General features: G+C 62.8%; 49 protein-coding genes and 1 pseudogene (2 of these 50 running past the window's edge). 36 read left to right on the top strand and 14 right to left on the bottom strand.

The window, feature by feature from the left end:
* The 4 genes from ACZ9EJ_RS22585 to ACZ9EJ_RS22570 all read left to right on the top strand — a co-directional run.
* A protein-coding gene (locus tag ACZ9EJ_RS22585) for a cupin domain-containing protein (RefSeq protein ID WP_046633138.1) crosses the window boundary here: on the top strand, positions 1-334 show its 3' portion. The gene continues 23 nt to the left of window position 1, outside the view; the window shows 334 of its 357 coding nt (coding positions 24-357); the start codon falls outside the window, past its left edge; the stop codon is at positions 332-334.
* Positions 335-493: 159 nt separating this feature from the next.
* Positions 494-1,957, top strand: coding sequence for an aldehyde dehydrogenase family protein (locus tag ACZ9EJ_RS22580; RefSeq protein ID WP_046640572.1), 1,464 nt, complete (start codon positions 494-496; stop codon positions 1,955-1,957).
* 11 nt (positions 1,958-1,968) lie between these two features.
* Positions 1,969-3,009 carry a tartrate dehydrogenase gene (locus ACZ9EJ_RS22575; protein ID WP_046633134.1) on the top strand — a complete coding sequence of 347 codons (1,041 nt, stop codon included), beginning with the start codon at positions 1,969-1,971 and terminating at the stop codon, positions 3,007-3,009.
* 23 nt (positions 3,010-3,032) lie between these two features.
* Complete coding sequence (locus tag ACZ9EJ_RS22570; RefSeq protein WP_046633132.1) at positions 3,033-4,490, top strand: NAD-dependent succinate-semialdehyde dehydrogenase; 1,458 nt, start codon at positions 3,033-3,035, stop codon at positions 4,488-4,490.
* Positions 4,491-4,578: 88 nt separating this feature from the next.
* Here ACZ9EJ_RS22570 and ACZ9EJ_RS22565 read toward each other — a convergent pair whose 3' ends face one another.
* Positions 4,579-5,853: an NAD(P)/FAD-dependent oxidoreductase gene (locus ACZ9EJ_RS22565; RefSeq protein WP_046640571.1), complete on the bottom strand. Its 1,275-nt coding sequence runs from the start codon at positions 5,851-5,853 to the stop codon at positions 4,579-4,581.
* A gap of 15 nt (positions 5,854-5,868) precedes the next feature.
* Positions 5,869-6,537 carry a haloacid dehalogenase type II gene (locus tag ACZ9EJ_RS22560; RefSeq protein ID WP_046640633.1) on the bottom strand — a complete coding sequence of 223 codons (669 nt, stop codon included), beginning with the start codon at positions 6,535-6,537 and terminating at the stop codon, positions 5,869-5,871.
* 326 nt (positions 6,538-6,863) lie between these two features.
* Here ACZ9EJ_RS22560 and ACZ9EJ_RS22555 point away from each other — a divergent pair, with 326 nt between their 5' ends.
* The 8 genes and pseudogenes from ACZ9EJ_RS22555 to ACZ9EJ_RS22520 all read left to right on the top strand — a co-directional run bounded on the left by ACZ9EJ_RS22555 (position 6,864) and on the right by ACZ9EJ_RS22520 (position 15,303).
* Positions 6,864-7,700: a GNAT family N-acetyltransferase gene (locus ACZ9EJ_RS22555; RefSeq protein ID WP_046633127.1), complete on the top strand. Its 837-nt coding sequence runs from the start codon at positions 6,864-6,866 to the stop codon at positions 7,698-7,700.
* Between the two features lie 13 nt (positions 7,701-7,713).
* Positions 7,714-9,090 (top strand): aspartate aminotransferase family protein, encoded by a 1,377-nt coding sequence (locus ACZ9EJ_RS22550; protein WP_046633126.1) that lies wholly within the window; start codon positions 7,714-7,716, stop codon positions 9,088-9,090.
* A 234-nt stretch (positions 9,091-9,324) separates the two neighbouring features.
* Positions 9,325-10,041 carry an HAD-IA family hydrolase gene (locus ACZ9EJ_RS22545; protein WP_046633337.1) on the top strand — a complete coding sequence of 239 codons (717 nt, stop codon included), beginning with the start codon at positions 9,325-9,327 and terminating at the stop codon, positions 10,039-10,041.
* Between the two features lie 76 nt (positions 10,042-10,117).
* Complete coding sequence (locus ACZ9EJ_RS22540) at positions 10,118-11,728, top strand: ABC transporter substrate-binding protein (protein ID WP_046633124.1); 1,611 nt, start codon at positions 10,118-10,120, stop codon at positions 11,726-11,728.
* A gap of 119 nt (positions 11,729-11,847) precedes the next feature.
* Positions 11,848-12,798, top strand: coding sequence for an ABC transporter permease (locus ACZ9EJ_RS22535; protein ID WP_476099874.1), 951 nt, complete (start codon positions 11,848-11,850; stop codon positions 12,796-12,798).
* Positions 12,795-13,643: an ABC transporter permease gene (locus ACZ9EJ_RS22530; RefSeq protein ID WP_046633335.1), complete on the top strand. Its 849-nt coding sequence runs from the start codon at positions 12,795-12,797 to the stop codon at positions 13,641-13,643. The genes ACZ9EJ_RS22535 and ACZ9EJ_RS22530 overlap by 4 nt, the downstream gene beginning before the upstream one ends.
* A pseudogene (locus ACZ9EJ_RS22525) lies at positions 13,644-14,946 on the top strand (ABC transporter ATP-binding protein); the annotation flags it as partial.
* 189 nt (positions 14,947-15,135) lie between these two features.
* The gene (locus ACZ9EJ_RS22520) at positions 15,136-15,303 is read left to right on the top strand and encodes an ABC transporter ATP-binding protein (protein WP_476100546.1); all 168 of its coding nucleotides are present in this window, start codon (positions 15,136-15,138) and stop codon (positions 15,301-15,303) included.
* A 39-nt stretch (positions 15,304-15,342) separates the two neighbouring features.
* Here ACZ9EJ_RS22520 and ACZ9EJ_RS22515 read toward each other — a convergent pair whose 3' ends face one another.
* Positions 15,343-15,819 carry an Lrp/AsnC family transcriptional regulator gene (locus tag ACZ9EJ_RS22515; protein ID WP_046633118.1) on the bottom strand — a complete coding sequence of 159 codons (477 nt, stop codon included), beginning with the start codon at positions 15,817-15,819 and terminating at the stop codon, positions 15,343-15,345.
* Positions 15,820-16,052: 233 nt separating this feature from the next.
* Here ACZ9EJ_RS22515 and ACZ9EJ_RS22510 point away from each other — a divergent pair, with 233 nt between their 5' ends.
* Together ACZ9EJ_RS22510 and ACZ9EJ_RS22505 are read left to right on the top strand one after the other, a co-directional pair.
* Complete coding sequence (locus tag ACZ9EJ_RS22510; RefSeq protein WP_046640632.1) at positions 16,053-17,378, top strand: NAD(P)/FAD-dependent oxidoreductase; 1,326 nt, start codon at positions 16,053-16,055, stop codon at positions 17,376-17,378.
* A gap of 56 nt (positions 17,379-17,434) precedes the next feature.
* Positions 17,435-18,340: a LysR family transcriptional regulator gene (locus ACZ9EJ_RS22505; RefSeq protein WP_046633115.1), complete on the top strand. Its 906-nt coding sequence runs from the start codon at positions 17,435-17,437 to the stop codon at positions 18,338-18,340.
* Between the two features lie 19 nt (positions 18,341-18,359).
* On the opposite strand, the gene ACZ9EJ_RS22500 is transcribed toward ACZ9EJ_RS22505, so the two are convergent.
* The 4 genes from ACZ9EJ_RS22500 to ACZ9EJ_RS22485 are packed head-to-tail and all read right to left on the bottom strand — an operon-like array spanning position 18,360 to position 24,120.
* On the bottom strand, positions 18,360-19,727 hold the full coding sequence (locus ACZ9EJ_RS22500) for an FAD/NAD(P)-dependent oxidoreductase (protein ID WP_046640569.1): 1,368 nt from the start codon (positions 19,725-19,727) through the stop codon (positions 18,360-18,362).
* Positions 19,724-20,047 (bottom strand): (2Fe-2S)-binding protein, encoded by a 324-nt coding sequence (locus ACZ9EJ_RS22495; RefSeq protein WP_046633110.1) that lies wholly within the window; start codon positions 20,045-20,047, stop codon positions 19,724-19,726. The genes ACZ9EJ_RS22500 and ACZ9EJ_RS22495 overlap by 4 nt, the downstream gene beginning before the upstream one ends.
* The gene (locus tag ACZ9EJ_RS22490) at positions 20,044-22,032 is read right to left on the bottom strand and encodes a hydantoinase B/oxoprolinase family protein (RefSeq protein WP_046633108.1); all 1,989 of its coding nucleotides are present in this window, start codon (positions 22,030-22,032) and stop codon (positions 20,044-20,046) included. Before ACZ9EJ_RS22490 ends, ACZ9EJ_RS22495 begins: the two co-directional genes overlap by 4 nt.
* A gap of 6 nt (positions 22,033-22,038) precedes the next feature.
* On the bottom strand, positions 22,039-24,120 hold the full coding sequence (locus tag ACZ9EJ_RS22485; RefSeq protein WP_046633106.1) for a hydantoinase/oxoprolinase family protein: 2,082 nt from the start codon (positions 24,118-24,120) through the stop codon (positions 22,039-22,041).
* 214 nt (positions 24,121-24,334) lie between these two features.
* Here ACZ9EJ_RS22485 and ACZ9EJ_RS22480 point away from each other — a divergent pair, with 214 nt between their 5' ends.
* On the top strand, positions 24,335-25,477 hold the full coding sequence (locus ACZ9EJ_RS22480; RefSeq protein ID WP_046633105.1) for an NAD(P)/FAD-dependent oxidoreductase: 1,143 nt from the start codon (positions 24,335-24,337) through the stop codon (positions 25,475-25,477).
* A gap of 359 nt (positions 25,478-25,836) precedes the next feature.
* On the opposite strand, the gene ACZ9EJ_RS22475 is transcribed toward ACZ9EJ_RS22480, so the two are convergent.
* From ACZ9EJ_RS22475 to ACZ9EJ_RS22465, 3 genes are all read right to left on the bottom strand, one after another.
* Entirely contained in the window at positions 25,837-26,337 is a 501-nt protein-coding gene (locus ACZ9EJ_RS22475; protein WP_046640568.1) for a GNAT family N-acetyltransferase, read from the bottom strand.
* Positions 26,338-26,339: 2 nt separating this feature from the next.
* Positions 26,340-26,621: a type II toxin-antitoxin system TacA family antitoxin gene (locus ACZ9EJ_RS22470; RefSeq protein WP_046633101.1), complete on the bottom strand. Its 282-nt coding sequence runs from the start codon at positions 26,619-26,621 to the stop codon at positions 26,340-26,342.
* 307 nt (positions 26,622-26,928) lie between these two features.
* Positions 26,929-27,852, bottom strand: a complete 924-nt coding sequence (locus ACZ9EJ_RS22465) for a helix-turn-helix domain-containing protein (protein ID WP_046640567.1) — start codon at positions 27,850-27,852, stop codon at positions 26,929-26,931.
* Positions 27,853-27,996: 144 nt separating this feature from the next.
* On the opposite strand from ACZ9EJ_RS22465, the gene ACZ9EJ_RS22460 reads away from it, so the two are divergent.
* The 8 genes from ACZ9EJ_RS22460 (at position 27,997) to ACZ9EJ_RS22425 (ending at position 37,697) form a co-directional block, all read left to right on the top strand.
* A complete protein-coding gene (locus ACZ9EJ_RS22460; RefSeq protein WP_046633098.1) occupies positions 27,997-29,442 on the top strand; it encodes an aldehyde dehydrogenase family protein in 1,446 nt (481 codons plus the stop codon).
* Positions 29,443-29,486: 44 nt separating this feature from the next.
* The gene (locus ACZ9EJ_RS22455; protein WP_046633096.1) at positions 29,487-30,689 is read left to right on the top strand and encodes an amino acid ABC transporter substrate-binding protein; all 1,203 of its coding nucleotides are present in this window, start codon (positions 29,487-29,489) and stop codon (positions 30,687-30,689) included.
* Positions 30,690-30,751: 62 nt separating this feature from the next.
* Complete coding sequence (locus tag ACZ9EJ_RS22450) at positions 30,752-31,618, top strand: branched-chain amino acid ABC transporter permease (protein ID WP_046633094.1); 867 nt, start codon at positions 30,752-30,754, stop codon at positions 31,616-31,618.
* Positions 31,615-32,556, top strand: a complete 942-nt coding sequence (locus ACZ9EJ_RS22445) for a branched-chain amino acid ABC transporter permease (RefSeq protein ID WP_046640566.1) — start codon at positions 31,615-31,617, stop codon at positions 32,554-32,556. The genes ACZ9EJ_RS22450 and ACZ9EJ_RS22445 overlap by 4 nt, the downstream gene beginning before the upstream one ends.
* A complete protein-coding gene (locus ACZ9EJ_RS22440; RefSeq protein ID WP_046606564.1) occupies positions 32,553-33,284 on the top strand; it encodes an ABC transporter ATP-binding protein in 732 nt (243 codons plus the stop codon). The genes ACZ9EJ_RS22445 and ACZ9EJ_RS22440 overlap by 4 nt, the downstream gene beginning before the upstream one ends.
* Positions 33,277-34,626 (top strand): ABC transporter ATP-binding protein, encoded by a 1,350-nt coding sequence (locus ACZ9EJ_RS22435; protein ID WP_046633090.1) that lies wholly within the window; start codon positions 33,277-33,279, stop codon positions 34,624-34,626. The genes ACZ9EJ_RS22440 and ACZ9EJ_RS22435 overlap by 8 nt, the downstream gene beginning before the upstream one ends.
* 12 nt (positions 34,627-34,638) lie before the next feature.
* Positions 34,639-36,117, top strand: coding sequence for an aldehyde dehydrogenase family protein (locus ACZ9EJ_RS22430; protein WP_046633088.1), 1,479 nt, complete (start codon positions 34,639-34,641; stop codon positions 36,115-36,117).
* A gap of 23 nt (positions 36,118-36,140) precedes the next feature.
* Entirely contained in the window at positions 36,141-37,697 is a 1,557-nt protein-coding gene (locus ACZ9EJ_RS22425; RefSeq protein ID WP_046633086.1) for a flotillin family protein, read from the top strand.
* Positions 37,698-37,991: 294 nt separating this feature from the next.
* On the opposite strand, the gene ACZ9EJ_RS22420 is transcribed toward ACZ9EJ_RS22425, so the two are convergent.
* Both ACZ9EJ_RS22420 and ACZ9EJ_RS22415 read right to left on the bottom strand, forming a co-directional pair.
* Positions 37,992-38,822, bottom strand: a complete 831-nt coding sequence (locus ACZ9EJ_RS22420; RefSeq protein ID WP_046633084.1) for an SDR family NAD(P)-dependent oxidoreductase — start codon at positions 38,820-38,822, stop codon at positions 37,992-37,994.
* 62 nt (positions 38,823-38,884) lie between these two features.
* Positions 38,885-40,312, bottom strand: a complete 1,428-nt coding sequence (locus tag ACZ9EJ_RS22415) for a coniferyl aldehyde dehydrogenase (RefSeq protein ID WP_046633082.1) — start codon at positions 40,310-40,312, stop codon at positions 38,885-38,887.
* A 75-nt stretch (positions 40,313-40,387) separates the two neighbouring features.
* Here ACZ9EJ_RS22415 and ACZ9EJ_RS22410 point away from each other — a divergent pair, with 75 nt between their 5' ends.
* The 3 genes from ACZ9EJ_RS22410 (at position 40,388) to ACZ9EJ_RS22400 (ending at position 44,400) form a co-directional block, all read left to right on the top strand.
* On the top strand, positions 40,388-41,041 hold the full coding sequence (locus ACZ9EJ_RS22410; RefSeq protein ID WP_046633080.1) for a TetR/AcrR family transcriptional regulator: 654 nt from the start codon (positions 40,388-40,390) through the stop codon (positions 41,039-41,041).
* Positions 41,042-41,269: 228 nt separating this feature from the next.
* Positions 41,270-42,346 (top strand): alpha/beta hydrolase, encoded by a 1,077-nt coding sequence (locus ACZ9EJ_RS22405; protein ID WP_052754154.1) that lies wholly within the window; start codon positions 41,270-41,272, stop codon positions 42,344-42,346.
* Between the two features lie 470 nt (positions 42,347-42,816).
* Complete coding sequence (locus tag ACZ9EJ_RS22400) at positions 42,817-44,400, top strand: ABC transporter substrate-binding protein (RefSeq protein ID WP_476099865.1); 1,584 nt, start codon at positions 42,817-42,819, stop codon at positions 44,398-44,400.
* Between the two features lie 80 nt (positions 44,401-44,480).
* On the opposite strand, the gene ACZ9EJ_RS22395 is transcribed toward ACZ9EJ_RS22400, so the two are convergent.
* Positions 44,481-45,833: a GAF domain-containing protein gene (locus ACZ9EJ_RS22395; RefSeq protein WP_046633077.1), complete on the bottom strand. Its 1,353-nt coding sequence runs from the start codon at positions 45,831-45,833 to the stop codon at positions 44,481-44,483.
* Entirely contained in the window at positions 45,833-46,315 is a 483-nt protein-coding gene (locus tag ACZ9EJ_RS22390; RefSeq protein WP_080954183.1) for a pyridoxamine 5'-phosphate oxidase family protein, read from the bottom strand. Before ACZ9EJ_RS22390 ends, ACZ9EJ_RS22395 begins: the two co-directional genes overlap by 1 nt.
* A gap of 302 nt (positions 46,316-46,617) precedes the next feature.
* On the opposite strand from ACZ9EJ_RS22390, the gene ACZ9EJ_RS22385 reads away from it, so the two are divergent.
* The 10 genes from ACZ9EJ_RS22385 to ACZ9EJ_RS22340 all read left to right on the top strand — a co-directional run.
* On the top strand, positions 46,618-47,463 hold the full coding sequence (locus ACZ9EJ_RS22385) for an arylamine N-acetyltransferase family protein (RefSeq protein ID WP_046633075.1): 846 nt from the start codon (positions 46,618-46,620) through the stop codon (positions 47,461-47,463).
* 35 nt (positions 47,464-47,498) lie between these two features.
* Positions 47,499-48,116, top strand: a complete 618-nt coding sequence (locus ACZ9EJ_RS22380) for a YceI family protein (protein WP_046633073.1) — start codon at positions 47,499-47,501, stop codon at positions 48,114-48,116.
* Positions 48,117-48,521: 405 nt separating this feature from the next.
* On the top strand, positions 48,522-49,106 hold the full coding sequence (locus ACZ9EJ_RS22375; RefSeq protein WP_046633070.1) for a TetR/AcrR family transcriptional regulator: 585 nt from the start codon (positions 48,522-48,524) through the stop codon (positions 49,104-49,106).
* Positions 49,103-49,705, top strand: a complete 603-nt coding sequence (locus ACZ9EJ_RS22370; RefSeq protein ID WP_476099862.1) for a DsbA family protein — start codon at positions 49,103-49,105, stop codon at positions 49,703-49,705. The genes ACZ9EJ_RS22375 and ACZ9EJ_RS22370 overlap by 4 nt, the downstream gene beginning before the upstream one ends.
* Positions 49,706-49,814: 109 nt before the next feature.
* Positions 49,815-51,191 carry an FAD-binding oxidoreductase gene (locus ACZ9EJ_RS22365; RefSeq protein WP_046633067.1) on the top strand — a complete coding sequence of 459 codons (1,377 nt, stop codon included), beginning with the start codon at positions 49,815-49,817 and terminating at the stop codon, positions 51,189-51,191.
* A 40-nt stretch (positions 51,192-51,231) separates the two neighbouring features.
* Positions 51,232-53,532, top strand: a complete 2,301-nt coding sequence (locus tag ACZ9EJ_RS22360) for a molybdopterin guanine dinucleotide-containing S/N-oxide reductase (RefSeq protein ID WP_046640565.1) — start codon at positions 51,232-51,234, stop codon at positions 53,530-53,532.
* A gap of 185 nt (positions 53,533-53,717) precedes the next feature.
* Entirely contained in the window at positions 53,718-55,364 is a 1,647-nt protein-coding gene (locus ACZ9EJ_RS22355; protein WP_046633063.1) for an ABC transporter substrate-binding protein, read from the top strand.
* A 33-nt stretch (positions 55,365-55,397) separates the two neighbouring features.
* Positions 55,398-56,408: an ABC transporter permease gene (locus ACZ9EJ_RS22350; protein WP_046633061.1), complete on the top strand. Its 1,011-nt coding sequence runs from the start codon at positions 55,398-55,400 to the stop codon at positions 56,406-56,408.
* Complete coding sequence (locus tag ACZ9EJ_RS22345; protein WP_046633060.1) at positions 56,405-57,253, top strand: ABC transporter permease; 849 nt, start codon at positions 56,405-56,407, stop codon at positions 57,251-57,253. The genes ACZ9EJ_RS22350 and ACZ9EJ_RS22345 overlap by 4 nt, the downstream gene beginning before the upstream one ends.
* Positions 57,232-57,450: the 5' portion of a dipeptide ABC transporter ATP-binding protein gene (locus ACZ9EJ_RS22340; RefSeq protein ID WP_046640564.1), read on the top strand. Its footprint extends 1,485 nt past the window's final position; the window shows 219 of its 1,704 coding nt (coding positions 1-219); its start codon is at positions 57,232-57,234; its stop codon lies beyond the right edge, outside the window. Before ACZ9EJ_RS22345 ends, ACZ9EJ_RS22340 begins: the two co-directional genes overlap by 22 nt.

The following is a 57,450-nucleotide window of genomic DNA, read 5'->3' as shown; positions in this document are numbered from 1 at the left end:
GCCTCACCCCTCCTTTGCACCGCGCGAAAACGTTCCCGCACCGGACCGGCTGATCTCCGGCAATCCGCAGCTGAAGACCTGGGCGCAGGATACGGCCCATGGCGAACTGGTGCATACCGGCGTCTGGGAAGCGACCCCCGGCGCCACCCATTCGATCAAGGGCCAGACCTTCGAATTCTGCCACATCCTGTCGGGCGTCATCGAACTTACCCCTGAAGGCGGCCAACCCGTTGTCTACAAGGCAGGTGACAGTTTCGTCATGAAGCCGGGTTTCGTCGGCGTCTGGAAGACCATCGAGACCGTCCGCAAGATCTACGTCACCGTTACCCCTTGATATGTACATCCGCGGCGCGGCAACCGCTTCGGTCCGCTCCGCAGAATACGCCGTGATCGACCGCCAAAACGGATTATTCCGCTGCGGCCCTTCGCTCTACCGGATCAAGCGGTTTCAGCAATCCGGTAATATTGCCGTCCAGTGACCGGAGATATGCCGATGAGCCTCAGTTTCGATCCCGACAGCCTGGCCCTGCCGATGGGACATTTCATCGGCGATCGCCTCGTGGCGGCCGAAGGCGTCATTGCAATGCACCGGCCGTCCGACGGCAAGGCTTATGCCAAATGCCCCGTCGCCGGTGCGGATCTCGTCGACCAGGCGGTGCAGACGGCCAAGGCGACGCTGAAGCAAAGCAATTGGGGCGGCATCCGTCCGCGCGAGCGTGTGAAGGCGCTGCATCGGTGGGCCGATCTCATCGAACAGGATGCGGTGGCGCTTGCAAGGCTGGAAGCCGTCTCCTCCACCCGCCCGGTCGGCCACCTGGTCGAGGGCGACATCGCCGTGTCGGCCGAACAGATCCGCTTCTTCGCCGAATTCGCCGACAAGGAAGGCAGCGACCTGGTGCCGACCGACGACGGCAATCTCGGCATGATCATGACGGAACCCTATGGCGTCGTCGGCGCCATCACGCCTTGGAATTTCCCGATCAACATGGCCGTGTGGAAGCTCGGCCCCGCGCTTGCCGCCGGCAATGCCGTCGTGCTGAAGCCGTCCGAGATGACGCCGTTTTCGACCATCCGCCTGGCGGAACTCGCCTTAAGCGCCGGCATCCCGGCCGGGTTGATCAATATCGTGCTCGGCGACGGCATGACAACCGGCAACGCCATCACCGGCCATCCCGATATCGCCAAGGTAAGCTTTACGGGCTCCACCCGCGCCGGCTCGGCGATCATGGAAAACATCGCCCGCACGGGCATCAAGCCGATGACGCTGGAACTTGGCGGCAAGAGCCCGCAACTGGTCTTCGCCGATGCCGATATCGATCGGGCCGCCGTCGCGGTGACCGCCAGCATCACCAGCAATGCCGGCCAGGCCTGTGTCGCCGGATCGCGCCTGATCGTCGAAAAAGGCATCGCCGCGCCGCTGATCGAAGCCATTTTGAAGAAGATGCAGGGTATCGTGCCCGGCCCGACCTGGGATGCGGCAAGCCAGTATTCGCCGATCATCTCCGACAGGCAACGCCAGCGCATCGACGACATCGTCGCAGCCTCCGTTGCAGCCGGGGCGGAATGCCTGACGGGCGGGCGTCCCATGGACGGGCCGGGATATTTCTACTCTCCGACCCTGGTCGCCGGTGTCGACCAGACGTCGCCGGCGGTGATCGAGGAGATCTTCGGGCCTGTTCTGACGCTGCAGACGTTCGAGGATGAGGAAGAAGCCATGATGCTTGCCGATCATCCGAGCTACGGGCTTGCCGCCGGCCTGTTTACCAGCGACCTTTCGAGGGCTATCCGCCTTACCCGCCGGCTGCAGGCCGGCACCATCTGGGTCAACCGCTACGGCCGCTCGCGCGATCATATCCTGCCGACCGGCGGCTACAAGCAGTCCGGCATCGGCAAGGATCTCGGCCGGGAAGCTTTCCACGCCAATCGCAAGAGCAAGAGCGTCTTGATCAGTCTTTGAGGACGAAAAACATGACATCATACAGGATTGCCCTGATCCCCGGCGACGGCATCGGCCGCGACATGACAGCGGCCGCATGGTCGGTGCTGCAGAAGGGAGCCAAAGCGCACGGCTTTGCGCTTGAGGCTACGGAATTTCCCTGGTCCTGCGCCTTCTACAAGGAAACCGGCGCAATGATGCCGGCGGACGGGATCGAGACGTTGCGCAGCTTCGACGCCATCCTGCTCGGTGCCGTCGGCTGGCCGGCGGAAGTGCCGGATTCGGTGTCGCTGCATGGCCTGCTGCTGCCGATCCGCAAGAGTTTCGTTCAATACGCCAACATCCGCCCTCACCGCCTGCTGGCCGGCGTCGAAGGTCCGCTCAAGGCAACGGCCTTCGACATTCTCTGCATCCGCGAGAACACCGAGGGCGAATATTCGGGCGCAGGCGGCCGTATCCATCAGGGTACGGCCGATGAAGTTGCCGTCGAGACGTCGATCTTTACCCGCAAGGGCGTCGAGCGCATCCTGCGTTTTGCCTTCGAACAGGCCCGGTCGCGGCGCGGCAAGCTGGCCTCGGTGACCAAGTCGAACGCCCAGAAATATTCGATGGTCTTCTGGGACGACGTCACCCGGCAGCTTTCGGCGGAATATCCTGACGTCGAGGTCACCAGCTATCACATCGACGCCATGGCGGCGCGCATGGTGATGGCCCCGGAAACGCTCGACGTCGTGGTCGCTTCCAACCTGTTCGGCGATATCCTGACCGATCTCGGCGCCGCCATTCAGGGCGGCCTCGGTTTTGCCGCATCGGCCAATATCAACCCCGAGCGCAATGCGCCTTCGATGTTCGAACCGGTGCATGGCTCGGCGCCGGACATCGCCCATCTCGGGATCGCCAACCCGATCGCCACGGTCTGGTCCGGCGCAATGATGCTCGATCATCTGGGTGAAAAGGATGCGGCGAACGCCGTCATGACGGCGATCGAAGCGGTCACGGCCAGCGGCATCGGCACGGTTCCCGGCAGGGACCGGACGGACACAATCACTGCGGCGCTGCTCGCCGCGATTTAAACATCGAATCGAGGAATGGACATATGCGGAATTTGAAGCTCCCCTCCCTGTTTCGGCAAGAAGGTCTGATCGGCGGCACCTGGGTCGGTGCCCGCTCCGGCAAGACCGTCGACGTCTTCGATCCGGCAAGCCAAGAGGTGATCGGCACCGTTCCCGACATGGGAGGCGACGAGACACGTGCGGCGATCGAAGCTGCCGAGAAGGCCTATCCGGCCTGGAAAAGGCGTACCCATGCAGAGCGCGCCGCCTTGCTTGAAACCTGGTACGGCCTGATGATCGAACATCTCGAAGATCTGGCTCTGATGCTGACCACCGAACAGGGCAAACCGCTCGACGAGGCGCGCGGGGAAATCCGCTACGGCGCCTCCTTCGTCAAGTGGTTTGCGGAAGAGGCGCGCCGCATCGGCGGCCAGACCATTCCCTCTCCGACGCCGGACCGCCGCATCATCGTCATGAAGGAGCCGGTCGGCGTCTGCGGCATCATCACGCCCTGGAATTTTCCAAACGCGATGATCACCCGCAAGATCGCCCCGGCGCTCGCCGCGGGCTGTACCGTGGTGGTGAAACCTTCGGAATTTACGCCTTATTCGGCGCTTGCGCTCGGCGTTCTCGCGGAAATGGCAGGCATTCCGGCAGGCGTCGTCAACATCGTCACCGGCATGCCGAAGGAAATCGGCAACGAGATCATGGCCAACACGACCGTGCGGAAGATCTCGTTTACCGGCTCCACGCCGGTCGGTTCGCTGCTGATGCGCGGCGCCGCCGACAGCATCAAGCGGCTGTCGCTGGAACTTGGCGGCAACGCCCCCTTCATCGTTTTCGACGATGCGGATATCGATCTTGCCATCGAAGGGGCAATCATTTCGAAATTCCGAAATGGCGGCCAGACCTGCGTCTGCGCCAACCGCATTCTCGTGCAGGCGGGCATCTACGATCGCTACGCCGAGAGGCTCACCGCCCGGGTGAATGCCATGAAGGTCGGCCCCGGAACCGAGCCGGGCGTTTCGATCGGCCCGATGATCAACGATGCGGCGATCGCCAAGATCAACCGCCATGTCGAGGATGCCCTCGCCAAAGGGGCGACGATCGTCACGGCCAAGGCCGATCTGCCGGCCGGCAGCCAGTATACGGCTCCGATCGTGCTGACCGGAGCCACCGCCGACATGCAGCTTGCCAGCGAAGAGACGTTTGGCCCGGTCGCGCCGCTCTTCCGTTTCGAAACCGAGGAAGAAGCGATTGCCATCGCCAACGGCACGCCCTTCGGGCTCGCCGCCTATTTCTACACGGAAAGCCTGAAGCGGGCTTGGCGGGTCGGCGAGGCTCTGGAATTCGGGATGGTCGGGCTGAATACCGGCCTGATCTCCACCGAGGTCGCCCCATTCGGCGGGGTCAAGCAGTCGGGCCTGGGGCGCGAGGGTTCGCAGCTCGGGATCGAGGAATATCTGGAAGTGAAGACTTTCCATATCGGCGGGCTCAACTGAGCCCGTTTCCGCACCGGAACGCTTCGAAAAAGGTGGAGCTGCGCTCGCAACTCCACCTTTTTTGCTCTCAACGATGACAGGCGTTCCGTTACTGGAGCTTGTCGAGCACCTTGTAATAAAGCCCGACCAGCGGCAGGAACCACGGTTTGCCGAAATGGCCAGGAACTGCCGGCCAGTCGAGCCCCTTCACCGGGTTTCTGTCAGGCCGGCCGAGGATTGCGTCGGCGACAGTCATGCCGAGATGGGTTGCAAGCTGCGCGCCATGGCCGGAATAACCCATCGCGTACCATAACCCGTCATGGAAGCCCGCCCGCGGGTAACGATCCTTGGTGATGTCCACCAGACCGCCCCAGCAGTAGTCGATCTCGACATGGGAGAGCTGCGGAAAGATGCGGGTCAGGCTATCGCGAAGGATTGCGCCGCTCCTGGCATCCGAACGCTGGTCGGACGTCGCCGAAAATCGAGCGCGGCCGCCGAAGATCAGCCGGTTGTCCGGCGACAGGCGCCAGTAGTTGCCGATATTCATGCTGTTGACGCAGGTGCGGTTGCCCGGCATCGTCGAGGCGACTTCCTGCTCCGTCAGCGGCCGCGTGGCGATGATGAAACTGCCGACGGCCATGATCCGACGGCGGAAGTAGCTGAAATTCGGCGTCGTGTAGGCGCCGCTTGCCATCAGGACATTGTCGGCCGTGACCGAGCCTTTGGCGGTCTTCAGCACATGTCGGCCGCCGGATTTCGAAACATCGGTAACCGTCGCCTTCTCGACGATGATTGCACCGCGCCTTTTTGCCGCCTCGGCGAGGCCGACGACATAGCGTCCCATATGCATCATGGCGCTCTTCTTCGACAGCATCGCGCCGTAGAAAGGTGAACCGATTTCCTGGGCGAGGTCTTGGGGCGACAGCAATGCCGTATCCGGATCGACCTCCGCATGAACCGCCTCGAAATTCCTGGCGAGTCCCTCGAAATGCTGGGGCTTGGAGGCGAGTTTCAGCTTGCCGGCGCGGCGAAAATTGCAGTCTATGCCTTCCTCTGCAATGATTGCCTCCAGCGTGTCGATCGAGCTGTCGAGCGCCTTGTAAAGCGCGATCGCCCGCTCCTTGCCGAGCTCCTGCTTGGCCGAAAGATAGCTGTGGGCAAGGCCATTGTTCAGGTGGCCGCCGTTACGGCCGGACGCTCCGAAGCCGACCGTCTCCGCCTCCAGCACGATAACCTTCGCACCGGCCATGGCGAGCTGCCGCGCCGCGCCGAGCCCGGTAAAACCGGCGCCGACCACGGCAACGTCGTAGTGACCTTCGATCGGCCCTTCGACGGCGCCCGAAAAACGGGGCGCCGTATCATGCCAGTAGGAGACATATTTCATCGGCTTCGGCCTTCCTTAGAGACCGACCACGCCCGGCAGGCCGGAAATGTCGGAGATTTCCACATAGCCATAGAAGGGGTTGGCCGGCTCGTGACCACGGTTGACCCAGACCTTGTTCTTGATGCCGAGGTCATGCGCCGACATCAGGTCGTAGCGGAAGGATGACGAGCAATGAAGAATGTCCTGCGGGCCGCAGCCGAGCATATCGAACATGTATTCGAAGGCCTGAAAGCGCGGCTTGTAGGCATTTGCCTGTTCCGCCGTATAGACGGCGTGGAACGGCGCGCCGAGCTTTGCGACGTTTGAGTGGATCTGGTCGTTCATCGCATTCGAGAGGATGACGAGCGGGATTTCTCTGGCGACCTTGGCAAGACCGGCAGGAACATCCGCATGGGGACCCCAGGTCGGCACGCGCTCATAGACCATCCTGGCGTCTTCATCCTTGAAGGCGACGCCATTCGCCTTGCAGCTGCGCTCCAGCGAGTTGTGGACGACGTCGGCATAGGGTTTCCAGTCGCCCATGATCTCGTCCAACCGGTAGGCTGCGAAATTCTTGATGAACTTCACCATGCGCGGCTCGTCGAGACGATCACCATAGAGATCACGCGCAGCTTCGGCCATCTGGAAGTTGGTCAGCGTGCCGTAGCAGTCGAAGGTGATGTATTTCGGGCGGAAGGTAGTCATGCGCTTGGTCCTTGCGTGATGGCCCATCGAGCCTTTCGGTTGACGACATGATCATAAGGCCGCTTCGGGCACCCGAGCCGACTGATTTCCCCCAATCCGAAGCAGAAAGTTTCGTATCGTGGCGCCGGTTTGGCATTTGGTTGCTGATCGGGGCCGATGTGGCGGCCAACGACCGGGCTTTTTTCGACCATGATTATCGGCGCGCGGCATAAGATGCGGTCCCATGCCGCTGGTTTGGCGAAAGATACCGCCGCCGGCCCCGCCTTCGGATATTCGTCCGGCCCCTTCCCCTCGAAACTCGAAGCTCGAAATGGAGAGCATTGTCGATGCAAGTCGGAGACATCGAAACCATATCTTTCGGCATCGAGCACCTGGATCGCGCCACCCACCTTTCGCGCGAAGCCGGCTGGCCGCACCGCCGGCAGGACTGGGAGGTCGCCCTGGATCTGAGCGAGGGCGTGGTCGCGTTGGACGAGACCGGCGAAGTGGTTGGCACGGCATTGATGACCCCCTACGGCGATGACTGCGCCACTATCAACATGGTGATCGTCGGCGCCAACCTGCGCGGCCGTGGTGTCGGACGGCGCCTGATGGACGCGGTCCTCGGACTTGGCGGCGAACGGCCGCTTCGGCTGATCGCCACCTCCGACGGCCTGCCCCTTTATGAGAAGCTGGGTTTCCGGAAGACCGGCGCCGTTTTCCAGCATCAGGGCACCGTCGGCGAGGTGCCGGCACCCACCGAAACCGAGACCGCCACGCCTGCCGATCTGCCCGAGATCACCGCGATTGATCGCGATGCCTTTGGCGCTACCCGTTCGGCGCTGATGGCAAAACTTGCCGAAATCGGCGAGTTCGCCGTGATCCGCCGCAACGGCAAGATCGCTGGATTTGCCTGCATCAGGGCGTTCGGTCGCGGCGAAGTGGTCGGGCCTGTTGTCGCGACGGATCTCGAGGACGCCAAGGCGCTCGTCAGGCATTTCATGAGCCGCCGAACCGGTGCCTTCCTCAGGGTCGACACCGTCGATGCCGGCCTCGCCGCCTGGCTATCTGAGCATTCGCTCGCCCATGCGGGCGGCGGTATCGCAATGGCGCGCCCGGTCGTTGCCCGTCCCGCCCCCTCGACATTCACCACCTTTGCCCTGGCCAACCAAGCCCTCGGCTGATCCGGAGACGACCATGCTCAGCAATTCCCTCATCGAACTCGATCGCGCCCACCTCGTCCATCCCGTCGCGTCCTATCGCAGCCATGAAAAGCAGGGCGTGCGGGTGCTTGCCTCGGGCAAGGGCGCGACGGTCACCGACGCGCAAGGGCACCAGCTGATCGACGGCTTTGCCGGCCTCTGGTGCGTCAATGCCGGTTACGGGCATGAGTCGATCGTCGAGGCTGCGGCCCGTCAGATGCGGGAGCTCCCCTACGCGACCGCCTATTTCGGCCTCGGTTCCGAGCCGGCCATCCGGCTTGCCGCCGAGCTTGCCGAACGGGCGCCGGGCGATCTCGATCATGTCTACTTTACGCTTGGCGGCTCGGACGCCGTCGACAGCACGATCCGCTTCATCCGTTATTACTGGATTGCCAAGGGGCAGCCACAGCGCGATCAGTTCATCTCGATCGAGCAGGGTTATCATGGTTCCTCCACGGTCGGCGCCGGCCTGACGGCACTGCCGAACTTCCATGCGGGCTTCGGCATTCCCTTCGACTGGCAGCACAAGATTCCGTCGCCTTATCCGTATCGCAACCCGGTCGGCGAGGACGCAAAATCGATCATCGAAGCCTCGCTTGCCGCGTTGAAGGCGAAGATCGAGGCGGTCGGCGCCGATCGCGTGGCAGCCTTCTATGCAGAGCCGATCCAGGGTTCCGGCGGCGTCATCGTTCCGCCCAGGGGCTGGATGAAGGCGATCCGCAACCTCTGCAAGGAATACGGCATCCTGTTCGTCGCCGACGAGGTGATTACCGGCTTCGGCCGCACCGGACCGCTGTTTGCCTGCAGCGAGGACGACATCGTCCCCGATTTCATGACGACGGCGAAGGGCCTGACCTCGGGTTATGTTCCGATGGGTGCCGTTCTCATGGCGGATCATGTCTACCAGGTGATCGCCGATGGCGCCGGTGCCTCGGCGGTCGGGCACGGTTACACCTATTCGGCCCACCCGGTCAGCGCGGCCGTGGGTCTGGAAGTGCTGAGGCTCTACGAGGGCGGGCTGCTCGAAAACGGCATCAAGGCCGGCGCGCGGCTTATGGCAGGTCTCGAAAGCCTGAAGTCCCACCCATTGGTCGGCGATGTCCGGGGTCGCGGCATGCTGGCGGCCATCGAGCTGGTGACCGACAAGGCCGCCAAGACGCCGCTTCCGGCCGAGGCCGCGCCGGCCCGCCGGGTATTCGACCGCGCCTGGGACAATGGCCTGGTGATCCGGGCCTTTGCCAACGGCGTCATCGGATATGCCCCGCCGCTCTGCTGCACGGAGGCGGATATCGACGCGATCATCGAACGCACCGCAAAGACACTGGATCAGACCCTGGAAGATCCCGATGTCCGGCGCGCGGTGAAGGGTTGACCCGGCCTTGGGGCTGCCGGCCGAAATATCGTCGGCAGCCCGTTTTCGAAATTTTGTGCCGAGCGGCCCTATCGATTCGGCGAAAACCGTTCCGTCGAACTGTCACTATTGTAGCTAACGAGGGCCTTGAAGCCCCTAAAATCCGGGATTTTTGATAGAAAAAAGTCCAGGTCGGGAACAGCATATTCTTTCGCAGACGGCGTTCTGCCAGCAGCATCAACTGGGGATATGGAATTGACGAAAGCTCTTCCGGAATTCAAGTACATGACCTTCGACGTGGTCGGCACGCTCATCGATTTCGAGAGCGGTCTGACGTCTTGCCTGCAGGGCATCGCCGCCGAAGCCAATGTCGCCATCGACAGCGAAGAGGCGCTTTCCCTGTATCGCGCCGCCCGGTATTTCGGAGATGCAGATCTTTTTCCCGACGACCTGGTGCGCGTCTATCTTGCGATTGCGCCGAAGCTCGGACTGCCGGCCGAGGAGATCTGTGGCATTCGCCTGCGGGATTCCGCCAAGACCTGGAAGGCTTTCCCCGACAGTGCCGCTGCGATGGCGGAGCTTGGCAAGAATTATCGCCTGATCGCCATGACCAATGCGCGCCGCTGGGCTTTTGACTATTTCGCAGCGGCGCTCGGCAATCCGTTTTATGCGGCTTTCACCGCCGACGACACCGGTACGGAAAAGCCCGATCCGGCCTTCTTCCACCAGGTGTTCGACTTCGTTGCCAAGGATGGGGGCGACAAGAGCGACATCCTTCATGTCGCCCAGAGCCAGTATCACGACATCGGCGTTTCCCGCGATCTCGGCATGACGAATTGCTGGATCCAGCGTCGACATGCGCAGCCGGGCTACGGCGGCACGATCGAACCGTCGCAGTTCACCGAACCCGACTATCATTTCACATCCATGGCCGGATTGGCCGAAGCTGCGAGGGCCGCGCACGGCAACTGACGGAATTCACGATTTTCAAGCATCGGGCCAAACCACGGAAGATGGTTGCCCGCCAACCAGCGAAAAGGGGAATGACATGAACGACAAGATCACGAACTGGACGGCGTCGGACGACGCCATGATCGAGAACGCCATCCGCCGGGGCGCAAGCCGCCGCGAACTGCTGACGATGATGTTGGCCGGTGGCGTCGCGCTTTCCGCAGGTGGCCTGATCCTCGGTCGGGCTTCCAGCGCGGCGGCTGCCACCCCGAAGTCGGGCGGGCATTTGAAGGCAGCCGGCTGGTCGTCGTCGACCGCCGATACGCTCGACCCGGCCAAGGCGTCGTTGTCGACCGACTACGTCCGTTGTTGCGCAATCTACAACCGCCTGACCTTCCTCGATAAGGGCGGCACCGTTCAGATGGAACTCGCCGAAAGCATCAAGAGCGGAGACGCCAAGGTCTGGACCGTCAAGCTTCGCTCCGGCGTCACCTTCCACGACGGCAAGTCGCTGTCGTCGAAAGACGTGGTCTTTTCGCTGAAGCGGCATCTCGATCCTGCCGTCGGCTCCAAGGTCAACGCGATCGCCAAGCAGATCACCGACGTCAAGGACATCGATTCGCTGACGGTCGAGATCACCCTGGCCAATCCGAATGCAGACTTGCCGACCATCCTGTCGCAGCACCATTTCATGATCGTGCAGGACGGGACGACCGACTTTTCGAAGGGCATCGGTACCGGCGCGTTCAAGATGGAAACCTTCCAGCCGGGCGTCAAATCGATCTTCACCAAGAACCCCAACTACTTCAAGGCTGGCGGCCCCAATGTGGACTCGTTCGAGTTCTTCGCCATCAGCGACGACAACGCCCGCGTCAACGCCCTTATTTCGGGGGACATCCATCTCGCGGCGTCTATCAAGCCGCGCTCGATGAAGCTGGTGGAAAGCCAGCCCGGTTTCGTGCTGTCGCAGACCACGTCGGGCAACTATACCGACCTCAACATCCGTCTCGATCTCGCTCCCGGCGACAAGGCCGATTTCGCTGCCGGCATGAAATATCTGATCAACCGCCAGCAGATTCAGAAATCCGTCTTGCGCGGTCTCGCCGAAATCGCAAACGACCAGCCGGTCTCTCCGGCCAGCGTCTATCACAATGCGGACCTGAAGCCGAAAGCCTACGATCCGGACAAGGCAAAGTTCCATTTCCAGAAGGCCGGCCTGATCGGCCAGTCCATCCCGATGATCACGTCGGAAGCGGCGACCTCGGCGGTTGAAATGGCGACGATCGTCCAGCAGTCCGGCTCCGAGATCGGCATGAAGTTCGACGTTCAGCGCGTTCCTTCCGACGGCTACTGGTCGAATTACTGGCTGAAGGCGCCGGTTCACTTCGGCAATATCAACCCGCGGCCGACGCCCGACATCCTGTTTTCGCTTCTCTACGCCTCCAACGCACCGTGGAATGAAAGCCAGTACAAGTCGGCGAAATTCGATAGTATGCTCGTCGAGGCGCGTGGTCTTCTCGACGACACCAAGCGCAAGGAAATCTATGGCCAGATGCAGGTGATGATTTCCGAGGAAGCCGGAACGGTCATCCCGGTCTACATTTCGAACGTGGATGCGATCTCGGCGAAATTGAAGGGCCTTGAAGCCAACCCGCTCGGCGGCATGATGGGTTATGCCTTTGCCGAATATGTCTGGCTCGACGCCTGAAGCTGATCCCTGGCGGCAGGGGAGCTTCTCCTGCCGCCGTGGTTGCGCCTGACAGGCCTGTCCCGGCTCGTGCCCGGATGGTGCCGGCTATCTCGAACTTTTCAGGCAAGGAAACCCTTTTGCGCACCTATGTCCTTGGACTTATCGCGAACCGGCTCGGCAGTTCCGCGCTGACGCTGCTGATCGTGTCCTTCGCGGTCTTTTTCGCAACGGCAATGCTGCCCGGCGATACCGCCACGATCCTGCTCGGCCAGGCCGCGACGCCGGAAGCCGTTGCCGGCCTCAGGGCCGCGATGCATCTCGACGAACCCGCCCTCCTCCGTTTCGGGCGATGGCTCTTCGGCCTGCTGCAGGGAGATCTGGGGATATCCTATGTCAACAACGTACCGGTCGCAGATCTGATCGGGGCACGGTTCGTCAACACGATGCGCCTTGCCGGCATCGTCACGCTTTTTGCGGTTCCCCTGTCGCTGACGCTTGGCATCACGGCCGCCATGTTTCGTGGCTCCGTCTACGACCGCGTCGTCACAGTCCTGACGATCGGCATCATCTCGGTGCCTGAGTTCATGATCGCGACCTCGGCCGTGCTGTTGTTTTCCGTCTATCTCAAATGGCTGCCGGCGCTTTCGTTTGCGAACGACGTCACGTCCTTCTGGCAGGTGCTGAGGATCTACGCCATGCCGGTCATCACGCTCACCTTCGTCGTTTCGGCCCAGATGATCCGCATGACCCGCGCCGCCGTCATCGATACGATCAACACGCCCTATGTGGAAGCCGCGATCCTCAAAGGCGCGTCGCGCTGGCGGGCGGTCCTGCTGCATGCATTGCCGAACGCGGTCGGCCCGATCGCCAATGCGATCGCGCTTGCGCTATCCTACCTGGTCGGCGGCGTCATCATCGTCGAGACGATCTTCAACTACCCTGGCGTCGCAAAGCTGATGGTCGATGGCGTTTCCACCCGGGATCTCCCGCTCATTCAATCCTGCGCCATCATCTTCTGTGTCGGCTACCTCACACTCATCACGTTCGCCGACATTGTTGCAATCCTGGCCAATCCGAGGGTGCGCTGACCATGACCACGTCCACGACGCTGCACCGCAGAGTGAGTTATCGTTTCAGCTGGGTTGGAATGATCGGCTTTACGATCATTCTCTTCTGGGCGGTGATCGCCCTTCTCGCGCCGCATATCATCCCCTATCCCGTCGGCGAGATTATCGATGAGGACTATTTCGGCCCGATCAGCAGCAAACTGCTGCTCGGCTCCGACTATCTGGGCCGGGACATGTTCTCGCGCATCATCATGGGCGCCCGCTATACGGTCGGCATCTCGCTTGCCGCTGTCTGCCTCGCGTGTTTCAGCGGTGCGGCGCTCGGCATGGCGGCCGCCGTTATCGGTGGCTGGTTCGACACGCTACTGAGCCGCCTGCTCGATGCCCTCAACTCGATTCCGAGCAAGCTTTCGGGTCTGGTCGTTGCTGCCGCAGTCGGGTCATCGCTCCCCGTTCTGATCCTCATGCTCGCCGTGATCTACACGCCCGGCGCCTATCGGTTCGCCCGGTCGCTTGCCGTCAACATCAATACGATGGATTACATCACGGTTGCCCGGACCCGTGGCGAGGGCATTCCTTATGTCGTCTTTTCGGAAATTCTGCCAAATATCACCGGGCCGCTGCTTGCCGATTTCGGCATCCGCTTCGTGTTTGTCGTCCTCCTTCTCTCCGGGCTTTCCTTCCTCGGTCTCGGCGTCCAGCCGCCCTATGCGGATTGGGGAGCGCTGGTTCACGAAAATATCGGCGGGCTGCCATTCGGGGCGCCTGCCGTCATCGTTCCTTCGCTGGCAATTGCGAGCCTCACCATCAGCGTCAATCTGCTGATCGACAATTTGCCCAAGAAGATACGCGATCGGAGCAGGTGAATGGAAAATCTCGTTGAAATTCGCGATCTGAGGGTAGAGGCAACGACCGATGCGGGTCGCCGCATCGAGATCATCAAGGGCGTCGACCTTGACGTCGCGCCGGGCGAAATCGTCGCCCTGATCGGCGAAAGCGGATCGGGAAAGACGACGATCGCACTGACGATCATGGGTTATGCCCGCCCCGGATGCAGGATCACGAGCGGCAGCGTCACAGTGGCCGGCAAGGACATGGTGACGCTCAGCGAGCGTCAGCGCGCACATGTGCGCGGCCTCGAGGTCTCCTATGTGCCGCAGTCCGCCGCGGCCGCCTTCAACCCGTCGAAGCGCATCATCGACCAGGTCGTCGAAGTGACGCGCATCCATCGGCTGATGCCGATAGCGCAGGCCAGGGAGAAGGCGATTTCCCTGTTCAGGTCGCTTTCGCTGCCCGATCCCGAGGAGATCGGCAACCGTTACCCGCACCAGGTTTCCGGCGGACAGTTGCAGCGTCTTGCCGCCGCGATGGCCCTTATCTCCGATCCGAAGCTCGTCATTTTCGACGAACCGACCACCGCGCTCGACGTCACCACCCAGATCGAGGTGTTGCGTGCCTTCAAGGCGGTGATGAAGAAAAGCGGCATTGCCGGCGTCTATGTATCCCACGATCTCGCGGTCGTCGCACAGATTGCCGATCGCATCGTCGTGCTGCGTGGCGGCGATGTGCAGGAAGTCGGCAACACCGCCGACATCCTCTCCGATGCCAAGCATCCTTATACGCGCGAGCTGCTTTCGGCCTTTGAACCGAAGTCTCGCGGCGAAAGCGTCGTTGTTGCAGCGCCGGGACACACGCCGCTCCTGAAGGTCAACGGCCTGATCGCCGGGTACGGTCCGGTCCAGGCCGACGGCCTGCCGCTCGTCAAGGCCGTGCAGGAGGCAAGCCTTTCCCTGGAACGAGGCCGCAATCTCGGCATCATCGGGGAATCCGGCTGCGGCAAGTCCACGCTTGCGCGCTCGATTGCCGGCATCCTCCCGGCATCGGCCGGACAACTGACCCTTGATGGGCGCGAACTTGCCCGCTCCGCCCGGCAGAGAAGCCGGGAGCAGTTGCGTGAATTACAGATCGTCTTCCAGCATGCGGACACCTCGCTCAATCCGGCGAAAACGATCGAGGAAATTCTTGGACGGCCGTTGAAATTCTACCACGGCAATGAAAGGCAAGGTCCGGGATGCCCGGATCGACGCGCTTCTCGACATGGTCCGACTGCCGAAGACGCTTCGCAGCCGGACCCCCGCCGAGCTTTCCGGCGGTCAGAAACAGCGCGTCAATTTTGCCCGGGCGCTCGCCGCCGAGCCGAAACTGATCGTCTGCGACGAGATCACCTCTGCCCTCGACACCGTCGTCGCGGCGGCGGTCATCGATCTCCTCAAAGAAATGCAGCGAGAACTTTCCCTCTCCTACATCTTCATCAGCCACGATCTCTCGGTCGTCGAAGCGATCTGCGACGAGATCGTCGTGATGTATAACGGCCGCAAGGTCGAGGAAATCACGCCTGCGATCTCGAAGGTCCCGCAGCACCCCTATTCGAAGCTGCTGTTCTCGTCCGTGCCGAAGCTCGATCCGGGCTGGCTCGATCGTCTGGAGCGTGATCCGGAGCTCGTCAAAACCTATGTGCACGGCTGAGGCGGCAATCGCCGTCTCATTTCCATGGGCAATGCGCTGCTATACCTTGAACAGGCTGATCAGCGGCATATGCGCTTTGACGATCGGCGACTTCAGGACAACGAAGCTGAAATATTTGTCGATGCCGATATCCATGTCGGTCAGCCGTTCCATGATCGTCTGATATTCGCCGATACCGGCGGTGACGAATTTGAGCATATAGTCGTACCCGCCCGACACCAGGTGGCATTCGATCACCTGGTCGACTTTTTCCACGGCTGCCAGAAAACGCGCGAAGTCGATCTGCCGATGGTTTTTGAGCGTGACCTCGGTGAAGACCGTCAATGTCTGGCCGAGTTTGCCGATGTTGATCTGGGCCGAGTAACCCTCGATATAACCTTCCTGCTGAAGCTTCTTGACGCGCATCAGGCAGGGGCTGGGTGAAAGATTGACCAGTTCGGCTAGCTCGACATTGGTGATGCGGCCGTTCTTCTGCAACTCGTAGAGGATCTTGATATCGATACGATCGAGCTTCACGAGGGCACCTCCCAAGGGAAGCGGCATTTTATGCCGCAGATTTTTCGAGATCGACTTTAACGCATTGGCTTGTCTTGTCTATTCCATTCTGCGCACGAACAGCCAGCACAATAAGTTGCATCATCGGCGATCAGCGGAATCTTGTGCGGTTCAAGGGGCGTGTGCAGTAACCTCGACGCGGGCTGCACCCTTATGCTGGCGCACCGACCCGTTGTGCCAGGAGAATGATCATCATGCCAGCACCGCTCACGCTCGTCGAAACCGACGACCGACTGCCGCCTTCCGCCGACGCGGTGGTCATCGGTGCCGGCATCGTCGGCGTCTTCACGGCTTATTATCTCGCCGGACGCGGCCTGAAGGTCGCCCTCATCGAGAAGGGGCGCGTCGGCGCCGAACAATCGAGCCGCAACTGGGGCTGGTGCCGGCAACAGAACCGCGACGCGCGCGAACTTCCGATGGCGACCAAAAGCCTCGGCCTGTGGGAACGTTTTGCCGCCGAGACCGGCGAGGATACCGGCTTCCGGCGCTGCGGCCTCCTCTATCTCAGTGACGACGAGGAAGAACTGGCGGGCTGGGCCCGATGGCGGGATTTCGCCCGTACGGTGGGTGTCACCACCCACATGCTTGACAGTGCCGAGGCAACCGAACGGGGCAAGGCGACGCGCCGCACCTGGAAAGGCGGGGTGTACTCGCCGACGGACGGGACGGCCGACCCCGCCAATGCAGCCCCGGCGGTCGCCCGCGCAATCGTGAAACTGGGTGGGGCGGTGCTCCAGAACTGCGCAGCGCGCGGCATCGAGATGGAAGGCGGTCGGCTCTCGGGCGTCGTAACCGAACGCGGCACGATCCGAACCAAGGTGGCAATCCTGGCCGGCGGTGCCTGGGCGTCGTCCTTCTGCCGCCAGCTCGGTATTCGCTTCCCGCAGGCCTCGACCCGCTCCTCCATTCTCTCCGTCGGTCCCGGTGACGGGACCCTGCCGGACGCGCTCCACACAGCCCGCGTCTCGGCAACCCGGCGGGGTGACGGTGGCCACACGCTCGCCATCAGCGGGCGCGGACGCATCGACCTGACGGCCCAGAACATGCGTTTCGCGGCGCAGTTCCTGCCGATGTTCATGCGCCGCTGGCGCAGCCTGTCGCCCGGCGGCCTCGAAGGTCTGCGCAGCGGCCATGAAAGCCTGGCCCGCTGGCGGCTGGACCGGCCGACACCAATGGAGCATATGCGCATCCTCGATCCGGCCGTCGATGCGAGCACGATCAAGCTGACCTATGAGCGCGCCGTCGAATTGCTGCCGGCGATCGGCGGGCGCCGCATCACCGCGAGCTGGGCCGGCTATATCGATTCGACCCCGGACGGGGTTCCGGCGATCGGCGAAGTCGCGAATGTTCCGGGCTTCATTCTGGCCGCGGGGTTCAGCGGTCACGGTTTTGGTATCGGACCCGGCGCCGGCCACCTGATCGCCGACATCGTCACCGGCGCCACGCCGATCGTCGACCCGCTACCCTATCATCCCAAACGTTTTCAAACCTCCGCCTGGGGCAAGGTGGCGGATTTCTGATCCCGGGACCTATACACTAGAGTGAAACCCGCGAACCAAAGGACAGGGTGAACCGGATGCAGGCACGCCAGCTCGAGGTCTTTTGCATGCTCATGCGGACCGGGACGGTGACCGGCGCCGCGGCGATGCTCAACATATCGCAGCCGGCGCTCAGCCAGATCCTGCTGCACGCCGAGGACCAGCTGGGTTTCAAGCTGTTCAACCGGGTCCGCGGGAAGCTGGTTCCGACCCGGGAGGCCGAAGAGCTCTATCCGGAGTGCGAACGGATTTTTTCCGAGCTCGGCGCCCTTCGCCGCCGCACCACGGACATGCGTTTCGGCCGCACCGGGCTGATCCGGGTCGCCGCGTCGGCACCACCGGCGATGTCGATCGTACCCAAAGCGCTTCTGTCGTTCCGTGCGGCCCATCCCGATATCGTCGTGCGCTCGCTGATCGCCCCGCTGGTTAACGTCGTCGACATGATCCGCGACGGCGACGCGCCGCTCGGAATCGTGATGAACAACACGGCCCGTCCGGGTATCGAAGTCGAGACACTCGGGCACACGCAACTTGTCTGTATCGTCCCCGAGCGCCACCGGCTGGCCGAACTGGATCGGATCGGCTTTGCCGATTTGCAGGACGAGACCTTGATCTCCTACCGGGCCGGCACACTGCCGGGCCGCCTTCTGGTGAGCGCCGCGGCCGCGGAAATGCAGATATTCAACCCGGCGATCGAGATCGATATCTCGATTACCGCTCTGCCCTTCGTCCGCGACGGCTTTGGTGTCGCAATCGTTGATGGGCTCCTGCCATGGCAGCAGTTCCCGGGTCTTGTCCTCAGGCCGCTGCGACAGAAGATTTCGGTGCCTATTGCCCTGCTCACCAGCCGGGACCGGCCTTTGACGGGAAGTCATCTCGCCATGCGCGACGATCTGCGCGAAGCCTGCGTCAGCGTCCTGAAGGCAAGCGGTCTGGAATCGTAAAACCTTTTGGCCCGACCGGTCAGGTGTCGCGAACCCAGAGGCCGATCGGCAGGGGCCTGACTGGCGCCTGTTCGCGGAGCCGTCCCGTATCGCAAACCTTGATGCAGGCCGTTCCGGCGATCAGCTCGGCCGCGGCGAGCTGACAGTAACGCCCCTGGCAGCGGCCCATTCCGACACGTGCCAGCGACTTGACCCGGTTGGCTTCGCCCCCGCCGTAAACGACGCTCTCGCGCAACTGGCCTGCCGTCACCCCTTCGCAGCGGCAGACGATCGTATCGTCCGGAACGGCGCGGACGATGTCGCCCGGCCAGGGAAAGGCGCGCGCCATGGCGCGGGCAAAACGTTCGTAGCGGCACAACCGGCGCAGATCCAATCTCGCGTGCGGCGAAGGAAGGCCCATGTCGGCAAGGCACGCGGTTGCGGCAAGCCGACCGGCGACCTCCGCCCCGTCCGCGCCGAGAATTCTCAGGCCATCACCGGCCAGATAAAGTCCCGCGGCCGCCCTGCCCATCCGGTCGGTCCGGGGCAGCCATTGCGACCAGCTTTCGTCGTAGTCGAACGTGCAGCCCGCCAGACCCGCGAGCTGCGTTTCGGCGCGCAGGTGCCAGCCAAGGCCGACCATGTCGCATTCCGTCACATGCGCCCGGCCACGAGCATCGCGCCAGCACAGGCCGACGGGGCCGCGTTCGTCGGTCTCGATCCGGTCCAAGGTCACGCCGGCATGATAAAGCCGGCCGAGCCTTGCCCGCATCAGCAGACCGCGCAGGACCAGGCTCGGCCTTGCCAGCATGCCCGGAAGACCTGCCGCCTGGTCGCGGATCGAGGACGTGTCGAGGACCGCTGCAATTTGGGCGCCGGCTTTCAGCAACTGGATCGCGACGAGTGTCAGCAGGGGGCCCGAACCGGCAAGAACGATCCGGCTGCCGAGGGCGACGCCCTGCGCCTTCAGGGCGATCTGTGCCGCCCCGAGGCTGTAGACACCCGGCGCCTGCCAGCCGGGGACCGGCGCCAGGCGATCCATGGCGCCGGTGGCAAGGATCAGGCGGTCGTAAGTGAAATCCTTGCGACCGGCGGGCGTCAGCGCCTGCAGAAATTTGCCGGCGATCGTCAGGACCGAGCTTTGCGGATGATAGTCGATCTGTCCGGCGGCAAGCATGCGGTCGAACACCGTATGAAGTGCCACGGCCTTGCGGGCTTCCGATCCGTAGAGTTGTTCCGGCGATCGCACGAAGCCTGGCGGCGGGCGTCGATAGATCTGGCCACCGGCCTTGATGCCCTCGTCGATGACGATGGGCCTGACCCCGGCCTGGACCAGACGCTCGGCGGCGCGGATACCGGCCGGGCCGGCCCCGACGATCACCACCTTTTCAACGCCCGGTGCCGTCATGGCCAGATCTCCGGCGGCACGGTCCGCAACTGCATGCCCGCGGCGACCAATGTCGAACAGGCACGCAGCCGACTGCCGTCTTCCTGCCATATCCAGCAGTCCTGGCAGGCTCCCATCAGACAGAAACCTGATCGTTTCTCCCGGCCGAATTCCGACTGCCGCACGGCAGATGCGCAGACCAGGACGGCGGTGAGCACGGTGTCGCCGGCCAGTGCTTGGCAATCGAGGCCATCGAGCCGGAACCGGACCTGCGGCCTGCCCTTTTCGGCAAGGCGCACAATCCGTCCCCCGAGAGCGGCAGGCTGCAATTCCGATGTCATTCGGCAGCCTCTTTTCGTGCCTCGACGGGGTTTGGCATGTTCGTGAAACGCGCGCGCACATCTGCGAACGCGGCGGCCACGCCTTCAGCCCCGACCCGACCCTTCATCCGGCGGAAGATCTCCGTCTTGGTGAAGAAGCGCCAATGGATGGGAAGGCCCTGCAGCAGGTCGGTCAGCAGGTCGTAAGCCTCCGGCGTCCATTGCGCCTCGTAACCGTCGCGCTCGGGACCATAGTGGAAGTGCCCGGTTGGCACGGTTCGAGCGCACCTCACCTTTTCGGTTTCAGCCTCGTCCACCATGCCGTTGCGGATAACGACGCCGTAATCACGCTCGGCAGCCTTGGAAGAGACATAACCGCGTGCGACGTCCTGCGCCACGCGCCAGGTCTCGCGCTCGAAGGGGTTGCCGCGCCCGCCGCCGCCGGCGGAGCGGATCTCCAGAACATCGCCGGGCTGCAGAACCGCGGTATCGATATTGCCGAGCCGCTGGAAGTCGTCGCGGCCGGGGTTCAGCACCATGTCGGAGAGGCCGGCGGCCCTTCCGCCCAGCGTGCCCCAGGGGCGGAAGAAGCTGCGATCGCGGTTGCGGGCGGTGATACGGCTGCCGGGCGAGAAGACCCGGAAGGCCATTTCGGTCGCCAGCCCACCGCGCCAGCGTCCGGCGCCGCCGCTGTCCCTTGCCAGGCCGTATTTGACGAACTCGATCGGCACTTCCGTCTCGGTGATCTCGATCGGGGTATTCTTGAGATAGGCGGCATCGGCGCCGGAGCCGTTGGTACCATCGCGGTGGGGCATGCCGCCGCCGCCGCCGACAACCGGATTGACGGCGGCGATTACCGTGCGGCCGTTCCGTTCGTCCGTCGTCATGACGTTGACGATGCAATTGTTGCCTGCCGGTGCTGCCGGCAGCTTTTCAGGCACGGCCTGGCAGAAGGCGCCGAAAATGACGGAACGCAGGCGCGCGCAGGTCAGCGAGCGCATGCCGACGGCAGCCGGCGCAATCGGATTGAGGACACTGCCCTTCGGGGTGATGCAGGTAAACGGTCGGGTCAGGCCGGTATTGAGGAGGATCTTCGGGTTCAACGTGTAAAGTACGTAATACACACCGACCAGAAGCATCGTATGGCGCGGATCACCGCCCGAGGGTACATTGAGCGAGGAGCCGAGCTGCGGGTCGGAACCGGTGAAATCGAGGGTCGCCTCGTCGCCCCGGATCGTCAGCGTCAGCTTCAGGCGGCACGGGTTGGCTTCGACCGAATCCTCGTCAGCATAATCGACGAATTCCCAGGTCCCGTCCGGCATCGAGCGCAGAAGATCGCGCGCCTGCGCTTCGGCGTGGTCGAGCAGGACCTCGGTGCCTTCGAGAAAGGCCTGCTTGCCGAATTTCTCGACCATGGCAAGGATCTTGCGTTCACCCGTGTTGAGCGCCCCCACCAGCGCTTTCATGTCGCCGATATTGAGATCGGGCTTGCGGACATTGGTGGTCATGATCTTAAGAATGTCTTCGTCGAAAACTCCCTCGTTGACCAGTTTCATCGGCGGGAAGCGGATGCCCTCCTGATGGATCTCCGTCAGCGCTCGCGACAGGGAGGCCGGCACCGCGCCACCCATGTCGGTGTTGTGGATATGACCGCCGGTCCAGGCGATGATCTCGCCATCGTAGAAGACCGGTTTCCAAAGATGGGTGTCCGGCGCGTGCGTCGCCACGAAGCAGGAATAGGGATCGTTGGTGAAGGCCACGTCGCCGGGCTTGTAGTCGTCGATCATCGCGATCGCGCGGGTATAGGTAAGACCCGGATACCAGGTCGCGCCCAGTCCCATCGGCACGCCGAACGTCTCGCCTTTGCGGTTGATCAGCATGACCGTGAAGTCTTCCGTCTCCTTGACGAAAGCGGAATGGGCGGTCCGCTGCAGCGTATAGGCCATGTTTTCGGCAGCAGCGCGGGTGTGATTGGCAAACACCTGAAGGTTCAAGGGATCGAACATGGGCCGTTACTCCGAAAAGGTGAGATGCAGGTTCAGTTGAGGATCGACCTCGACATGGGCGCCGCTCGGGATTGCAAAGGTCGTATCTTCCTGGGCAACGACCGCCGGACCGGCGAAGCGGCTGCCGGGACGCAGGCGATCACGGCGATAGAGGCCGATCCACTCGAAATCCTTGCCGGTAAAGACCGGGATCTCGCGCTCGGGATTGACCGCCTCACCCTCCTTTCGGGCATCGAGGGGGATGTCGAGTGTCGGGCCGGCACCGATGGCCGAGAGGCGCAGGTTGACGATCTCGATCGCTCCGTCCGGATCATGGAAATCGTAGAGCCGGGCGTGCATCGCATGGAAGGCTTCCTCGATCGAACCGAGCCTGCCCTCGGCGATCCAGGCCGGCAGGATCGGCACTTCGATCTCGAAGCTTTGGCCGACATAACGCATGTCGGCGGAGACATTGAGCGTCGCGGCGCCGGCATGCCCCTGCTTTGCGAGCCAGTTGCGTCCCTCGAGGGCAAGCGCGTCCAGCGCCTCGCGCATCTGCGGTGCGGCGTCGTCTGAGAGATGGGTAAACACGGTGCGGATGAAGTCGCCGCGCAGATCTGCCACCAGGCCGCCGAGGGCCGAGACAACACCCGGGCGCGGTGCGCCGATCACCTTCGCCATGCGAAATTCGCGGGCGAGAAACGCGCCCAGCATCGGCCCGCCGCCGCCGAACGGCATCAGCGTGAATTCCCTGAGGTCGACGCCCGCGCGCGATGCGAGTTTCTCGACCTCCACGAACATTTCCGAGATGGCGATGTCGAGGATGGCCTGGGCGGCTTCCTCCGCGGAGCGGCCGATCTGTTCAGCGAGCCGGGTGACGGCCGCGCGGGCAAGCCCGACGTCGATCTGTAGCTGCCCATATGCCATCTGGCTGTGACCGAGCCAGCCGCAGACCGCCAGGGCGTCGGTCACGGTCGCCTGCTCTCCGCCGCGTCCGTAGCAGGCCGGTCCAGGTGTCGAGCCTGCCGATTCCGGTCCGACCCGCAACACGCCCTGCGCGTCGACGCTGGCGATAGAACCGCCGCCGATGCCGATCGAGCTCACCGACACGGACGGGATATGCAATGGGAACTCGCCGACCAGCTCACCGGTGCCGAATTGCGGTTCGCCGTCGATGATCAGCGCAAAGTCGGCCGAGGTGCCGCCGATATCGAGGGTGAGGATGTGCTTCTCGCCGGCACGACGGGCGAGCCAGGCGGCGCCTATGACACCGGAGGCCGTGCCGGACAACAGCATCTGCACGCAGGACCGTTTGCCGTCGTCGGCGTTCATCACGCCGCCGTTCGACTTGGTCAGCAGCGCCGGCGCCTTGACGCCACGCGACAACAGCTTCTCCTCGAGTGCGGTCAGATAGCCGGAGACACGCGGATGGACGTAACCGTTGAGGATAGCAGTGGTGGTCCGCTCGTATTCGCGGATCACCGGCCAGACCTCGCACGACGTGAAGACGAAGAGCTCAGGGGCGATCCGGGTGATTTCCTGCTTGACCGCCACCTCATGGATGTCGGTGCGCCACGAATGCAGGAAGGAGACAATGATGCCTGCGGCGCCATTGGCCTTCGCCTTTGCAACCGCTGCCGCAACCGCCTCCAGGTCCGGCGCCTCGATCTCGCTGCCATCCGCCCGCAAGCGAGCGGGAATGCCAAAGATCATGTCGCGGGCGATGAGCTGGTCCGGCCGGGAGCAGAACAGGGAGTAGACGTCCGGCATCCGCAACCGCGCCAGCTCGATGACGTCTTCGAAGCCGGCATTGGTCATCAGCGCCAGCGCCGCGCCGCGACGCTGGATCACCGTGTTGATGCCGACGGTCGTTCCGTGGACAAAACGACTGACGGCGGCGGGCTCAAGCCCTTCCCGTTCGGCCAGAAGCGACAGTCCCGTCATCAGTTCCGCACCCGGGTCGTCCGGGGTCGTCAGAACCTTCAGCGAGGCCACCCGGCCTGATCGCGTTTCCAGCGCACAGAAGTCGATGAAGGTCCCACCGATATCGACGCCGATCTTCCAGTCCTGATCGCTGGTTCCTTTGCCGGGCGCGGCCGCACTGTCCATGTCGCTAAGTCCTTTCCTGCTGCTTGTCCTGAACCTGGCACGATTGGGCAAAGGCGGTCCAAGAGCGAAAAAGCCGCTGCCCATAAGTGCCGCTTATGCCTCGCCGGGGACGTCCCATAGGTCCGGCTTATGGGAAGGCGAAAACCTCGACTTTGACACCGGCCGGCCGCACCGGAATGGTGGTGCGTATGGGAGACATTGCGGAAACGGCCTTATGGATGTGATCGTGCTGGGTGGCGGCCTGATGGGGGCCGCATCGACCTATTTTCTTGCCCGGCGTGGTCTGCGCGTGACGCTCATCGAGCGGAACCGGGTCGGCAGCGGCGCGACGGTCGCCTCGTTCGGCAATATCCGTCGCAGCGGCCGCTACCTTCCACAACTTCCCCTCGCCCGACGATCCCTGACGCTTTGGGGCAAGGCGGCGGAAATGCTGGATCGGGACGTCGAGTTTCGGGCGACCGGCCATGTCCGGCTGGTGTTCAGCCAGGCGGGGCTCGAGGAAATGCGCAGCTTCGCGACCGCCGCCAGGCCTTGGGGCCTCGACCTCGAGGAACTTGCCCCGAAAGAGCTGCATGCGCGTTTTCCGGGGCTCGGACCCGAGGCGATCGCCGCATCCTTTTCCCCCGAGGATGGAAGCGGCAATCCGCGCCTGATTGCGCCTGCTTTCGCGGATGCGGCGAGACGTATCGGTGCCGAGATCGTCGAGAACGTGGAGGTGAAAGCGATCCGGCGGAGCGCCTATGGCTTCGAGGTCGAGACTTCGAACGGCGTCCATGCCGCTGCCTGCCTGCTCAACACCGCCGGTGCCTGGGGCGCCCGGGTCTCCGCGCAGTTCGGGGAAACCGTCCCGATCGTCGCGAAGGGCCCGCAGATGGGGGTGACCGAGCCGCTGCCGCATCGCGTCCTGCCGGTCGTCGGCGTCTGGGGCCATGACCACGGCGGTGGCTACCTGCGTCAGGTGGAACGCGGAAACATCGTCTTCGGCGGCGGAGCGGAGCGCACCGATGTTTCGCTCGATACCGGCCATGCCAAGGCCGACCCCGCCCGACTTCCCGGCCAGCTGCGCGCCCTCCTGCCGATCCTGCCGGCGCTTGCCAATGTCTCGGTGATCCGCACCTGGTCCGGCTGCGAAGGTTATGTCGGCGACGGTCTTCCCGTCATGGGACGATCGGCGACGACACCGGGCCTCTTCCATGCCTTCGGGTTTTGCGGCCACGGCTTTCAGCTCGGTCCGGGCGTCGGCGACGTGATGGCGGAATTGATTTCGACCGGCGCGACCGAGACGCCTATCGATGACTTCCGGATTGAGCGATTTCGCAAGCCGCAAGAAGAAGAAGTACCAAGATCAAGGACCTGAGGCGCGGCCTTCGGAGCACGTCCGAGGGGCGATGAAAAGCGGCTATCGCTGGAACGCGCCGGACGGGTTCCCCTTGGCACGTTCATTCGCAATATCCTTTTGGGTGAAAACGCAATGAAGCGGCGGCAACCCAGAAACCCGCTCAACGACGATTCTCAACCAGCTTGCCAAGGCGATGAACATCGGCACTCTTCCGGTGAGGACGGAGACCGAAAGCGATATTGTCTCGGCCTGCGCCGATGTCGCCGCAACGCGGCAAGACCTTATCCGCGCCCTCGGCCTGGCGGGGGACGATCACCCATGCTCTTGAAAGGAAGCCAGCGGGCTGGCCATGACGATCTGGCCCGCCATTTGGCCTCTTAGGCGGATTTCGCGATTGTCGCTAAAGGCAGGAAGAGTTGCTGCGGCTTAGACTCGAATTCGATAAAACCGAAATGACGATAGAAGGCAGCCGCCTGTTCGTCCTTGGCATCGACCGCCAGCGCGAACACGCCCATTTTCGAGCGACGAGCGCGGTTTGCCGCATCCCATAACAAGGCTGCGCCAAGCCGCTTTCCCTTGAACTCCGTGTCGATTGCCAGCCTCCCGACACGGGCGACGGGAATGACCGGATAGCGCGGTAACCGCCGCGCAACGTCTTCCGGCATGTCCTTCAAGGCAACGTCGCCAGCGGACAAGGTGTAATATCCGGCGATCTGATCGGAATCCTGCGGACAAGCGACATAGCACATGGCGGCACGCCGCTTGATGTCTTGTCCTGCCTGTTCCTTCAAATAGCGGTCAAGCGGAAACACCCCGCAAGAAAAGCTTTTGCGATCATGACGGGCGGCAAGGGCTTCGATTTGGAACTGCGCTGTCACTGTTATTTCAGGATCAGCGCGTCATGGGCTGCCTTTGCGCGGTTGAGCGCTGCCGCCGGTTCCGGTGGGTTCAGCAACATGTCTACAAAACGCGTCTGGTCTTCGACAGACAGACGGATGACCTGATTTTCCTCGATAGTGCGGCGGGCCGCCTCTTGTGCCGCCGACACGATGAAGTCGCTGAGGGTACGGCCTTCGAGTTCCGCTGCCCGCTTGACTATCGCAAGCCCCTCGGGGGCAATGCGGGCTTCCAGCCGGGCCGTTCGTGTCGTTTCTTGTGTCATAACAAATCTCCTCAAAGCCAATTGTACGGCAAAATGCCGGACAACTGCAAGAAAATCCTTTGGGTCCCCCACCTGATCCTCCGCCAGCCTTCAAAACGAAGTAGCGCTGAGGGCTCGAGCCTTCGGCGGGCAGGTCCCAGGAACAGCCGACTGGGATCTGGCTTGACGCGCTGACACGGCAATTGGACCGCTGACAGCTGTGCGCCGCCCGAATTGCATGAACGGATAGCGGAAGAAAGTCGGCAATCCGGGGGATAAAAATGTACAACCCCTCGTCGCACGTTCCCCGATCTCTTGTTCGTCGCTGTCACGGCCAGGCGTGAAGGGCGTTCTGGCTCGGCGCATCGATCTGGCTGAAGCGGCGGAGATCGAGGCGGTAGCGCGCGGGAGACTGGCCCTGCAGCGATTTGAAGAACCGGCTGAACTGGGCGGCGCCGGCAAAGCCGAGGACACCGGCGACCTGCCCCAGCGACAGCGGCGAGCTCGCAAGATAAATGCGGGCCTCCATCAGCTGCCGTTCACGAATGAGCCGCGCCGGCGGCCGGCCATAGGCGCGCAGGCAGATATCGTTCAGCCGATCGCGCGAAATGCCGAGTTCGCCGGCGTAGCGGGCGACCGTCCAGTGCTTGCGGAAATGGCTTTCGACCAACGCGGTGAACTGGCTGGAAAGTGCCTTGGGGGCGCCGGGTTGCGCGCCGGCGCCATGACCGGCCGGCAGGTTGCGATGAAGGTGGACGAGCAGGATGTGCAGCAGCGATTCCACCACGGCCGCCGACATCGGGCCGGGGCGCAGGGTTTCGGCCAATATGCCGGTAAAACAGGCGGCGACCGCATCGCTGGCACTGTTGCCGGCACCCAGCCGCATGAAGGACGACCGCTCCACCATGAAGCGCAGTTGGGATGCTTCCGCCCGGCGCTGCAGGACCCGGTCCAGGATCGACGCACCCAGCAGCAGATGGGTCCCTTGCGCCCCGGCACCCAGTTCCAGCCGCATGCCGTCCCGCCACGGTATCCAGCCCATGACCGGACCGGACAGGGGAAGAACCAGTTCATCCCCGTCGCGCAGAGCGGCCTCGCCCTTTTCCAGGATCAATGCCCGGAAGTTATCCGCGTCACCGAGTCCCGCCCGGCCGAGTACGCGCGTCTGCAGCGCCGCCCTGAACCGCTCCGCGCGAACAGGCGCTTCCGGCCGCGGGGCGAGGGTGGGCGCAAGCCGTTTACGGTCGGGCATCTAAAATCCCACAACAAGCAAATACATTCCCACAAAACGTCATTTACTCTGCGGCGATGTCAATCAAAATACGGGCTCGCAGCCTGAAAAAACAAAACAAGACGGGCAGCGGGAGGATCAACGAACGGCCGTTTGGGAGGACGCATGTTCGTAGCTAGAGGTATCGTCGGTGGAGCGTCCGTTTCCGCGCTGGATGAGCGCAGTTACGAACGCCGCGACATGGCCACGGGAACGGTTTTGACGCAGGCCGCGGCCTTCGGTGCGGCGGAAGCGGAAGCGGCCGCCGATGCCGCTGCAGGAGCGTTTCCGGCATGGTCCGGCCTTTTACCCCAGGAGCGCTCGGCGCTGCTGCTGCGCGGGGCGGACCTCCTGATGGAACGTCTCGACAGGTTGTGCGCGATCGCTCATCTCGAGGTCGGAGCAACCCCCGAATGGGTCCGCTTCAATGTCGAGGTTGCCCAGGCGACCCTGCGTCAGGCGGCGGGGCTGGTCGATGCCATCCGCGACGACGAGGTGGAAGGCGGGCCGCCGGGCGTCCGCTACCGCCTGATCCGCCGGCCAGCGGGCGTGGTCCTGGGGCTTGCGCCATGGAATGCCGCGGTGGCCCTGGCCGTGCGGGCGGTTGCAGCGCCGATGGCGCTCGGCAACACGGTGGTGCTGAAGGGTTCGGAGCTTTGCCCCAAGGTGCACGAGACCGTGGCACAGATCCTGATCGACGCGGGCCTGCCGGACGGTGTGCTGAACTATGTGAGCAGCGCACCCGAGGATGCCCATGACGTGGTCGAGGCGCTGATTGCCCATCCGGCCGTGCGGCGCGTCAATTTTACCGGCTCGACCCGGGTCGGCAGGCAGATCGCCGAGATGGCGGCGCGGCATCTCAAGCGTTGCCTGCTGGAACTGTCCGGCAAGGCATCGTCGGTGGTGCTCGCCGATGCGGATCTGGATGGAGCAGCGAGGGCGGTCGCCCACGGTGCCTTCTTCAACCAGGGCCAGGTCTGCATGTCGACCGACCGGGTCATCGTCGAGGAAAGCCTGGCCGACAGCTTCATTGCCCGGCTGAAAGTAGAGGCCGACCGGCTGTGCGGCGATCCGGCGACCGGCCAGCCGCTCTACGGCCACGTCATCAGTCCGGAGGCGGCGGCCCGCCTCCACGGCCTGGTCGATGACGCCCTGGCCAAGGGCGCGGTTCTGGTCACGGGCGGCAAGAATGCCGGCACGCTGATGCAGCCGACCATACTCGACCATGTCGCCTACGGCATGCGGATCTACGAGGAGGAGACCTTCGGCCCGGTGGTCGGCGTGGTTCGGGTGGCGGATGCCGACGAGGCGGTGACCGTTGCCAACGATACGGAATACGGCCTGACGGCCGCCGTCTTCGGGGTTGACCTGACGCGCGCGCGGGAGATCGCGCGGCGGATAGAGGTCGGGGCGGTGCATATCAACGGGACGACCGTCTGCGACGATCCGACGATGCCCTACGGGGGCGTGAAGGCAAGCGGTTATGGCCGCTTTGGCGGGAGGGCGGTGATCGAGGAGTTCACCGAAATCCAGTGGATGACGGAACGGGACCTGCCCGACCAGGTCAGGTGAGCCCGTCATACGGACTTAGCATGCAACAACGGGAGGAGAAGAGAATGAAACGCAGGACATTTACCCGGCTGGCCGCCTTGGCGCTTGCAGCCGGCGTTGCCGGAACCCCGGCCATCGCGCAGGAGGTGCTGAAGGTCGGCGCCGTCGCGCCCAAGACAGGACCCCTGGCCGGCGGGGCGGCGGTCAGCTACTGGCCGAACGTCAAGCTTTGGATCAGCGACGTGAACGGTCGCGGCGGCCTCAAGGTCGGCGGCAAGACCTATAAGCTCGAAGCCATCGAATACGACGACCAGACCAATCCGGGCGAAACCATCAAGGCGGTGCAGCGTCTCGTCGATCAGGACAAGGCAAAGATCGTGCTTCCGCCCTATTCGACCGGCCTCAACCTGGCCGCCGCACCGATCTACGCACGCTATGGCCTGCCGATGATCACCTCGACGGCGACCACCGACAAGGCCGATGCCCTGTCGGCCCAGTTCCCCAACGTCTTCATCACGCTGGGCGGCGCAAAGCCGGTTGTGCAGGGTGTGGTGGACACCATGGTCAAGCTGCGCGACCGGGGCGATATCGGCAAGAAGCTCGCCATGGTGAACGTCGCGGATGCCTTCGGCATCGAACTGATGAACGAGGCCAAGCCCGCCTTCAAGAAAGCCGGCTTCGATCTGGTTTACGAGACGTCCTATCCGCTCGGCACCCAGGACCTGTCGCCGGTCATGAAGGCCGCCAAGGCCGCCGCGCCGGATGCCTTCATTGCCTGGTCCTATCCGCCTGACACCTTTGCCCTGACCGAACAGGCAATCGTTGAGGATCTCAAGGTCGGTGCATTCTTTACCGCCGTCGCCACCGCGTTCCCGGCCTATGCGGGCCGGTTCCGCACGGGCGTCGAAGGTGTGCTCGGCATCGGCGGTGTCAATGCCGACGGAGAGGCCTTCAAGACCTATGCCAAACGCCATGAAGAGGTCACGGGCGCCAAGCCGGACTATTGGGCGAGCGCCATGGTCTATTCGTCTTTCCAGGTCCTGGAAAAGTCGATCGAGGCCGTCGGCTCCTTCGATAATGCAGCCATCATCAAGCACATCAAGGCCAACAGCTTCGACACCGTGATCGGCCCCATCAAGTTCGACCAGCACAACAACAACCCCTCGTTCTGGACGGTAGGCCAGTGGCAGGGCGGCGTGTTCAAGGGCGTGGCCTCGACCGGTCGCGACGGCGCTGTCGACGTGAAGAAAAAAGCTGCCTGGAAGTAAGCAAAAGGCATTCCCGGGATCCGCAAGCGGATCCCGGGGCATCTTTCAAGCCGGGGAATGGCATGGACATACTCATAACAGGGCTACTGCTGGGCGGAACCTATGCGCTGATCGCCATGGGCCTGAACCTCCAATACGGCATGGCCCGCATCATGAACCTCGCCAACGGCGAAATGCTGGTGGCCGGCGGGTTCGTCGCCTTCTGGTTCTGGACCGGAAGCCAGATCAGCCCGCTGCTGACCGTGTTCGTCGTGGCACCGGTCGCCTTTCTGCTGAACTGGCTGATCTATCTGATTTTCCTGCGCCCGCTGGTAAAGCGCGCCAAATCGCGCGGCCAGCTGGAGGTCGATTCCATCCTCACGACCTTCGGTCTGTCCTTCGTGGCCGTCGGCCTGATGCTGGCCTTTTTCGGCGGCGACTATTTCAGCTATTCCTATCTTTCGGAGCCCGTCCATATCCTGGGCGATACCTACGGCGCCAATCGTGTCGCGGCGTTTCTGGCCGCTGTCGTGATCTGCGGCCTGCTGTGGCTGTGGCTCAACCGCAGCCGGGCCGGCATGACGATCCGCGCCATCTCGGTTGCCCCGGAAAGCGCGCGGCTGGTCGGCATCGATGTCCGGCGTACGGCAGCGCTGGCCTTTGCGCTCGGCGGCGCGGTCACCGCCACGGGCGGCGCGCTGATCTCGACTTTCCTCACACTCGATGCCTCGACGGGCGTGATTTTCACGCTGAAGGCGCTGGTGATCGTCATCATGGGCGGCGTGGGCGACGTGCGTGGCACGATCGTTGCGGCCCTGCTGCTCGGTCTGCTGGAAACCTTCGTCGCCCGGCTGGTCGATCCTGGCCTGACTTTGGCTGCCGCCTACCTGCTGTTCGTCGTGATCCTGCTGTTTCGCCCTCAGGGCCTGTTCGGGAGGCCGACCACATGAGCGCTCTTTCCTCCCGCGACTGGGGCAACCTGTCGCTGTGCGCCATAGCGCTTGCCATTGCGGCCTGCCTGCCCTGGACGGCAGGCGCCTATGGCCTGAGCATCGGCGTCACGATTGCCATGTACACGGTGCTGGCCACCAGCTGGGCGCTGTTTTCCGGGCCGACCCATTACATTTCGCTCGCCAGTGCCGCGTTTTTCGGGGTGGGAACCTATGTGACCGGCATCGGCATCCAATATCTGCCCTACTGGACATTGCTGCCGATCGCCGGCGTCGCCGGTGCCGTGATGGCCGCTCTTGTCGGCCTGGCGACGCTGCGCCTGTCGGGCGTCTACTTCGTGATCTTCACGCTGGGCCTGGCCGAGTTCGTACGCCAGATCATCACCTGGAGCCAGAACATTTCCGGCACCAAGGGCATCTACGTGCTGACCTCGATCGGTGAGATGCACATCTACTGGCAGCTGCTGGGGCTTGCCGCCCTGGTCTGGCTGCTGGGCTGGCTGATCGGCCGCTCGCGGCTGGGCTTTGCGCTCAGGATCATCGGCGACGACGAGGCCGTGGCCCGCCATTCGGGCATCGACACGGCGCGGGCCAAGATCCTGCTGTTCATGGTCCCGGGTGCGGTGGCCGCCATTACCGGCGCCGTGCTCGCTCCGCGCTATGTCTATATCGAACCGTCGCTCGCCTTTTCGCCGATGCTGTCCTTCCAGGTGGTGATCATGGCGCTGCTCGGCGGAACCGGCCGGCTGTGGGGGCCGCTCGTCGGTGTCATCCCCTTCACCTTCCTGTGGGAGGCGATCTCGGTCTCATTCCCCAACCAGACCACCCTGCTTCTCGGCGTCTGTTTCCTCGTCATCGTCTACCTGCTGCCCAAGGGCTTTGTCGGGCTGATCGATCTGGCAAACAAGAGAATGCGATCGGCGGAGGGCTATGTATGACTGCACTTTTATCCCTTCGCGGCGTTACCAAGCGCTTCGGCGGTCTGGTGGCCGTCAACCGCATGGATTTCGACGTGACCGAACATCAGGTGCTCGGCCTGATCGGGCCGAACGGTTCGGGAAAATCGACCACGCTGAACCTGATTTCCGGCGCTTTTCCCGTCACCTCGGGGGCGATCAGCCTGCGGGGACAACCGATCACGCATCTGGCCGCACAGGATATCGCACGGCGCGGCGTCGCCCGCACCTTCCAGCTGGTGCGTCTGCTGCCCTCCATGACCGTGCTGCAGAACGTGAAGGCTGGCGCTGTCTTCGGCCATCGCCGCCATTGGGGCCATGAGGCGGATGCGGTCGCAGAGGCCATGCTGGAAAAGGTGGGGCTGGCCGGCCGCGGCCATATGATGGTGGGGCAACTGACATATATCGACACCAAGCGCGTGGAACTCGCCCGCGTGCTTGCCGGAGAGCCGGGCGTCGTACTGCTGGACGAATGGCTTGCCGGTCTCAATCCGACCGAACTCGAGGAGGGAATCCGTCTGATCCGCGGCCTGCGCGACGAAGGCCGGACGGTCATCCTCGTCGAGCATGTAATGGATGCGATCCGTTCGCTCTGCGACCGCTGCGTCGTCATGGCCGCCGGCACCAAGATCGCCGAGGGAACACCCGCCGAAGTCCTGTCCGACGCCGCCGTGATCCGCGCCTATCTGGGAGACGACGACGATGCTTGAGGTGAAGGGACTGTCTGTCTCCTACGGCCAGCACCGTGCGCTGGAAGGCGCATCGCTCAAGGTTGGCCGCGGCGAGATCGTGGTCATCCTGGGCGCCAACGGCGCCGGCAAATCCACCCTGCTCAAGGCCGTCTCCGGCATCTGCGAGGGACGCGCGACCGGCGCGATCACCATGCAGGGTCGCGACATACTGGGGCTTGCCGCCAACAGGATCGTCGACGAAGGCATCGCTCTCGTGCCGGAAGGCCGAGGTGTCTTCGCCGACCTGTCGGTTGCCGAAAACCTGCGGCTGGGTGCGCATGCGCCCCGCGCCCGCGACGAAGAGGCCGGCAACCTGGAGCGCGTGCTGCGGCTCTTTCCCAAGCTGCACGAGCGCAGCAAGCAGATCGTGCGGACCATGTCCGGCGGCGAACAGCAGATGGTGGCGATCGGCCGCGCGATGATGTCGAACCCCGCTCTGTTGACGCTGGACGAGCCCTCGCTCGGTCTTTCTCCCCTGCTTTGCAAGGAACTGTTCCAGGCGTTGAAGGTGGTGCGCGACACCGGCATCGGCATCCTGCTCGTGGAGCAGAATGCCAAGCAGAGCCTCGCCATCGCCGACCGCGGCTATCTGCTGGAGAATGGCCACATCATCCATGAGGGCCGGGCACAGGACCTCCGCAACGATCCCGCCGTGCAGGCCGCCTATCTGGGTGGCGGCAAGGCGTCGGCATCAGGTCAACGGCCGGGCGGGCGGGCGACCACGCCAGCTGCGGCGCCTGGGTCGATGCCGACCCCATCTCCTGCTCCCACCTATGTTCCTCCCCGGACCACGGGGGCATCGCCCGCCGATATCGCAGCCGCAGCGCTTGCCGCCCTGCCCGCCGTTCCAATGCGCGGGGGGGGCGCAGCCCCTCATCCCGCCTCCGCTGCGCTCGGCGACCCTCTCCCCGCAAGCGGGGCGAGGGGGAATGGAAACGCCGCGGCAGATACCTTCTCCCCGCTCGCGGGGAGAAGGTCGCGGCAGCCGGATGAGGGGCAGGCCACGACAGTAGGGCCTGCATCACCCCCTCGTCCGGTCGCATCGCCGCCCGCTATGCGCGGTGCCGCGGACGCCCTGCTCGGCGGCCTGTCGCTCAATGACATCATCGCGGAAGCCAGCCGCGCAAGCCGCGCCGAACACGGCATGACCATGCCCTCGACACCACCACGCGGACGCGTCACCGCTCCGCCGCCATCCCTCCCGGCCATGCCCTCGCTCACCATGGGCAACAGCCAGGATCGACTGAAATCCGTCCTGAAAGAGATCGAGGACGCCGCTGCCCGTGCCCGGGCGTGGCGCCATGATCCCAACCGCAACTGAGGAGATTGCATTATGCTTGATGTCGTCACGTCCCCCACGCCCTCCGTCAGGGGCATGTTCATCGGCGGCCAATGGGTGCCCGCCGCCCGCACCTTCGAGGATCTCAACCCTTCCGACAACACGGTCTATGCGCGTATTCCCGATGGCTCCGCTGCCGATATGCGCCGCGCGATCGATGCCGCCCAGGCGGCCTTCGGCGACTGGGCGGGCCGCGCCTTTCACGAACGCGCGCATCTGCTGTTGAAGATCGCCGACGTCTGGGATCAGCGCAAGGCCGACTTCTGTGCCGCGGCCATGGCCGAAGGCGGCGGCTGGAAGGGCAAGGGCATGTTCGAGGCAGGCTATGTGGCGGAGGTATTCCGGTCTGCGGCCGCGCTCTGCTACCAGTCGATCGGCGACGTGCTGCCCTCCGAACACCACAAGTTCATGATGGCCACCCGCTTCCCGCTCGGCGTCGTCGGCGTCATCAGCCCCTGGAACATGCCGGGCATCCTGACCTCGCGCGGCTTTGCCGCAGCCCTTGCCGTCGGCAATACGATCGTGCTGAAGCCCTCGGAAGACACGCCCTATTCCGGCGGCCTCTACTTCGCCGAAATCCTGGAAGAGGCCGGCGTTCCGGCGGGCGTCTTTAATGTCGTCACCTGCTCGCGCGAGAGCGTGGGCGCCGTCGGCGACGAGATGATCGGCAATTCCAAGGTCAAGGCGATCAGCTTCACCGGCTCCACCGCCGTCGGCCGCCAGATCGCCGCCAAATGCGGCGCCTATCTCAAGAAGGTCTGCGTCGAGCTCGGCGGCAAGGATTCGATGATCCTGCTGGAGGATGCCGACCTGGATGCCGCCGCGCGGGCCGCCAATTTCGGCAGCTTCATGCACCAGGGTCAGGTCTGCATGTCGACGGAGAAGCTGCTGGTACACGAGAAGATCTACGAGCCGTTCATGGAACGCTTCCTGGCGCGCGCCCGCAAGCTCAAGACCGGCCATACCAATGATCCCTCCAATGTCATCGGCCCGCTGGTCAACACCCGCCAGGCGCTCCGCGTCAAGGCACTGATCGACGACGCCGTGGCCAAGGGCGCCAGGGTGGAGCTGGGCGGCCGCGCCTGGGAGAATTTCGTCGAGCCGACCGTGCTCACGAATGTCAACAGTTCCATGAACATCTGGCACGACGAGACCTTCGGTCCGGTGGTCGTGGTCTGCCCGTTCCGCGACGATGGCGAGGCGGCATCGCTCAACAACGATACGGAATACGGGCTAACCGCCGCGGTCTGGTCGAGGGACGAGGCGCGGGCCCTGCGGCTGGCCGAGCGGCTGGAAACCGGCATCTGCCACATCAACTGCCAGAATATCAACGACGAGCCGCATGTGCCCTTCGGCGGCACCAAGGCCAGCGGCGTCGGACGATATGGCGGGCGCTGGTCGCTCGACGCCTTCACCGAGCTTCGCTGGATCACGCTGGATCGCGGCGGCCGCCACTTCCCGCCGCAGTTCTGACCGGCACCGAAAGGACTTTTACCATGAGCGCTCTGGGCTGGATCATCATCCTACTCATTCTTGCGGCCATCCTGATCGTGCTGGCCGCCCTGTTCTACCAGCGGGCCACCAATGAGGTGAGCCTCGTGCGCACCGGCATCGGCGGCCGCAAGGTGGTGATCGACGGCGGCACGCTGGCGATCCCCTATTTTCACGAGGTGGGACGCGTCAACATGCAGACCATCCGCATGGACGTGTCGCGTACCGGCGACAGTGCCCTGATCACCAAGGACCGCATGCGCATCGATGTCGGCGCCGAGTTCTACACATCGGTCGTTCCGGAGAAAGCCGCGGTGGTGCGGGCCTCGCAGACGCTGGGCCGGCGCACCTTCCAGGCCGATCAACTCAAATCCCTCATCGACGGCATGATGGTGGATGCATTGCGCGCCGTCGCAGCCCAGATGACCATGGACGAACTGCATGAAAACCGCGGGGAGTTCGTGCGACAGGTGCATGAAGCCCTGTCGGGCACTCTTTCAAAATACGGCCTGCAGCTGGACAGCGTCTCGCTGACGTCGTTCGACCAGACGCCGTTCTCGGCTCTCGACGAAAACAACGCCTTCAACGCCGTGGGCATGCGCAAGCTCGCCGAGGTCATCGCCAAGTCAAAGAAGGAGCGGGCGGAGATCGAGGGCGAGAGCCAGGTCAGCGTGCGCCGCGCCGAGGTGGATTCAAACCGCCGCAAGCTGGAAATCGAGCTGGAACAGCGTCGCGCCGAGATTCAGCAGACCCAGGAGATCGAACTGCTGCTGGCACAGCAACTGACGGAAGTCGCCCGCCGCAAGGCGGAGGCCGAGACCGCGGCCGCCGAAGCCCGTATCGGCATGGAACGCGCCATCCAGTCCGCCTCCATCGCCCGCGAACAGATCATCCGCGAGGCTGAGATCAACCAGGCCCAGGCGCTGGAAATCGCCGAGCAGGATCGCTCCATCCTGATTTCGGCAAAAAGCCAGGAGGAAAGCCAGGCCAAGGCGGAGGCGGCGGACGCGCGCGCGGCCGTGATCACCGCGGAGGAAAATCTCGAGACGGTGCGCCAGGTGGCGGAGGCCGAGCGCCGCAAGCGGCTGGCGCTGCTGGCCGCCGAACAGGATGCGGAAGCGCAGGCGACCCGCGTGCGCATCACCTCCGAAAGCGACCAGATCGCCGCCAAGACCCGCGGCGTGATCCGCCGGGAGGAGGCCGACACGCTGCGCATCCAGAAGAAGGCCGAGGCCGACGGCGAGGCCGCCCGGATTGCGGCAGAAAACACCCGCTCGCCGGAACTGGCGGCCATGGAGATGGAAAAGACGCGGCTCGCCGCCCTGCCCGCTATCATCGGCGAGATGGTCAAGCCGGCCGAGAAGATCAGGGGCATCTCAATCAACCACATCACCGGCCTTGGCCGCTCAGGCGAAGCCGGCGAACGCATGCCCTCCCCCGTCGACCAGACCGTCAGCTCCATCCTCGACATGGCCGTGAGCCTGCCGACCATGAAAAAGCTCGGCGATGCGCTTGGCATGAACCTGGAAAGCCTCGTTCCCGAGGAGCCGCGCAAAAGCTGAGAAAACGTTGAGGCCCATCCGGGATGCGCTTGGAAACTGGCGGAAATCGAGGATGCGCTTTCACAGCGCATCTGCGATTTCCGTAGCCGTTCTGGCGGCACGGGCGGGGGCATGGCTGCCGTTTTGCAGTTGATCGTAAGCCTCTGTCCGGTGACCGTCGCCTTCCGAGCTTGTTGAGGCGCGGGCAAAGCGCTTTATCTGCCCAAGAAAGAAGGCGGCAGAGCATGGTTCGTTTTTTCGTCTGGGCCGGGCGGTCCAGCTGCGCCAGGACAGGGCAACTGATGCCGAACTCTGTCACCCGAGAATTCTTTTCATGGTCGCCCTCTGCATCGAACGTGGTGTCAGGCGATTTGAAAATGCAATGATGTTGTTCATGAACCCGGCAACCACCGACGCCTTGCCTTGTGACAACGCTCGCAGACCGCTTTCGGCGACAGGACGGGGCTTCATCGTCAGAAGGCGCAGCATAGGCGAGACGGGAGCGTCGGCTGCTGCATCGAAGCCGGTTTCGGTGTGCCCTGGGCAAAGACTGGTGACGACCACACCTTTCGGACGAAGTTCGTCGTGCAGGGCTTCTCCAAAGGCCAGCACATAAGACTTCGTCGCTGCGTAAGCCGCAAAGGTTGGAACGGGCTGGAGCCCCAGGAGACTCGCAATGAGAAGGATCTGCCCGGATCCCCTAGCTGCCATGTCCCGCCCGAACACATAGCTCAGCTCGGTGAGCGCGGTGATATTGAGCTGAAGCATATCACTCGTGCGCTCGATCGGTGTTTCCAGGAATTCGCCGTGCAAGCCGTAGCCGGCATTGTTCACCAGAATGTCGATCTGTAGCGACCTCTCGTCCAGGCTGCTTTTCAAACGGGCAGCGGCTCCAGGCGCGGCAAGGTCGATTGGCTCGACATGGATATCGACGCCATGTTTCCGGCGAAGCTCGGCCGCGAGCTTTTCCATCGGATCCCGTCTCCGGGCTGCGAGCACGAGATCGACCTTCTGCGCCGCAAGCAGCTCGGCAAATTCGAGCCCAAGGCCGCTTGATGCGCCTGTGATCAGGGCCCGGTTTGTTCGGATGCCTTCCGACTTTTCAACAGTCGAGATTTTTGTTGTCGTGCCAGCGGTGTCTTGCATCTGTTTTCCTTTCAATGAGATCTGAGCAGCGAGCCAGCGTCATGCCCGCGGAACTCTGCGTGTCAGCGCAGCATGACATTCAGAACGCGGTCGACCAGCTTGCCGAATGGCGCGCGGAAAAGTTTGACGACGTTCCACCGGCGCTGGGCATAGATACCCTTTGCATGGCTAAGACGCTTGAAGCCTTCGATGCCGTGATAGGCCCCGATGCCGCTCGCACCGACGCCGCCGAACGGTAGATCGTCCTGCGCGACATGCATGATGGTGCCGTTTATCGTGACGTTGCCGGAAGTCGTGCCGGTCAGCACTTTGCGCTGGTCCGTGCCGCCGGATCCGAAATAGTAGAGCGCCAGCGGCCGCGGCCGCGCGTTGACATATGCGATGGCCTCATCAATCGTGCGATAGGTGATGACCGGCAGGATCGGTCCGAAAATCTCTTCCCGCGCGATGCGCATTTGGTCCGTCATGCCCAGCAATACCACAGGGGCTAGCGTATGCGGGCGGTCGGCCGCGCGATCGGGCCCGACACCGATATCGACGATTTTCGCGCCATGCGCGCGCGCATCCTCGATCAGTCCTTCCAGTCTGCCGTAATGACGCTCGTTGATGATCGAGGTGTAGTCTGCACCCGATGCACTATCGGGATACAAGGCAGCGGAGCTTGCCTGATAGGCCTGAACGAACGCATCGAGATCGCTTTCGTGGACCATCGCATAGTCCGGTGCGATGCAGGTCTGACCGGCGTTGAGAAGTTTACCGAATGCGATCTCGGATGCTGCCTGCTTCAGCGAGTGGCCTTTCTCAACGATGACCGGCGATTTGCCCCCGAGCTCCAGCGTTACCGGGACAAGGTTGTCGCTCGCCGCCTTCATGACGGCACGTCCGACCTGTGTGCTCCCGGTGAACAGGAGATGGTCGAACGGTAGCGCGGAGAACGCTGCCGCAACGGACGCGTCGCCTTGAACGACGGCTACTTGATCCTTCGGGAAAATGTCTCCCAGTATCTCCGCCAGCAGGGCGCTGGTCGAAGGGGTCAGTTCGGACGGCTTGAGCAGGACCCGGTTGCCTGCGGCGATCGCGGTGGCGACCGGCATAAGGGCAAGCGTCACGGGATAGTTCCATGGTGCGATGACCCCGACGACGCCAAGGGGCTGATATTCGATCCATGCCTTGCCGAACTGCATGTGGATGGGAACATGGCGCCGCTCCGGCCGCATGAACCGGCGCAGGTTTCGACGAAGATAGTCGATCCCGCCGACAAGGCCAAAAATCTCCATGATCGCCGTCTCGTGCCGGGAACGATGGCCAAAGTCGGAATCAACGGCTGCCTCGATCGCCGAACGACGGTCGATCAGAGCCTTTTTAAGTTTCGCGAGATCGGCGCGACGACGGGCGAGTGAGGGTGAACCGTCGCGCAGGAATGCGGCGCGCTGTGCATCGAGGAGCGACGCGAGATTTTCTGCATCGGCATTTTTTGTGATGGCGTTCATAACGGAGTCCATGTAGACAGAAGAAACATGACGCCTGTCTACGCGCAAGAGTAAGCGCTGTCAACATATGTTTACATGGGAAACTTCAACGTGCAGAAAACCCCACCGGAACGACCCTACCATCACGGCGACCTTCGCCGCGCGCTTGTCGACACGGCTTTGGAGGTGATGCGAGAGGAGCGGAACTGGCAGTTCACATTGCGGGAAATCGCGCGACGCGCCGGCGTGAGCCACGCGGCGCCGTACAAGCACTTTCCCGACAAGGCCGCGTTGCTGACGGAGCTGGCGATGATCGGGTTCGATCAGTTACGCACAACATTGATAGAGGCGCAGTCCGGTGCAGGAGGGGAGCCACGCGAGGCGCTGCTGCCCATGGCGCGCGCCTATGTCGATTTCGGCATCGACAATCCCGCCCTTTATAGCCTGATGTTTGGCGCAGAGAGCCGCAACCAGTGCGACGTCCATCTCGGTGAAAATGCGATCAGCGTGTTCGATACGGTCATGGATGTCCTGGCCCGCGGCCAGTCCGACGGTGTATTCCGCCAACGGCCGGTTCGCGATCACGCAACGGCGTGCTGGTCGCTTCTTCATGGAATGACCATGTTGTCGATCGACGGCCTGCTGCTGCCCGAAAAGGTCGGTCTGGAGCCGCTGAAGGCTGCATTCGGGACACTCATGGAGGGGATCGCGAGCGGCTATGACGATGTGAAAACGCCCGATCTCCCGTGAGCGCGAGGGCCTTCTTGTGGTGCGGTGGCCAGTGCAAACAGGATGAGGCTGCTGCGGATTGTCCGGGCCGGATATAACTACTTTTCATGAAAGGCGCCGTTTAGTTTCTTGCCGTCTCGTGCGCCCGCCGTCATCCTGGTGACCGGTTCCGTGATCTTCACACGAGGAGATGGATGATGGGGTGGCGATGGCCGCTATCATCACAGCGGCAAGATCAGATGGAAAGCCATGACGCTCAAAGTCGCGAGGCAAGGACATTTCTTCGTTGAAGGCAGCTATCAACCTTCGAAGGGTCGTACGGTTTCCGGCTCAATGGCTGTCTTTTATCAAATTCCCGAAACCGAGGGCGGCCGCAAGCTACCGCTCGTGATCATTCACGGCGCCTGGCAGACGGGCGTCAATTTCCTGGAAACGCCGGATGGACGAGAGGGTTGGGCCAGCTTTTTCCTCAGGCGCGGCTACCCTGTATATGTCGTCGATCAGATCGGACGGGGACGGTCCGCTTACGCGCCTTCCCTGGACGATTTCGTCCGCTCGCGTCCAAGCGTAGACATTGTCTGCGATTATTTCACCGCCCCTTCGAAAGCAATGCTTTACCCTCAGGCCGCGCAACACAGCCAGTGGGTGGGGAACGGGCAGCCCGGAGATCCGGTGTTCGAACATTTCTATGCCTCTCAGACGGATGGAATAGCCGATCGCACATTGAACGAGGCACTTGGCAGATCCGCCGGCATCAATCTTGTCGATAAAATCGGTGAGTGCATTTTGCTCTGCCACTCCCAGGCGGGGCCGATCGGGTGGGGAATTGCCAACGACCGGCCGGAGGCGGTCAAGGCGGTGGTCGCAATCGAGCCGTCAGGGCCGCCGTTCTTCGACATCGACTTCCCCGCCGGTGAACACGGCTTCGAGGAAACCCAGCTTGTGCGGCCCTATGGCTTGACCGCGTTACCTCTGGAATATGCCCCATCCGTGCAGTCGTCGAGCGAGTTGGCGCATGACCTCCATCCATCCGCCGATCCCCACCGATATGCCGCATGTCGACTTCAAGTCGGCCCCCCTCGCCAATTGAGCCGTTTCACGATGCCCATCCTGTTGCTCACGTCCGAATGCTCGTACCATTCGGTCTACGATCACGGCACGTCGAACTATCTGTCCCAGGCAGGTGTTGATCACCATTTCATCCGCCTTGAGGAACTGGGTATCCACGGCAACGGTCACTTCATGATGCTGGAACAGAACTGCGAAGGCGTGGCGGGTGTTGTCGCCGACTGGCTCGATGCGCAAGCACCTGAATCCCTAGCATAAACAGCCATGTGACGGTATTTGCGGCAGGCGCGTAACCGCGCCGATCTCAAGAATGACACGCCTTGCGCCACGCAGGGCGTCAAGTTCGTCTTCCGAGCCTTGAGCCTACACGGGAACGAGTTTGCCATATTCGGCCAGCCGCCCTCCATGGTCTCTCGACCTGACACCCCGATGGCCCGCAATCGAGACATCTTTGTCCCTTCCCGCGCGGCTATGAATAACCGATGATTATGCTTTGTTGAAAGTTCGACTACCGCCTGTGCCGTAGGCAACACGCGAGATCGCCTACATTGCAGAGGCGCAGCAGCTCCAGGATGGGGGATAATCACGGAAGCAGAGGCGCTCAATATAACTATTATTCATGATAAGCGTCGTTTTAGTTCGTTGCACTTTCAAGACCGTTTGATGATCCTCTCAAAAAAGGGAACGCCTTCAAGCAAAAAACAACGAAGGCATAAACGGAGCGTGAGATGAAGAATTTTCCGAAAGTCAAACTGGTTATATCAGCTGTCTCGCTGATGATGAGCATGGCGTCGGTATCAGCCGCAGACCTGAAGATCGGCGTGAAGTCCGAGCCATCGTCGCTCGATCCGCAGTTCCACGTTCTTGCCACCAACATGCAGGTAGCGTTTGCCATTTTCGAACCGTTGGTAATGATGAACGAGAAGCTTTCGGCACAGCCGGGGCTTGCCGAAAGCTGGAGAACCGTCAGCGATACCGTGTGGGAATTCAGCCTGCGCAAGGATGCCAAGTTTTCCGATGGCTCGGCCCTGACTGCCGATGACGTCGTCTTCACCTTCGAGCGTGTTTCCAAGGTGCCGAATAGCCCCACGGCGTTCACACTGTTTACGCGCCAGATTGTCAAGGTCGAAGCGGTGGATGCGCATACCGTGCGTATCGCCACCAAACAGTCCTACCCGCTTCTGATCACCGACATCGCCAACATCCCGATCATGTCGAAAGCGGCAGCGTCTGGCCCTGCTCCCGAAGGCAAGACCACGGTGGAGCTGAATCGCGGCGAAGGCCTCGTCGGCACAGGCCCGTTCAAGTTCGTCTCGTGGCAGAAGGGCGCCGACCTGGTTCTGGAGCGCAATCCGTTTTATTGGGGCAAGGCTCCCGAATGGGACAAGGTGACCTATCGTCCGATGACCAATGCCGCAGCTCGCGCCGCGGCACTCCTCTCCGGCGATATCGACGTCATGGAAGACCCGCCGACCACCGATCTGGAGCAGTTCAAGAGCAACCCCAAACTTTCAGTATCCCAGGCTCCGGCAAGCCGAATTGTCTATATCGCGCTGGACCAGCATGGCGAGCCCAGCCCCGGCATCAAGGGCACGGGCGACAAGAACCCCTTGAAGGACAAGCGCGTTCGCGAAGCGCTGTCACTGTCAATCGACCGCTCCGCCGTCGTCGATCGCGTGATGGGCGGCGTTGCGGTGGCGGCTGGCGACCTTGTCACACCAACGATGTTCGGTGCGGTTCCGGCACGCGCCAACGCACCGGCTGCCGATGCCGCGAAAGCCAAGAAGCTGCTGGCCGAAGCCGGATACCCAAATGGTTTCGAGATCACGCTCGGCACGCCGAATGGCCGCTACGTCAACGACGTGCGGGTCGCACAGACGATTGCGGCCATGTGGACGCGCGTAGGCGTTAAAACAGAGGTTGCCGCAGCCGCTTCGCCGGTGTTCTTCAAGAACCGCGATACTTTCCAATACAGCGCCTACCTCGCCGCCTGGGGCAATTCGACCGGCGAAGTGGCCACGACACTGCTGGCCCAGGTTGCAACGCGTGATCCGGCGACCGGCAGCGGAACGGGCAACGGAGGTCGGTACTCCAACAAGGCAGTAGACCAGCTTCTTGCGCAGGCATCCCAGGCACTGGACGACAAGGCTCGCAGCGAACTGTTGCAGAAGGCCGACGACATTGTGCTTGCCGATTTTGGCATCCTGCCGATCCATTTCGAGGTTCCGGTCTGGGCGCTGAGGACGGGCATGACTTATGCAGCCCGTGCGGATCAGTATACATTGCCGCAGGGCGTCACCTCCACAAAGTAAGTCGAATTCCGGGCCACCGCGAATGCTTTGCTGCGGGCCGGAGACGCCTGAGAGGTCGGTCAACGCCAAAATTCCTCAGCTCAGCGGTAATCGCCTACGGTCGCGTCGAGGATGAGAGGTCCTTCCGCCTCCATCCGGACGCGGCCTCTACCGGCGCGGACGAGGCGCATGCGCGCCTGCTTCTCTTCGAGGCGTCGACGCAACAGCAGGAGCCGGGTTTCCAGATTGTCCTTAATCTCCGGCATGCGGGGACCGGCCGCGAGCCGCATTTCCCGGTTGGTGAATTCGCTCCTGCCGTCACTCAAATGCCATTCGAGCATCAGACGTAGCAGGGCGCCGGCTACGCCCTTCACTATGTAGGTGCCGTCGACAAACACGCTGTCGTCGAAGCGGTGATGGACGACGCGGACTTCTTGCCCCGAGACAACAGGCTCGGGCATGCGGACCGCCGGTCTCAATTCGGCGGCGGCCGCTTCCCGTTCGCTGGCCCTGAGGGCACTGGCAGCCTGTCCCGCCAGAATTTCGAGCGCAGCCTCATCCTCTTCACGGAAAGCGAGCCTCTCCGCGCTCTCGATGAAGAGCACGCCCATCACCGTGCCGCCGGCGGTCATGGGAACGGCAATCTGGCTCATAGCCGTCGGCAATTGTGGGAACGCGACGGTGCGTGAAGTATTTTCAGCCCCTTCCGCCTCCAGGCCAATCGCTTCGCCGAAACGGCGCACGCGGCTCATGTCGCTGACCTTGATCGTCTGACCGCTTGTTGTCGCAGCGCCGATCAATCCCTCGCTGCCAGCGACTTCGGATCCGAGGCCCGAGCGCTCGTAGCCGATGCTGCCGGTGGTGATCAGGCAGCCGCGATGGTTGTCGCGGATGAGCACGAGCGCATTGCCGTATCCAAGAACGCTCTGGACGCCGCCGAGCAGGCTGTCGATGATCTCATCGGCCTCCGCCTGCTGCTCGATCACCTTGATCGCCTCCGAGAGGGCGGGGAGGCGGACGGGCGGACGGGTGGCCATGGCCGGCGCGGTCTCCACCGGCGAGAGGACCTTTTCGATCCCGTATACCCGGAAAACATCGGCGCTCCTGAGCCGCATGACATCCGACATGCCGACCTGTGCACTGCTCGCCTTGAGCTGCCGGGCTATCTTGTCAAACAGCGCGCCGCCATCGACAGAACGCACAAAGCCGATGTCGAGCAGGAACTGATCGCCGGTGAACCCGTCGACGAGGATCAGCGTGATCTTGGGATTGGCGCGCACATTTGCCGCCGTCTTGGCGAAGAACTGGTTGGAAAGCGCAACATGCTCCTCATCGACCCGCATAACATGGGAGAGATAGGATATGTTCGGCATGCCATCGGCAGAGGCCGTGGCGATGATGGAGGGGATGACACCCTCGAAGCAGGCGGAGAGATCGGAAAGCCGCAGGTTCATCAGGATTTCGCAGCAGATTGCTCGCCTGCCAGCATGCCGGCGAGCGGCCCAGGTGTCTGGATATAGATCTCGCTGATCGCAAGCCGGGCGACCCGCGCGTCGCGCGCCGTCAGCCATGGCGCGATGAGGCGCCGGGGCACACCGAGGGATTCGAGTTCGTCCGTCGCCGCGGTCATGAAACGGTCAGCGCGATCGAGGTCAGGCGTTTCCGTGTCCCGCATCGTGGCGGTGCCCTTCAGCTGGAAGCTCACATAGTCCGAGGGGCTGACGAAGGTGACGGCGATCCGCCCGGTCTGCCGCACGCAGGGCTCAAGTCGCGGCCACTGCCAGGCGGAAAAAATGACGTCGATTGTCTCGCCGTCCTCCAGGAGATGAAAGCCGACACCGCGTCCTGCAGAGGGCCGGCGGGTCTCGTCGGCGACCGCGATAATGCACATCAGCGGCCGATTGAAAAAATCGAGGAGCCTGTCGTCGAGCCTCACTGCCGTTCCCCTACTGCTTGTCCACGGTCTTAGCAAACTTTTAGGATATTCAACACGGTTTGCACATTCATTTAGGAACGCCGGTTTTCACGGTGCGCTATAGAAGCGCCGTACCGGCTAGGCGGCCTGGATAATCATCATCTGCCCGTCTTCGGCGGCCTCGCACCAGGCGAAAGACATCAGCACCCCCGCCCCGCATGCCGGAGCGGGGCCTGGATTTCTGCGTCCCAACGCAAGAGCGCAAGTATCGACGACCGATGCAATCCGGACCTTGAGAAAGAGAGATGAAAGGAGACCGAAGAATGACACATGTACCTTCGAACGAAAACGGGATGACCCTGACAGCCACGCAACTCGATGCCTATCTGGCCCGGATCGGGGTCGAGCGGCCATCGCGGCTCGACATCCGCAGCCTGTCGCAGCTGCACCGCGCCCATCTCATGAGCTTTACATGGGAGGCGCTGGACGCCTTCATGGGATGGCCCTCCGCGATCACCCCGGCTGCGGCCTTCGCCAAGATGGTCGAGAGGCGGCGCGGCGGCTGGTGCTACGAGATGAACGGCCTCTTCGGCGCCGCGCTTGCAGCATTCGGCTTCCGTGTGACCCGCCTTTGCGGCGGTGTCGATCGGGAAAAGCTCGGCGACATCGCCATCGGCAATCATCTGACGCTGCGTGTCGACCTCGACCGTACCTATCTCGCCGAAGTCGGCGTGGCGGACGCCATAATCGAGCCGGTACCGCTTACTGCCGGGCCGATCAGCCAGCGCGGTTTCGACTTCTCGATCATGCCGGCGGACGGCGGCTGGCTACGCTTCAACAACCATGTGCATGGCATCGCGAAAAGTTTCGATTTCCGGCCCGACCACAGCGACGAAGCTGCGATGATCGCAACGCATGGCTGGCTGATGCAGGATCCCGGCTCCCCGTTCACCAATGCGCTCGCGGTCATGCGGCATACGGCGGACGGCTATGTCGCCCTCCAGAACGACCGTCTGCGCCGCGTGACGGCAAACAGCCTCAGCGAGGAGCGCATCACGAGTGCCGACCATCTTGCCGACACGTTCGAGACCGTATTCGACCTCGACATTCCCCGGCCCGGAAACGTCTGGGAGCGCCTTCAGGCCATAAGCCGCGACAAGGCCGCCTGAACCGGCACCATTATTTCACAGTCAAGGAAACACTCATGCTTCGCACAACTGCATTCGCCCTTGCTCTTGCCTTGAGCACGACCCTCGCCCTTGCGGCCGCCACCCATCCGGCGCCGGGCGGGGTCTATAAAACCGACCCCTCGCATTCGAGTTTCAACTGGTCGTTCGACCATTCCGGCCTGTCGCACTACACCGCACGTTTCACCAAGGTCGATGCGCGGCTCGACTGGAAGCCGGAAAGGCCGGAAACCTCCACACTCTCGGTCACAATCGATCCGCTTTCGGTCCGCACCGACTATCCCTGGCCAGCAAAGGTCGATTTTGATGCGGAAATCGGCGGAGAGGAGACCTTCCTGGCAGCCAAGCCGATCACCTTCGTTTCCAGGACGATCCACGTTACGGGCGAGAAAACCGGCACCGTCGAAGGCCTCCTCACCTTCCGCGGTGAGACACACCCGGCAACGCTCGACGTCACCTTCAACGGTTCGATGGCCGAGCACCCGATGATGGGCGTCCCGAAGATCGGCTTCTCGGCGACCGGCAGGATCCGCCGCAGCGAATGGGGACTGGATTTTGCAATCCCCGAACTCGGTGACGTCGTCACTTTCGCCATAGAAACGCAGATGGTGCCCGCTGACTACTCCTTCCAGTGAGAAACGAAATGAGATGCAGGTCTGGCCGACCTGTATCTCAATCATTGCTGCAGGCCATCAACTTGCTTGAGTCGCCGACCGGTTCCCTTCCCACACCTTATCGGTCGTAGCGCCGACCAAAACAGGAAGCCGCTTTTGTTATGAGCCAACACCGTGTGATTGGCGGGAAGGAAGGCTGACGCGGCCGGACCTGTGATCGAGGCGTCCCGGCAGCCCGACTTCAGATCCAGGTATGGGTCCCAGGCCCAAAGGTCTTCCAGATGCGTCAGAGCAAAAAATATTCCCAACGACGCGTCCAAGCGAAATGACCTGTCTTTCTCTCACCCACTGGCACGCATAGAAACCTGTCTTGCTGCACTCGCATGTCAGAGCGCGCTGTTTCGAGAAGGCTCCGCAAGCAGATCAATGAAAGCTTCCATTTCAGATCACATCCTCGCGTCTGCCGGCGCACTTTTCTACCGCGAAGGCATCCGCGCTGTCGGCATCGACCGCATCATCGAAGAAACCAAGGTTGCCAAGGCAACGCTTTATCGGCATTTCCCGTCCAAGGATCATCTTGTGGCGGCCTATCTCCAGGACCGTCACGAGCGGGTCATCCGCTCTCTGGAAGAGGTTCTGAACGAAGTCCCCCGCCCGCGGGATCAGCTCAATCTCATTTTCGAGCGGTTGCATGACAAGGCGGACAGCCCCGAATTTCGCGGATGTGCGTTCGCTCTGGCAGTAGCCGAGCACGGCGATTCAGAAAGCGTTGTTACCGTCGCGCGTGCCCACAAGGCGGCCGTCAGCCAGATGTTTCTCGCGCTGATGGAAAGGGCGGGTGCCGAGATGGCCCAGCCGGCCGTCCATCTTTCCCTTCTTTACGAGGGCGCGCTGGCGACAGTTGCAGTCGGGCGCGATCCCCAGGCTGTGCTGACCGCCAGGGACTGCGCTCTTTTCGTATTCGACGCCGCAATTTCTTCGATCAAGACCGCGGAAAAAGGCAGAGTATGACAAAGGTAATAGACTATTTCTTCGGCATCGGTTCACCCTGGTCCTTCATTGGCCTTGATGCTTTTTCGGAACTTGCACTGAGACACGGAGCGTCGATCCGACCACATCTCATCTCGGTGATCGAGGACAACGGCGGGATCTATTCCCGCAACCGGCCGGAAGCGCGGCGCGTCTATTGGACGAAGGACCTGAAGCGCTGGGCAGTCCTGCGCAGCAAGACGCTGAACTTCGATAATCGCGCGGCCCTGTCCGATCCCACGCCCGCCGGATTCATGGTCATCGCGGCCAACGAGGCCGGCTTGGATTGGCTCGAGCTCACGCGCGCCCTGCAGACGACATTCTGGACGGACGCGGCGGATATCGGCCGGAGCGAGGTGCGCCAGGCGATCGCGAATTCGGTAGGGAACGATGGGACAAAGCTGGAAGAACGCGCCCAAGCCGAGGCTACCCAGTCGATCTGGAGATCCAACATCGAAAGCGCCAAGACCGCCGGCGTCTTCGGCCTACCGACGTTTCGTTACGAAGACGAACTCTACTGGGGGCAGGATAGCCTGCCATTCCTCGAGCGCCACCTGAACGGTGACAAGATCGCCGTCTGAGAGCTCGCCTGGCGAGACCTGCTGCCTGTCAGTTGGCATTCGTGCCTGATCGTGACGGCACGGCGCGACTTCGGCTGGCATGGTCAACATCTAAAGAGGGACGTGAAAGATGGGCATCCTATCCGCTGAGCTATCGGCCCAATTGCTGGCAAAGTTCGGTGATCGCTTCTCGATCTCGCAGACCCTGCGCGAGCAGCACGGCCGCGGCGAATCCCATCACACGCCGGCAATCCCGGATGCAGTCGTATTCGCGCAAAGCACTGACGATGTCGCCGAAGCCGTCCGGCTCTGCGCCGCGGCAGGCGTGCCCGTCATCGCCTTTGGGGCGGGAACCTCACTCGAGGGGCATCTGACCGCAGTGCGCGGCGGCGTGTCGATCGATCTTTCGCAGATGTCGCAGATCATTCGTGTCAGCGCCGAGGATCTCGACTGCACGGTCCAGGCCGGCGTCACACGCGAACAGCTCAACGCGCACCTGCGCGACCAGGGCCTGTTCTTCCCGATCGACCCGGGCGCCAACGCCTCGATTGGCGGCATGGCGGCGACCCGGGCATCGGGCACCAACGCCGTTCGCTACGGCACCATGCGCGAGAACGTGCTGTCGCTCACCGTCGTGCTGCCGACCGGTCAGGTCATTCGCACCGGCGGACGGGCGCGCAAATCGTCTGCCGGCTATGACCTCACCCGCCTCTTCGTCGGCTCGGAGGGCACGCTCGGCATCATCACTGAAGTGACCTTGCGGCTCCAGGGCGTTCCGGAAACCATTTCGGCGGCCCTCTGCTCGTTCGAGAGCGTGGAGCAGGCGGTCGCCGCCGCGATCGGCATCGTGCAGCTTGCCATCCCCGTCGCGCGGATGGAACTGATGGACCGCGGCCTGATCGCCGCCGCCAACGCCTATTCCGCCCTCTCGCTCAAGATCGAAGACACGCTCGCCTTCGAATTCCACGGGTCTCCTGCCTCGGTTGAGGAGCAGGTCGAGCTGGTTGCGGCCATCGTGAAGGATCACGGTGGCAGGGATTTCGAATGGGCCAATGCGCCGGAGGCGCGAAATCGCCTCTGGAAGGCCCGGCATAATGCCTTCTACGCAGTCGTCTCGCAGAGACAGAATGCCAAGGGCTGGTCATCCGATGTCTGCGTTCCGGTATCGGAACTCAGCGGCTGCATTTTGATGACACGCGCACTGCTGCAGGACTGCAGTGTTCCGGCTGCCATTCTCGGCCATGTCGGCGACGGCAACTATCATGTGGTCTTCGCCGTGGATCCCGAGAACAAGGCGGAGCTTGCCGAAGTCGCCGCCATCAACAAGAAGATGGTGGAACAGGCACTCTCCGTCGGCGGAACGTCGACCGGCGAGCACGGAGTCGGCACCGGCAAGATCGGTTATCTGCGTCAGGAACACGGAGACGCCGTCGAGCTGATGGCCCTTCTGAAACACGCCATCGATCCCAAAGGCATCATGAACCCCGGCAAGATCCTGCCGGGGTGAGTGTTGCCGATCTTTCCACCCTTGTCGCGGGAGACGGTGCATGGACGGCTTCAAATCCCACAGCTCTCATTGGGGCGCATTCTATGGACGGCGTCAGGGCAATGTGCTCGAAATCCGCCCCCATCCCGCCGACCCGCACCCATCTCCGCTGCTCGGCAATCTGCCCGCAATCGCCCATAGCCCCGCCCGCATCCGGCGCCCGGCCGTCAGGCGCGGATGGCTTGAAGGCCGTCCCGACAATGCCGACAAGCGCGGGAGCGACGGTTATGTCGAAGTCACCTGGCCGGAAGCGCTCGATCTTGTCGCCAGTGAGCTTCGCCGCGTTCACGGCGAAGCCGGACCGCAGACCATATTCGGCGGCTCGTACGGCTGGTCCAGTGCAGGGCGGTTCCATCATGCCCAAAGCCAGATCCACCGTTTCCTCAACGTGCTCGGCGGATATGTCAGATCGGTCAATACCTACAGTTCGGGCGCGGCGATGGTCATCATTCCGCATGTGCTCGGTCCTTACGATCACTTCGACCGAAAGAGCGTTACCTGGGACGCGATCGAGCGCAGCAGCGAACTGATCGTTGCCTTCGGCGGCATGGCGGTCAAGAACACCGATGTCCATGGCGGCGGCATCAGCCGGCACGTGGTGCGCCCGGCGCTGAACGGTGCCCATGCGCGCGGCGCGCGTTTCATGCTCATAAGCCCGCTCAAGGATGATATTGCGACAGATCTGGATGCGGAATGGCTGCCGGTCACCCCCGGAACCGATGTCGCGCTGATGCTCGCAATCGCCTTCGTCCTCGTCATCGAGGGGCGGCATGACCGGGAATTTCTCGACCGCTATACGACAGGCTATCCGCGCTTCGAGGCTTATCTGCTGGGACACGAGGATGGCGTCGAGAAGAACCCGCAATGGGCAGCCGGCATCTGCGGCATCGCTGCCGAGACGATCGTGGATCTGGCGCGGCGCATGGCGAAGGCCCGAACGCTGATCACCGTCAGCCATTCCCTGCAGCGCGCCGACTACGGCGAACAGCCTGTCTGGATGGGGATCGTGCTGGCGGCCATGCTCGGACAGATGGGCTTGGATGGCGGCGGCTTTTCCTATTCGCTCGGCGCCCTCGGCAACATCGGCAAAAGCCAGCTTGCCGTTCCCCTTCCGACGCTCAAGCAGTTCCACAATCCGGTGCCGGATTTCATTCCCGTCGCACGGATCGCCGACATGCTGCTGAAACCGGGCGAACCGTTCCACTACAATGGCCAGGCTCTGCGCTATCCCGACATCCGCCTCGTCTATTGGGCCGGCGGCAACCCGTTCCATCACCATCAGGATCTCAACAGGCTTCGCAAGGCGTTCAAGACGCCGGAGACGATTATCGTGCACGAAACGGCCTGGACGTCCTCGGCACGCCACGCCGATATCGTCCTGCCCGCGACCACGACGCTCGAGCGCGACGATATCGGTGCGGCCGACCGCGATCCGATGATGATCGCCATGAAAAAGCTGATCGAACCGGTCGGCGAAGCACGCGACGACTACGATATCTTTGCGGATATCGCAGAGCGCCTCGGCAAGCGCAGCGAATTCACCGAGAACCGTTCGAGCCGCGAGTGGCTTGCCTTCCTCTTCGAGACAACGCGGGCGGCACTCGCCGCCGCTGGTCACCCGGCGCCGGATTTCGAAACGTTCTGGGAGGAAGGCGAACTGCAATTGCCGGTAAAGCATGACGATGGCGGCCCTGCGCGCGCATTCCGGGCCGATCCGGACGCCAATCCGCTGCCGACGCCATCGGGCAAGATCGAGATCTTCTCTGAAGCGATCGAGAGCTTTGGTTATGACGATTGCCGGGGCCATCCGCGCTGGTTTGAACCGGATCCGACGACAAAGTCGGCGGAGAGCCGCTATCCCCTCTATCTCGTCTGCAACCAGCCCCACTCGCGTCTTCACAGCCAGCTGGACTATGGTGACCTCAGCCGCTCCACCAAGATCGACGGTCGCGAACCGGTGCGCATCAATCCGGCGGATGCGGAAGAGCGCGGCATTTCGGATCGCGATATCGTCAGGCTGTTCAACGCTCGAGGCAGTTGCCTGGCGGCTGCGGTAATCAGTGCGGATGTAAAACCTGGCGTGATGCAGCTTGCCACCGGCGCCTGGTTCGAGCCCGATGATGCCCAAGCCGAGATGGCCATGTGCATTCATGGCAACCCGAATATCCTCACTCGTGACGCTGGCACATCTTCGCTCGCGCAGGCCTCGACCGGGCAGTTGACAAAGGTCGATGTAGAGCGCTTTGCCGGCGAATTGCCGCCCGTGCGCATTCTCGACGGAATGACGTTCATCGACGAATAGACCGGCAGCGGCACTACCCTTGCCGGGCGAACGGCTACCGGAAATCCTGATCCTCGTGCATCAGATTGCGCCGATAAAATAATCTACAAAACCAATAGAAAAAGAACAACCAGTCTTTCTCGAAATCGATCCGCTCCCATAGGCTCCTGTTCACAATCAGCCCGGCAACCAAACAGGACCGCTTCATGAACGACCGTTCTTCCCGCCCTCTTCTTTCCCGGCGTCGTCTGCTGGCCGCCACCTCTGCGCTGGCATTTGCCGCTTTGGTCGCGACAGCGAATGTAACCCCGGCATTGGCTGAAGAGGTAGATGGCGGAGACGTCGTCTTCCTCATCGACTCCCTCGGGGACACCTGGATCCCCAACAACAGCGCGATCTCCAGTTTTCAGGGCCATATCTGGGGCCATGTGACTGACAAGCTCCTCTATGTCGATGCCGATGGCAAGGTCAGCCCTTGGATCGCCGAGCGCTGGGAGCAGAACGACAATGCGACCGAATTCACCCTGCATCTCAAGAGCGGCGTGACCTTCTCCGATGGCAGCCCGCTCGATGCGGCAGCCGTCGTCGCCAATCTCGACATCTGGTATGCCGGGCGCAAGAGCGAGGGCATCAATCCGATCGGTCTGTTCCCCAAGACCTATGATCATGCCGAAGCCGTCGATGCGACAACCGTGAAGGTCTTCTTCAAGAAGCCGACCCTCGGCTTCATCCCGACGCTCGGCTACCACGGCTCGATCCTCATCTCCCCGAAGACCATTGCCTCGCCGGCAAGCGCCCAAGCGGACCTGAGCAAAACCTCCGGCAGCGGCCCTTATGTCGTCGTGTCCTGGAAGGAAGGCGACTACGTCAAGCTCGCCAAGCGCAAGGATTACAACTGGGGGCCGGCAGCGGTCGGCCAGACCGGCCCCGCCCATCTCGATACGATCACCTACAAGCTCGTTTCCGAACCGTCGCTGCGCGTTGCGGCAGTCCAGTCCGGCCAGGCCGACGTCGCCTACAACGCGTCGCCTCAGGAGCTTGAATCCCTCAAGTCGGAAGGCCTCACGGTGGCGACGCCACGTTATCTCGGATTCGTCAACGGTTGGGCGATCAACACCAAGCTTGCTCCCTATGACGACGTGAAGGTTCGCCAGGCGCTTCAGGCCAGCATCAATCGCCAGGAAATCATCGACACCGTCTATACGCCCGACTGGAAGCTCGCAACGTCGTTCATCCAGAGCAACGTTCCAGGTGCGACCGACCAGAGCGCCCTGCTCGCCTACAACCCTGAAAAGGCTGAGAAGCTTCTGGACGAGGCTGGCTGGAAAAAGGGGCCGGGCGGCATCCGTGTCAAGGATGGCAAGCCGCTGTTGCTGACGCTGAACTCGAACCCCTACCTTGCGACATCGAAATCGATTGATGAGCTGATTTCGCAGCAGCTTGGCAAGATCGGCTGGAAGGTCGATATCCGCGCCTATGACGTCGTCACCTTCGGCCAGAAGGTAAAGTATGGCGGCGCTGGGGTGCCGGCATATGAGGTGACGCGCTCCTTCATCGACGCCGGCACCGTCGCCAGCATTCTGACCAACGCCAACAATGGCGAGAACTGGTTTGCGCTCGACGAGAGCGACAAGACCCTCAACGACCTGCGCGACAGGATCGCCGGCGCCGGCTCCATCGAAGCCCGCAAGCCGCTACTCGACGAGCTGCAGAAATACGTCCTCGACCAGGGTTATTTCATTCCGCGAACGCAGATCGTCCAGCGCGTCTACGTGCAGTCGCCGAACCTCAAGGGCGAGGTCTACAATGGCGTCGCCTATGCCAGCTACTACACGGCGATCAAGAGCGAATAGCCCGGCAATTCAACAGACACAGAGGTGTTGGGCATGAGCAAAGCCTATTTCAACTACGCCGGAAAGCGGCTGCTGCAGGCGATCGTCGTGATCCTGCTGTCTTATGTCTTCACCTTTGTCGTCGTCAGCATCCTGCCCGGCGATCCGATTACCAATGTCCTGAACAACCCGCAGAACGGCTTCACGCCGGATGAGATCAAGGAAATCATCGCTGCGCAGGGGCTGGACAAACCGATCCCCGTACAGCTTTGGAACGCCTTTTCCGGCTTCGTGACCGGCGATCTCGGTCTGTCGATGCGGACCAACCGGCCCGTCGCGACGCTGATCGCGGAGGTTCTGCCGTCGACGCTTGTGCTTGCCTCTGCTGGCCTCGCGGTCTCTCTTGTCCTCGCGGCGATCATTGCCTACGGCACGCAATTTCTGCCGCGGCGGTTTGGCCAGGGCCTGCTGCGCGGCTTCCCGTCGCTGTTCCTTTCGGTCCCGAACTTCGTGATCGGCCTGGTGCTGATCCACCTCTTTGGTTTCCAGCTCGGCGTCTTTCGCGTCATCGAGCCCGACAGCTTCTGGGCGACGCTTTTCGCAGCAATCGCCCTCGGCATCCCGATCTCCGCGCAGATTGCCGAAGTCCTGATCGCCAATCTCGACCATGAGTCCGGCCAGGACTATGCCGCCGTCGCACGCGGACGCGGGCTTGGCCAGATGCGGCTCTTCGTCATGCACCTGCTGAAGCCGTCATCGCTGCCGGTCATCACCGTCGTCGCGTTGACGATTGGCGAGTTGCTCGGCGGCTCCCTGATCACCGAGACGGTGTTTGGCCGAAACGGACTTGGCAACCTGGTGCAGCGGTCGGTCAGCACTCAAGACTTGCCGGTTCTGCAAGCAGTCGTCTCGCTCGCGGCGGTGGTCTTTGTTGTCGTCAACCTGATCGCCGACCTCACCTACCCGCTACTCGATCCCCGCGTAAAACTTCTCGGCACGCAGCAGCGTCGGCCGACAACCGCTGATGACAGCTCTCTTCCCATCTCCAAGGCGGTGACCCCATGACGCTCGCCTCTATTTCTTCCAACCCTCGGGCAACGCTGATCGGCCGTCTGACGGGCCTGCGTGTGCCCCTCGTCGTCATCCTTTCCTTCCTGGTCGTCGCTCTGGTGATCGCCTGGTCTTTGGCGCCTGGCCTGTTCACCGGCTACGATCCGGTGAACGGCACTCCCGCCCAAAAGCTGCTTGGCCCAAGTGCGGCGCATTGGTTCGGCACCGATCATCTCGGCCGCGACCTTTATGCCCGCGTCGTCCACGGCACGGCCTCATCGGTGGCGAGCGCGCTGATCGCGGTCGTGATCGGCGTTGTCGCGGGCGGAATTATCGGACTGCTGGCCGGCTTCTTCGGTGGCTGGGTGGACACGGCCTTTGCCCGCCTCGTCGATGTCTTGCTGGCCATCCCCAAATTCCTGCTGGCGGTGATCGTGGTCACCGCAATCGGTTTCGACACGACCAATGCGGCAATCGCGACGGGCGTCTCCGCCGTCGCTCTTTTTGCCCGGGTGATGCGCTCCGAAGTCATCAAGACCCGGCAGGCAACATTCGTCGAATCGTCCTTTCTGCTCGGCGGATCGCGCTGGCACATTCTGTGGCGTCACGTGCTTCCGAACGCATCGCGATCGGTGCTGCCGCTTGCCGTCCTGCAGTTCGGCGACTCCATTCTGGTCATCGCCAGCCTTGCCTTCCTTGGCTACGGCGACCCGCCACCTGCTTCCGATTGGGGCCTGCTGATCTCGATCGGCAAGGACTACCTCAAATGGCCCTGGCTGGTTTACGCCCCGGCCCTTGTCACGATCGCAACCGTTCTCTCTGTAAACAGGATCAGCCGATGGCTCCGCAAGACAGACTGACCACGTTTTTGAACCACCCGTCCTCCCCGTTGCTGCGGGTCAAGGGATTGTCGGTGGCCTACGGCACCCACAGGGTCGTGTCCGATGTCGGCTTCGAGCTTGGACGTGGCAAAAGTCTCGCGCTGATCGGCGAATCCGGATCCGGAAAATCGACCATCGCCCGCGCCGTCCTGCGGCTGCTTCCCGGAACGGGACAT

Source organism: Neorhizobium sp. USDA 3394, assembly GCF_056280385.1.
This window is presented reverse-complemented; position numbering and strand designations above follow the sequence as displayed.

Coding starts and splice junctions, on each gene's coding strand:
- ACZ9EJ_RS22405 (WP_052754154.1), top strand. CDS start 41,270: ATGACGCTCAAAGTCGCGAGGCAAGGACATTTCTTCGTTGAAGGCAGC.
- ACZ9EJ_RS22505 (WP_046633115.1), top strand. CDS start 17,435: ATGCAGGCACGCCAGCTCGAGGTCTTTTGCATGCTCATGCGGACCGGG.
- ACZ9EJ_RS22580 (WP_046640572.1), top strand. CDS start 494: ATGAGCCTCAGTTTCGATCCCGACAGCCTGGCCCTGCCGATGGGACAT.
- ACZ9EJ_RS22555 (WP_046633127.1), top strand. CDS start 6,864: ATGCAAGTCGGAGACATCGAAACCATATCTTTCGGCATCGAGCACCTG.
- ACZ9EJ_RS22375 (WP_046633070.1), top strand. CDS start 48,522: ATGAAAGCTTCCATTTCAGATCACATCCTCGCGTCTGCCGGCGCACTT.
- ACZ9EJ_RS22380 (WP_046633073.1), top strand. CDS start 47,499: ATGCTTCGCACAACTGCATTCGCCCTTGCTCTTGCCTTGAGCACGACC.
- ACZ9EJ_RS22565 (WP_046640571.1), bottom strand. CDS start 5,853: ATGAAATATGTCTCCTACTGGCATGATACGGCGCCCCGTTTTTCGGGC.
- ACZ9EJ_RS22350 (WP_046633061.1), top strand. CDS start 55,398: ATGAGCAAAGCCTATTTCAACTACGCCGGAAAGCGGCTGCTGCAGGCG.
- ACZ9EJ_RS22365 (WP_046633067.1), top strand. CDS start 49,815: ATGGGCATCCTATCCGCTGAGCTATCGGCCCAATTGCTGGCAAAGTTC.
- ACZ9EJ_RS22465 (WP_046640567.1), bottom strand. CDS start 27,852: ATGCCCGACCGTAAACGGCTTGCGCCCACCCTCGCCCCGCGGCCGGAA.
- ACZ9EJ_RS22575 (WP_046633134.1), top strand. CDS start 1,969: ATGACATCATACAGGATTGCCCTGATCCCCGGCGACGGCATCGGCCGC.
- ACZ9EJ_RS22550 (WP_046633126.1), top strand. CDS start 7,714: ATGCTCAGCAATTCCCTCATCGAACTCGATCGCGCCCACCTCGTCCAT.
- ACZ9EJ_RS22540 (WP_046633124.1), top strand. CDS start 10,118: ATGAACGACAAGATCACGAACTGGACGGCGTCGGACGACGCCATGATC.
- ACZ9EJ_RS22400 (WP_476099865.1), top strand. CDS start 42,817: ATGAAGAATTTTCCGAAAGTCAAACTGGTTATATCAGCTGTCTCGCTG.
- ACZ9EJ_RS22425 (WP_046633086.1), top strand. CDS start 36,141: ATGAGCGCTCTGGGCTGGATCATCATCCTACTCATTCTTGCGGCCATC.
- ACZ9EJ_RS22360 (WP_046640565.1), top strand. CDS start 51,232: ATGGACGGCTTCAAATCCCACAGCTCTCATTGGGGCGCATTCTATGGA.
- ACZ9EJ_RS22345 (WP_046633060.1), top strand. CDS start 56,405: ATGACGCTCGCCTCTATTTCTTCCAACCCTCGGGCAACGCTGATCGGC.
- ACZ9EJ_RS22355 (WP_046633063.1), top strand. CDS start 53,718: ATGAACGACCGTTCTTCCCGCCCTCTTCTTTCCCGGCGTCGTCTGCTG.
- ACZ9EJ_RS22485 (WP_046633106.1), bottom strand. CDS start 24,120: ATGGACAGTGCGGCCGCGCCCGGCAAAGGAACCAGCGATCAGGACTGG.
- ACZ9EJ_RS22460 (WP_046633098.1), top strand. CDS start 27,997: ATGTTCGTAGCTAGAGGTATCGTCGGTGGAGCGTCCGTTTCCGCGCTG.
- ACZ9EJ_RS22435 (WP_046633090.1), top strand. CDS start 33,277: ATGCTTGAGGTGAAGGGACTGTCTGTCTCCTACGGCCAGCACCGTGCG.
- ACZ9EJ_RS22385 (WP_046633075.1), top strand. CDS start 46,618: ATGACACATGTACCTTCGAACGAAAACGGGATGACCCTGACAGCCACG.
- ACZ9EJ_RS22455 (WP_046633096.1), top strand. CDS start 29,487: ATGAAACGCAGGACATTTACCCGGCTGGCCGCCTTGGCGCTTGCAGCC.
- ACZ9EJ_RS22430 (WP_046633088.1), top strand. CDS start 34,639: ATGCTTGATGTCGTCACGTCCCCCACGCCCTCCGTCAGGGGCATGTTC.
- ACZ9EJ_RS22480 (WP_046633105.1), top strand. CDS start 24,335: ATGGATGTGATCGTGCTGGGTGGCGGCCTGATGGGGGCCGCATCGACC.
- ACZ9EJ_RS22440 (WP_046606564.1), top strand. CDS start 32,553: ATGACTGCACTTTTATCCCTTCGCGGCGTTACCAAGCGCTTCGGCGGT.
- ACZ9EJ_RS22415 (WP_046633082.1), bottom strand. CDS start 40,312: ATGAACGCCATCACAAAAAATGCCGATGCAGAAAATCTCGCGTCGCTC.
- ACZ9EJ_RS22510 (WP_046640632.1), top strand. CDS start 16,053: ATGCCAGCACCGCTCACGCTCGTCGAAACCGACGACCGACTGCCGCCT.
- ACZ9EJ_RS22470 (WP_046633101.1), bottom strand. CDS start 26,621: ATGACACAAGAAACGACACGAACGGCCCGGCTGGAAGCCCGCATTGCC.
- ACZ9EJ_RS22445 (WP_046640566.1), top strand. CDS start 31,615: ATGAGCGCTCTTTCCTCCCGCGACTGGGGCAACCTGTCGCTGTGCGCC.
- ACZ9EJ_RS22420 (WP_046633084.1), bottom strand. CDS start 38,822: ATGCAAGACACCGCTGGCACGACAACAAAAATCTCGACTGTTGAAAAG.
- ACZ9EJ_RS22490 (WP_046633108.1), bottom strand. CDS start 22,032: ATGTTCGATCCCTTGAACCTTCAGGTGTTTGCCAATCACACCCGCGCT.
- ACZ9EJ_RS22560 (WP_046640633.1), bottom strand. CDS start 6,537: ATGACTACCTTCCGCCCGAAATACATCACCTTCGACTGCTACGGCACG.
- ACZ9EJ_RS22410 (WP_046633080.1), top strand. CDS start 40,388: ATGGGAAACTTCAACGTGCAGAAAACCCCACCGGAACGACCCTACCAT.
- ACZ9EJ_RS22370 (WP_476099862.1), top strand. CDS start 49,103: ATGACAAAGGTAATAGACTATTTCTTCGGCATCGGTTCACCCTGGTCC.
- ACZ9EJ_RS22570 (WP_046633132.1), top strand. CDS start 3,033: ATGCGGAATTTGAAGCTCCCCTCCCTGTTTCGGCAAGAAGGTCTGATC.
- ACZ9EJ_RS22395 (WP_046633077.1), bottom strand. CDS start 45,833: ATGAACCTGCGGCTTTCCGATCTCTCCGCCTGCTTCGAGGGTGTCATC.
- ACZ9EJ_RS22500 (WP_046640569.1), bottom strand. CDS start 19,727: ATGACGGCACCGGGCGTTGAAAAGGTGGTGATCGTCGGGGCCGGCCCG.
- ACZ9EJ_RS22495 (WP_046633110.1), bottom strand. CDS start 20,047: ATGACATCGGAATTGCAGCCTGCCGCTCTCGGGGGACGGATTGTGCGC.
- ACZ9EJ_RS22450 (WP_046633094.1), top strand. CDS start 30,752: ATGGACATACTCATAACAGGGCTACTGCTGGGCGGAACCTATGCGCTG.